This window comes from Nocardiopsis sp. FIRDI 009 (genome assembly GCF_003386285.1).
Taxonomy (GTDB): Bacteria; Actinomycetota; Actinomycetes; order Streptosporangiales; family Streptosporangiaceae; genus Nocardiopsis.
Window position 1 is genome coordinate 1 of the sequence record NZ_QPNC01000008.1, and the last position, 57671, is coordinate 57671.

46 protein-coding genes and 2 tRNA genes (1 of these 48 running past the window's edge) are annotated in these 57671 nt (G+C 72.4%); 13 read left to right on the forward strand and 35 right to left on the reverse strand.

The window, feature by feature from the left end:
* The 5 genes from DVR05_RS05105 to DVR05_RS05125 all read right to left on the reverse strand — a co-directional run.
* Nucleotides 1–182, reverse strand: a 182-nt coding sequence (locus tag DVR05_RS05105) for a ClpX C4-type zinc finger protein (RefSeq protein ID WP_304598589.1), incomplete at its 3' end; no start/stop codon positions are given.
* Nucleotides 183–475: 293 nt separating this feature from the next.
* On the reverse strand, nucleotides 476–1132 hold the full coding sequence (locus DVR05_RS05110) for an ATP-dependent Clp protease proteolytic subunit (protein WP_116244654.1): 657 nt from the start codon (nucleotides 1130–1132) through the stop codon (nucleotides 476–478).
* A gap of 49 nt (nucleotides 1133–1181) precedes the next feature.
* Entirely contained in the window at nucleotides 1182–1814 is a 633-nt protein-coding gene (locus DVR05_RS05115; RefSeq protein WP_116244655.1) for a ClpP family protease, read from the reverse strand.
* A 207-nt stretch (nucleotides 1815–2021) separates the two neighbouring features.
* Nucleotides 2022–3434 carry a trigger factor gene (tig, locus tag DVR05_RS05120; RefSeq protein WP_116244656.1) on the reverse strand — a complete coding sequence of 471 codons (1413 nt, stop codon included), beginning with the start codon at nucleotides 3432–3434 and terminating at the stop codon, nucleotides 2022–2024.
* A 227-nt stretch (nucleotides 3435–3661) separates the two neighbouring features.
* Nucleotides 3662–3736 (reverse strand) — tRNA-Pro (locus DVR05_RS05125).
* A gap of 114 nt (nucleotides 3737–3850) precedes the next feature.
* On the opposite strand from DVR05_RS05125, the gene DVR05_RS05130 reads away from it, so the two are divergent.
* A tRNA-Gly gene (locus DVR05_RS05130) sits at nucleotides 3851–3921 on the forward strand.
* Nucleotides 3922–4210: 289 nt separating this feature from the next.
* Here the strand turns inward: DVR05_RS05130 and DVR05_RS05135 are convergent.
* The gene (locus DVR05_RS05135; RefSeq protein ID WP_116244657.1) at nucleotides 4211–4471 is read right to left on the reverse strand and encodes a hypothetical protein; all 261 of its coding nucleotides are present in this window, start codon (nucleotides 4469–4471) and stop codon (nucleotides 4211–4213) included.
* Between the two features lie 237 nt (nucleotides 4472–4708).
* On the opposite strand from DVR05_RS05135, the gene DVR05_RS05140 reads away from it, so the two are divergent.
* Together DVR05_RS05140 and DVR05_RS05145 are read left to right on the forward strand one after the other, a co-directional pair.
* Complete coding sequence (locus DVR05_RS05140) at nucleotides 4709–5212, forward strand: adenylyltransferase/cytidyltransferase family protein (protein ID WP_116244658.1); 504 nt, start codon at nucleotides 4709–4711, stop codon at nucleotides 5210–5212.
* A gap of 120 nt (nucleotides 5213–5332) precedes the next feature.
* Nucleotides 5333–7195: an ABC transporter ATP-binding protein gene (locus DVR05_RS05145; RefSeq protein WP_116244659.1), complete on the forward strand. Its 1863-nt coding sequence runs from the start codon at nucleotides 5333–5335 to the stop codon at nucleotides 7193–7195.
* 42 nt (nucleotides 7196–7237) lie between these two features.
* Here the strand turns inward: DVR05_RS05145 and DVR05_RS05150 are convergent, their stop codons facing one another.
* The 9 genes from DVR05_RS05150 to DVR05_RS05180 form a co-directional block, all read right to left on the reverse strand.
* Nucleotides 7238–7768, reverse strand: coding sequence for a (2Fe-2S) ferredoxin domain-containing protein (locus DVR05_RS05150; RefSeq protein WP_369974505.1), 531 nt, complete (start codon nucleotides 7766–7768; stop codon nucleotides 7238–7240).
* 247 nt (nucleotides 7769–8015) lie between these two features.
* Complete coding sequence (locus DVR05_RS05155) at nucleotides 8016–8216, reverse strand: Rv0909 family putative TA system antitoxin (protein ID WP_116244661.1); 201 nt, start codon at nucleotides 8214–8216, stop codon at nucleotides 8016–8018.
* A gap of 101 nt (nucleotides 8217–8317) precedes the next feature.
* Complete coding sequence (gene mgtE / locus DVR05_RS05160) at nucleotides 8318–9661, reverse strand: magnesium transporter (protein ID WP_116244662.1); 1344 nt, start codon at nucleotides 9659–9661, stop codon at nucleotides 8318–8320.
* Between the two features lie 255 nt (nucleotides 9662–9916).
* A complete protein-coding gene (locus DVR05_RS05165) occupies nucleotides 9917–11020 on the reverse strand; it encodes a PP2C family protein-serine/threonine phosphatase (RefSeq protein ID WP_116244663.1) in 1104 nt (367 codons plus the stop codon).
* A gap of 450 nt (nucleotides 11021–11470) precedes the next feature.
* The gene (locus DVR05_RS05170; protein ID WP_116244922.1) at nucleotides 11471–11938 is read right to left on the reverse strand and encodes a ribose-5-phosphate isomerase; all 468 of its coding nucleotides are present in this window, start codon (nucleotides 11936–11938) and stop codon (nucleotides 11471–11473) included.
* Between the two features lie 95 nt (nucleotides 11939–12033).
* Complete coding sequence (locus DVR05_RS26915) at nucleotides 12034–12177, reverse strand: hypothetical protein (protein ID WP_198659049.1); 144 nt, start codon at nucleotides 12175–12177, stop codon at nucleotides 12034–12036.
* 150 nt (nucleotides 12178–12327) lie between these two features.
* Entirely contained in the window at nucleotides 12328–13749 is a 1422-nt protein-coding gene (locus DVR05_RS05175; RefSeq protein WP_116244664.1) for an aldehyde dehydrogenase family protein, read from the reverse strand.
* A 170-nt stretch (nucleotides 13750–13919) separates the two neighbouring features.
* Nucleotides 13920–14078 (reverse strand): hypothetical protein, encoded by a 159-nt coding sequence (locus DVR05_RS26920; protein ID WP_198659050.1) that lies wholly within the window; start codon nucleotides 14076–14078, stop codon nucleotides 13920–13922.
* A 112-nt stretch (nucleotides 14079–14190) separates the two neighbouring features.
* Nucleotides 14191–14838, reverse strand: coding sequence for a disulfide bond formation protein DsbA (locus DVR05_RS05180; protein WP_116244665.1), 648 nt, complete (start codon nucleotides 14836–14838; stop codon nucleotides 14191–14193).
* A gap of 218 nt (nucleotides 14839–15056) precedes the next feature.
* Here DVR05_RS05180 and pepN point away from each other — a divergent pair, with 218 nt between their 5' ends.
* The gene (pepN, locus tag DVR05_RS05185) at nucleotides 15057–17606 is read left to right on the forward strand and encodes an aminopeptidase N (RefSeq protein WP_116244666.1); all 2550 of its coding nucleotides are present in this window, start codon (nucleotides 15057–15059) and stop codon (nucleotides 17604–17606) included.
* A gap of 73 nt (nucleotides 17607–17679) precedes the next feature.
* On the opposite strand, the gene malQ is transcribed toward pepN, so the two are convergent.
* The gene (gene malQ / locus DVR05_RS05190) at nucleotides 17680–19716 is read right to left on the reverse strand and encodes a 4-alpha-glucanotransferase (protein WP_116244667.1); all 2037 of its coding nucleotides are present in this window, start codon (nucleotides 19714–19716) and stop codon (nucleotides 17680–17682) included.
* 128 nt (nucleotides 19717–19844) lie between these two features.
* Here malQ and DVR05_RS05195 point away from each other — a divergent pair, with 128 nt between their 5' ends.
* Entirely contained in the window at nucleotides 19845–21128 is a 1284-nt protein-coding gene (locus tag DVR05_RS05195) for an MFS transporter (RefSeq protein WP_232831992.1), read from the forward strand.
* Here DVR05_RS05195 and DVR05_RS05200 read toward each other — a convergent pair.
* Nucleotides 21125–22561, reverse strand: a complete 1437-nt coding sequence (locus DVR05_RS05200; protein WP_116244668.1) for an amidase — start codon at nucleotides 22559–22561, stop codon at nucleotides 21125–21127. The genes DVR05_RS05195 and DVR05_RS05200 overlap by 4 nt on opposite strands.
* 167 nt (nucleotides 22562–22728) lie before the next feature.
* Between DVR05_RS05200 and DVR05_RS05205 the strand changes: the two genes are divergently transcribed.
* Together DVR05_RS05205 and ilvD are read left to right on the forward strand one after the other, a co-directional pair.
* Nucleotides 22729–23559 (forward strand): nuclease-related domain-containing protein, encoded by an 831-nt coding sequence (locus DVR05_RS05205; protein WP_232831993.1) that lies wholly within the window; start codon nucleotides 22729–22731, stop codon nucleotides 23557–23559.
* A 220-nt stretch (nucleotides 23560–23779) separates the two neighbouring features.
* On the forward strand, nucleotides 23780–25642 hold the full coding sequence (ilvD, locus tag DVR05_RS05210; RefSeq protein ID WP_116244923.1) for a dihydroxy-acid dehydratase: 1863 nt from the start codon (nucleotides 23780–23782) through the stop codon (nucleotides 25640–25642).
* A gap of 56 nt (nucleotides 25643–25698) precedes the next feature.
* Here the strand turns inward: ilvD and DVR05_RS05215 are convergent, their stop codons facing one another.
* Both DVR05_RS05215 and DVR05_RS05220 read right to left on the reverse strand, forming a co-directional pair.
* Nucleotides 25699–25905, reverse strand: a complete 207-nt coding sequence (locus tag DVR05_RS05215) for a zinc ribbon domain-containing protein (RefSeq protein ID WP_116244670.1) — start codon at nucleotides 25903–25905, stop codon at nucleotides 25699–25701.
* 196 nt (nucleotides 25906–26101) lie between these two features.
* Nucleotides 26102–26602, reverse strand: a complete 501-nt coding sequence (locus tag DVR05_RS05220; protein ID WP_116244671.1) for an HNH endonuclease — start codon at nucleotides 26600–26602, stop codon at nucleotides 26102–26104.
* Between the two features lie 379 nt (nucleotides 26603–26981).
* Between DVR05_RS05220 and DVR05_RS05225 the strand changes: the two genes are divergently transcribed.
* Both DVR05_RS05225 and DVR05_RS05230 read left to right on the forward strand, forming a co-directional pair.
* On the forward strand, nucleotides 26982–29075 hold the full coding sequence (locus DVR05_RS05225; protein WP_116244672.1) for a prolyl oligopeptidase family protein: 2094 nt from the start codon (nucleotides 26982–26984) through the stop codon (nucleotides 29073–29075).
* Nucleotides 29076–29209: 134 nt separating this feature from the next.
* Nucleotides 29210–29653, forward strand: coding sequence for a thioesterase family protein (locus DVR05_RS05230; RefSeq protein ID WP_116244673.1), 444 nt, complete (start codon nucleotides 29210–29212; stop codon nucleotides 29651–29653).
* A 27-nt stretch (nucleotides 29654–29680) separates the two neighbouring features.
* Here the strand turns inward: DVR05_RS05230 and DVR05_RS05235 are convergent, their stop codons facing one another.
* From DVR05_RS05235 to cobT, 12 genes are all read right to left on the reverse strand, one after another.
* A complete protein-coding gene (locus tag DVR05_RS05235) occupies nucleotides 29681–30205 on the reverse strand; it encodes a globin (RefSeq protein WP_116244674.1) in 525 nt (174 codons plus the stop codon).
* Between the two features lie 88 nt (nucleotides 30206–30293).
* A complete protein-coding gene (locus DVR05_RS05240; RefSeq protein ID WP_232831995.1) occupies nucleotides 30294–31061 on the reverse strand; it encodes an arginase family protein in 768 nt (255 codons plus the stop codon).
* Nucleotides 31062–31200: 139 nt separating this feature from the next.
* The gene (gene ettA / locus DVR05_RS05245; RefSeq protein ID WP_116244676.1) at nucleotides 31201–32865 is read right to left on the reverse strand and encodes an energy-dependent translational throttle protein EttA; all 1665 of its coding nucleotides are present in this window, start codon (nucleotides 32863–32865) and stop codon (nucleotides 31201–31203) included.
* Nucleotides 32866–33831: 966 nt separating this feature from the next.
* Nucleotides 33832–35115: a metallophosphoesterase family protein gene (locus DVR05_RS05260; protein WP_116244677.1), complete on the reverse strand. Its 1284-nt coding sequence runs from the start codon at nucleotides 35113–35115 to the stop codon at nucleotides 33832–33834.
* A gap of 88 nt (nucleotides 35116–35203) precedes the next feature.
* Nucleotides 35204–35638, reverse strand: coding sequence for a hypothetical protein (locus DVR05_RS26925; RefSeq protein WP_198659051.1), 435 nt, complete (start codon nucleotides 35636–35638; stop codon nucleotides 35204–35206).
* Between the two features lie 503 nt (nucleotides 35639–36141).
* On the reverse strand, nucleotides 36142–36882 hold the full coding sequence (locus DVR05_RS05270; protein ID WP_232831996.1) for a hypothetical protein: 741 nt from the start codon (nucleotides 36880–36882) through the stop codon (nucleotides 36142–36144).
* A 193-nt stretch (nucleotides 36883–37075) separates the two neighbouring features.
* Nucleotides 37076–38266 carry a DUF4192 domain-containing protein gene (locus DVR05_RS05275; protein WP_116244678.1) on the reverse strand — a complete coding sequence of 397 codons (1191 nt, stop codon included), beginning with the start codon at nucleotides 38264–38266 and terminating at the stop codon, nucleotides 37076–37078.
* Between the two features lie 97 nt (nucleotides 38267–38363).
* Complete coding sequence (locus tag DVR05_RS05280) at nucleotides 38364–39725, reverse strand: GGDEF domain-containing protein (protein ID WP_116244679.1); 1362 nt, start codon at nucleotides 39723–39725, stop codon at nucleotides 38364–38366.
* Nucleotides 39726–40303: 578 nt separating this feature from the next.
* Nucleotides 40304–43051 (reverse strand): GTPase, encoded by a 2748-nt coding sequence (locus DVR05_RS05285; protein ID WP_116244680.1) that lies wholly within the window; start codon nucleotides 43049–43051, stop codon nucleotides 40304–40306.
* The gene (locus DVR05_RS05290) at nucleotides 43048–44907 is read right to left on the reverse strand and encodes a GTPase (protein ID WP_116244681.1); all 1860 of its coding nucleotides are present in this window, start codon (nucleotides 44905–44907) and stop codon (nucleotides 43048–43050) included. The genes DVR05_RS05285 and DVR05_RS05290 overlap by 4 nt, the downstream gene beginning before the upstream one ends.
* A 71-nt stretch (nucleotides 44908–44978) precedes the next feature.
* A complete protein-coding gene (cobA, locus tag DVR05_RS05295; protein ID WP_116244682.1) occupies nucleotides 44979–46259 on the reverse strand; it encodes a uroporphyrinogen-III C-methyltransferase in 1281 nt (426 codons plus the stop codon).
* 207 nt (nucleotides 46260–46466) lie between these two features.
* The gene (gene cobT / locus DVR05_RS05300; protein ID WP_116244683.1) at nucleotides 46467–48896 is read right to left on the reverse strand and encodes a nicotinate-nucleotide--dimethylbenzimidazole phosphoribosyltransferase; all 2430 of its coding nucleotides are present in this window, start codon (nucleotides 48894–48896) and stop codon (nucleotides 46467–46469) included.
* Between the two features lie 381 nt (nucleotides 48897–49277).
* Between cobT and DVR05_RS05305 the strand changes: the two genes are divergently transcribed.
* Nucleotides 49278–50393 carry a peptidoglycan recognition family protein gene (locus DVR05_RS05305; RefSeq protein WP_116244684.1) on the forward strand — a complete coding sequence of 372 codons (1116 nt, stop codon included), beginning with the start codon at nucleotides 49278–49280 and terminating at the stop codon, nucleotides 50391–50393.
* 153 nt (nucleotides 50394–50546) lie between these two features.
* A complete protein-coding gene (locus tag DVR05_RS05310; RefSeq protein ID WP_116244685.1) occupies nucleotides 50547–51137 on the forward strand; it encodes a GNAT family N-acetyltransferase in 591 nt (196 codons plus the stop codon).
* A 303-nt stretch (nucleotides 51138–51440) separates the two neighbouring features.
* Here the strand turns inward: DVR05_RS05310 and DVR05_RS05315 are convergent, their stop codons facing one another.
* The gene (locus DVR05_RS05315) at nucleotides 51441–51710 is read right to left on the reverse strand and encodes a DUF6504 family protein (protein WP_198659052.1); all 270 of its coding nucleotides are present in this window, start codon (nucleotides 51708–51710) and stop codon (nucleotides 51441–51443) included.
* A gap of 336 nt (nucleotides 51711–52046) precedes the next feature.
* Between DVR05_RS05315 and DVR05_RS05320 the strand changes: the two genes are divergently transcribed.
* Both DVR05_RS05320 and DVR05_RS05325 read left to right on the forward strand, forming a co-directional pair.
* The gene (locus tag DVR05_RS05320) at nucleotides 52047–54458 is read left to right on the forward strand and encodes a serine/threonine-protein kinase (RefSeq protein WP_116244687.1); all 2412 of its coding nucleotides are present in this window, start codon (nucleotides 52047–52049) and stop codon (nucleotides 54456–54458) included.
* A gap of 103 nt (nucleotides 54459–54561) precedes the next feature.
* Nucleotides 54562–55527 carry a quinone oxidoreductase gene (locus DVR05_RS05325; protein ID WP_116244688.1) on the forward strand — a complete coding sequence of 322 codons (966 nt, stop codon included), beginning with the start codon at nucleotides 54562–54564 and terminating at the stop codon, nucleotides 55525–55527.
* A gap of 114 nt (nucleotides 55528–55641) precedes the next feature.
* Here DVR05_RS05325 and DVR05_RS05330 read toward each other — a convergent pair whose 3' ends face one another.
* The 3 genes from DVR05_RS05330 to DVR05_RS05340 form a co-directional block, all read right to left on the reverse strand.
* Nucleotides 55642–56727, reverse strand: coding sequence for an SPFH domain-containing protein (locus DVR05_RS05330; RefSeq protein WP_116244689.1), 1086 nt, complete (start codon nucleotides 56725–56727; stop codon nucleotides 55642–55644).
* A gap of 73 nt (nucleotides 56728–56800) precedes the next feature.
* Nucleotides 56801–57241: an NfeD family protein gene (locus DVR05_RS05335; protein ID WP_116244690.1), complete on the reverse strand. Its 441-nt coding sequence runs from the start codon at nucleotides 57239–57241 to the stop codon at nucleotides 56801–56803.
* Between the two features lie 182 nt (nucleotides 57242–57423).
* On the reverse strand, nucleotides 57424–57671 hold the 3' portion of the coding sequence (locus tag DVR05_RS05340) for a penicillin acylase family protein (RefSeq protein ID WP_116244691.1). The gene runs 2653 nt beyond the window's last position; the window shows 248 of its 2901 coding nt (coding positions 2654–2901); its start codon lies beyond the right edge, outside the window — the gene reads right to left on this strand; it ends in the stop codon at nucleotides 57424–57426.

Consider the following 57671-nt stretch of genomic DNA (forward strand, 5'->3'; position numbering starts at 1 on the left):
AGACTGTCCCACGTGAGCTCAGTGGCGTCAGCGAGTTCCTCTTCGATGATCTCGTTGCACAGATCGATGCACTCATCGCAGATGTACACGCCGGGGCCAGCGATGAGCTTCTTCACCTGCTTCTGGCTCTTGCCGCAGAACGAGCACTTCAGCAGGTCCCCGCCGTCGCCGATGCGTGCCACCCAGCCACTCCTCAAAACTAAGGCCGCCCCGTCGGTGCCGCTCACGCGAACCGTGCGGAAGCCGAGCTCCCGATGCCGTCCACGACCGGGGCCACGGACGGGGCGATCTGTGTGTCGCTCTCCGCCAGACTAAGCGAAAAACCGGACCGGCTTCACCACCGGGCTGTCCCAGGCGGGTCAAAGACCGGTCCGGCTCGCTGACTTCCGACCCGCCGAACTCCCCCGGGACCTCGGGAACGGACGGCCGGGACCGAAGTCGGCACCGGCCGCCCGGGGGAGCGGCCGACAGCGCCCTACTTCATCGACGCCTTGCGGTAGGGCAGGACGAAGTCGATGATCCCGTAGTCGACCGCCTCGTCGGCGGTCAGGATCTTGTCGCGCTCGATGTCCTTGGAGATCTGCTCGGCCGAGCGTCCGGTGTGCCGGGCCAGCGTGGTCTCCAGCTGGGAGCGGATCCGGGTGATCTCGTTGGCCTGGATCTCGATGTCGCTGGCCTGACCGTGCATGGCCTCGGTGGCGGGCTGGTGGATCAGGATGCGGGAGTTGGGCAGCGCGCCCCGCTTGCCCTTCGTGCCGCCCGCGAGGAGGATCGCGGCGGCCGAGGCGGCCTGCCCGATGCAGACCGTCTGGATGTCGGGGCGCACGAACTGCATCGTGTCGTAGATGGCCATCAACGAGGTGAACGAGCCACCCGGGGAGTTGATGTACATCTGGATGTCCCGCTCGGAGTCGAGCTGTTCGAGGGTGATGAGCTGGGCCATCAGGTCGTTGGCCGACGTGTCGTCGATCTGCACGCCGACGAAGATGATCCGCTCCTCGAAGAGCTTGTTGTACGGGTTCATCTCCTTGACCCCGTACGACGTCCGCTCCACGTAGGACGGCAGGACGTAGCGGCTCTGCGGAGCCATCGAGGCCGCGCCGCCGATGAGACTGGGGTTGAACTCGGTCATTTCACGCCTTCCACGCACTGCGCCGTTCCTGGATGCAGGTCCGACGGGATCAACTCTGGGGACGGTCCGCGGTCACGTCGAGCGTTCCCTCCAGGACCTCGTCGATGAAGCCGTACTCCTTGGCCTCCTGCGCGGTGAACCAGCGGTCCCGGTCGGCGTCCTTCTCGATCTGCTCCGGCGACTGTCCGGTGTGCTCGGCGATCTTGCCGATGAACATCTTCTTCACGTACAGGAGCTGATCGGCGAGGATCCGGATGTCGGAGGCCGTACCCCCGATACCGCCGGACGGCTGGTGCATCATGACCCTGGTGTGCGGCAGGGCGTACCGCTTGCCCGGGGTACCGGCGCACAGCAGCATCTGGCCCATCGAGGCGGCCAGGCCGATGCCCACGGTCCGGACGTCGTTGGGGATGTACTGCATGACGTCGTAGATCGCCATACCCGCCGTGACGGAACCGCCCGGCGAGTTGATGTACATGGTGATGTCCCGGTGGCGGTCCTCTGCGGACAGCAGCAGGAGTTCACCGACGAGACGGTTGGCGATCTCGTCGTCCACCTGGTCGCCGAGGAAAACGATTCGCTGGCGCAACAGGCGCTGAGGCGTCTGCTCAGTAAAAGGGGAAAACTGCGGCTCGGACGCGCGGGCGTCGAATCGCGGGGACTCTTCAAAGGTCGGCGGCACTCTCGTCACCTGCTCCGGAATCGAAACGGTTGCGATACAGCGACACTAACGCCGACGGGTACCGGGGTCGCACCGATACCGTGCCTGTTCGCTTTGAGCGCAGGGTGGAACAAGCGCCACACGGGGTTTTCCTCCGAGAGCGAACGAGAACGGGCCCCGCCCGACCCGAAGGTCGAACGGGGCCCGTGGGCACGCGGCAGGCGGGGACTACTTGGTCTCCTCGCCCTCCTCGTCCTTGGCGGACTCGGCCTCCTCGGCGGCGACCGCGGCGGCGGCCTTGGCGGCCTCCTCGACGGCCTCCCCGTCGCCCTGGGCCTTGTCCTGCTCGATGACGTTGCCGTCCTCGTCGGTGACCTTGGCCTCGGCCAGGACCAGGTCCATGGCCTTGCCGCGGACGACCTCGGTGAAGGCGACGCGGATCTGGTTGGACTCGACCAGGTGCTGGGCGAGCTGGTCCGGGCTCACGCCCATGCGCTGGGCCTGCTCGAACACGTACTGGCTGAGCTCGCCCTGGTCGGCGCTGAGCTCCTCCTGGAGGGCGAGCTGGTCGAGGATGAACCCGGCCTTGACGGCGGAGCGGGCACCGGTGGTGAGCTCCTCCTCGAACTCCTCCTCCGTCTTGCCCTGCGACTCCAGGTAGGACTCCTTGGTGAGCCCGCTCTGGGCGAGCTGCTGTTCCAGGCTCTGGCGGCGGCGGGTGATCTCCTCGTCCACGACCGACTCGGGCAGCGGGATGTCGACCGACTCGATCAGCTTCTCCAGGGCCTTGTCACGGGCCGCGGAGAGCTGCTGGATGCGGCGGACCTCGCCCATGCGCTTGCGCACGTCCTCGCGCAGCTCGTCGATCGTGTCGAACTCGCTGGCGAGCTGGGCGAACTCGTCGTCGAGCTCGGGCAGCTCCTTGACCTTCACACTGTGCACGGTGACGGTGACGTCCGCCTCCTTGCCCTCGTGCTCGCCACCCACCAGGGTGGTCTTGAAGGTCGCCTCGTCACCGGCCTCCATGCCGCGCAGGGTCTCGTCGAGGCCCTCCAGCATGGTGTTGGTGCCGACCTCGTAGGAGTAGCCGCTGACCGCGACGTCCTCCAGCTTCTCGCCGTCGATGGCGGCGGAGAGGTCGATCGAGACGTGGTCGCCGTCCTGGACGGGGCGGTCGGCCCCGACGAGGGTGGAGAAGCGCTCACGGAGCGTGCCGATCTGCTCGTCGACCTGCTCGTCGGTGACCTCGGCGCTGTCGACGGTCACCTCGATGCCCTTGTAGTCCTCCACCTCGAACTTCGGCCGGACGTCGACCTCGGCGGTGAAGGCGAGCTCCTCGTTGTCCTCCAGCTTGGTGACCTCCACGTCGGGCTGGCCGAGCGCGAAGAGTTCCTCCTTCTGGATGGCCTCGTTGTAGAGCTCCGGAACGGCGTGGTTCACCGCTTCGCTGATCACCGCGCCGCGGCCGACGTAGCGGTCGATCAGCCGCGCCGGCGCCTTGCCCGGGCGGAAGCCCTTGATCCGGACCTGCTTGGCGAGCGACTTGTACGTCACGTCGAAAGCGTGCTCGAGCTCCTCAAAGGGGACCTCGATGGTCAGCTTGACCCGGGTCGGGCTCAGCTCCTCGACATCGGTCTTCACGGGGCGGTACTCCTAGTTTGCCGGCTGGTGTCCGCGTCGGCCCGCATGCGCGCCACACACAACGGCGAACGGCACGCGCGCACCCCGGCCAGTCTGGTGACCGCGTTCTCCTGGGGTGCCCTGCGACGGGCTGGGACTTACAGTTTCCTGCTGATCGCACCAAGTCTAGGGCAGACAGACAGGAGGCCACGGCGCACGGCCAGGGGCCGCTGCCACGGATGGTTTCGTCGGGGTGGCGGGATTCGAACCCGCGGCCTCATGCTCCCAAAGCATGCGCGCTAACCAAGCTGCGCTACACCCCGTGCACCTGACGACGATCGCACACCCCACCGGTGTGCGATCAACGCCCCGGAGACTGTACTCTTGTCTCCGTCGGCTCCACGAGTCTAGAGGAAACTCAGGGGCTCCGGCGCCACGCGGGCGTAGTTCAATGGTAGAACTCCAGCCTTCCAAGCTGGCCATGCGGGTTCGATTCCCGTCGCCCGCTCCGCGAGAGGCGAGCTGTGTGTCATCCGGCACCGGCTCGCCTCGCCGTTCCACCCGGGGGACGACCCCCACACCCCCGCCCCGCGAGAGGCGAGCTGTGTGTCATCCGGCACCGGCTCGCCTCGCCGTTCCACCCGGGGGACGACCCCCACACCCCCGCCCCGCGAGAGGCGCACCGTGCGCCATCCGACACCGGCTCGCCTCGCCGTTCCACCCGGGGGACGACCCCCACACCCCCGCTCCGCGAGAGGCGCACCGTGCGCCATCCGACACCGGCTCGCCTCGCCGCCTCAGAGCCTCTCGGCGACGGTGACCCGGAAGTGGAACTCACTCGTCATCCCGGTGACCCGCACGAGGTACTCATCGGCGCTGAGCCGGTACACCGCCCGGTCGCGTTCCGACCAGGGAAGCGGCGGCACGTGCTCACGGGCGCTCCTGGCCGCCTCCTCCCTCGCCTCCTGACGATCCCCGACCACCCTCTCCGAACCGAGCCGCCAGCGAATCGACTGACCGTAGCTGCTGTTCTCCTCGATGAGCACCGCCCACGACATACGCTCCGCCTCCTCCTCGGTGATCCGACACCGAATCCGACCCGCTGCGCCCCCACCCGGTTCCCGGTGATATCCGCCACACCCCGCCTCGCGAGGCCCCACAAGCACGCGAATCCGGCTCGGCCCCCACCCCGGAGAGTGGAATAGCCGTGCCGGACGGGTACGTTGATCCATCGGGTGAGCCCGTCGGCGCGACCAGGCACGGGCGCCCTCGACACTGCGCGGAACGGTGACTGGATGACGGACACGAACGCGACGGGCGGCACGGCGACCCCCCTCAGCGCGCACTGGTTCGGCCCCCACGAGCCTCCCGAGCGACCGGTCGTGGTCACCGGGGTCTTCGACGTCCTCCACGTCGGACACGTCCGCTTCCTCCAGAGCATCGCCGAACGCGGGCTCCCGCTGACCGTCGGCATCGAGTCCGACGAGCGCGTGCGCGCCTGGAAGGGACCGGGACGCCCGGTCAACCCCGCCGAGGAACGCGCCGAGACCATCGCGGCCCTCGGCTGCGTCGCGGCCTCCTTCATCATCCAGGGACCGCCCGAGGTCGCCGACTGGGCCGCCTACGCCGACGTCCTGCGCCCCCTGGCCCCCGCCGCCCTGGCCTACACGGCGGGCGACCGCTACACCCAGGCCAAGATCCGCGGCGCCGACGCCCTCGGCGCGCAGGCATGGGAACTGCCCTTCACCCCCGGCCGCTCCACGACCGCCGCGCTCGGCCGCCTCGCCCACGCGCTGTAACCTCCCCGAACGCCCCTCACTCCGGACCGAAGGGCCGCTCCCTCCCCACGGGAAGCGCTCCTGCGGCACCGGTGTTGACGCGTGCGTGGCGAACCGGCGAGACGAACAACGAGGCTGCTCATGATGTCAGGCAGGCCCTCCTACCGGGCCCTGGTCAACGACGGGAGCGCCCGGGGGCACCAGCTGCCCCCCGGCATCACCCGGCGCATCATCTCCTACGCCCGCCCCCACTGGCGGTCGATCGCGCTCTTCCTCCTGGTCACCGCCGTGGGCGCGGGCATCGTGGTGGCCAACCCGCTGATCCTCAAGGCGATCATCGACCGGGGCATCCTGCCCGGGAACACCTCGCTCGTGGTGTGGCTGGCCGCCGCGGCGGCCGGACTCGCGGTCCTGGAGGGGACGCTGAACCTCCTCGGGCGGTGGCTGTCCTCGCGGATCGGTGAGGGGGTGATCTACCAGCTCCGCACCCAGGTGTTCACACACGTCCAGCGGATGCCGCTGTCCTTCTTCACCCGGACGCAGACGGGGTCGCTCATCAGTCGGCTCAACACCGACGTGGTGGGCGCCCAGCGGGCGATCACGTCGGTCCTGCAGTCAGTGGTGTCCAACCTCATCAGCGCGACCGCCGTCATCGTGACCATGATCGCGCTGTCGTGGCAGGTGACACTGGTGGCGCTGGCCCTGGTGCCGCTGTTCGTCTTCCCGGCGAAGCTGATCGGCCGCAGGCTCGCGCACATCTCGCGGGACGCGATGGACACCAACGCCGACATGAGTTCGCTGATGACCGAGCGGTTCAACGTCGGCGGGGCGATGCTGGTCAAACTGTACGGCCGCCCCGAGGAGGAGTCGGCGGGTTTCGCCCGGCGGGCGGCCCGCGTCCGCGACCTGGGGGTACGCCAGGCGGTGTACGGCTCGCTCCTGTTCAGCCTGCTCGGGCTGATCACGGCGCTGGCCATGGCGATGGTCTACGGCGTCGGCGGCGTGCTGGCGATCGGCGGCGCCTTCGAGGTCGGCACCCTGGTCGCGCTGACCACCCTCCTCGCCCGCCTGTACGGGCCGGTGACGACGCTGTCCAACGTGCACGTGGAGATCATGACGGCCCTGGTCTCCTTCGACCGGGTCTTCGAGGTGCTCGACCTGGAGCCGGGCATCGAGGAGAGCCCGAACGCCCGCCCCCTGCCGGACGGCCCGCTCACGGTGGAGTTCGAGCACGTGTCGTTCCGCTACGCGGGCGCCGGGGAGCCCTCGGTCGCGTCCCTGGAGGCGACCCCGCAGGCGCTGGTCGAGGGCGACACCCAGGTGCTCAGCGACGTCTCCTTCCGCGCCGAGCCCGGCACGATGGTGGCGCTGGTCGGCCCGTCCGGTGCGGGCAAGACCACGTTGACCCACCTGGTGTCACGGCTGTACGACCCGACCGACGGCCGGGTCCTCGTCGGCGGGCTGGACCTGCGTGAGGCGACCGGGGACTCGCTGCGCGAGGCCGTGGGCGTGGTCACCCAGGACGCGCAGCTGTTCCACGACACGGTCGGCGCCAACCTGCGGTACGCCCGCCCGGAGGCCACCGACGCCGAACTGGAGGAGGCGCTGCGGAAGGCGCGGCTGGGACCGTTGCTGGAACAGCTGCCGAGCGGTCTGGACACGATGGTGGGCGACCGCGGCTACCGGCTGTCCGGCGGTGAGAAGCAGCGGCTGGCGATCGCCCGGCTGCTGCTCAAGGAGCCGTCGGTGGTCGTGCTGGACGAGGCGACGGCGCACCTGGACTCGGAGTCGGAGGTGGCCGTGCAGGAGGCGCTGTCGGCCGCGTTGGCCGGACGCACGTCGCTCGTGATCGCGCACCGGCTGGCGACAGTGCGGGAGGCCGACCAGATCCTGGTGATGGAGGACGGCCGGATCCTGGAGCGGGGGACGCACGAGGAGCTGTTGGGGCTGGGCGGCCTGTACACGGCGTTGTACCGCACGCAGTTCGCCCCGCAGCGGGGGTAGTGGGGGAAGGAAGGGGCCGGGGTTCGACGGGGCCGGGGGAGGCTAGCCCTTCTTCCCGCCCCTCTTGTTCTTCTCGGCCTTCTCGGCCTTCCCGTTCTTCTTGGCCTTCTTCGGCTTCCGGTCCTTCGTGGTCTTCTTCCCGCCGTCCCGCTTCGACCCGGCGGCCTCGGCCGCCTTCTTCGCCTTCTTCTCCGCCTTGCGCTCGGCCTTCTTCCGCTCCTTCTTGGCCTTCTTGGCCTTCTTGGCGTTCTTGGGCCGCTTGCGCTTCTTCGGCTTCTTGGCGTCCTTGGAGGTGACGTGGTCGACGAGCGCGTCGGGCAGCGGGGCCAGACCCGGGCCGCCCCGGGAGATCCAGTCGTCGATCGCCTCGACGAGCGCGTCGTCGGTGATCTGGCCGAGCCACACCGGGCGTCCCCCGGCGGCACGGCCCTCCTGCGAGGGCTGCACGACCACGACGTTGCCCTGGAAACAGATGCCCAGGCACTTGCTGGTGCGGACGGGCACGGGCCGTCCCGACCGGTCGTCGATGGCGCTGAGCCGGGCGAGCTGCGCCTTGTGGTCGACGCCCGGCACCTTCTTCTTCTTTCCGCAGCAGCAGCCGCGGCAGACCGTGAGCTGACAGGGCCGCCCGCCGAGTTCGCTCACACCCGCACCGCCTCACATTAGGTTCGCCTTACCTCATCAGCGTAACCTCGTGACAAACCAGGTCTGACCAGCGGAGACAGGGTCTCATCCGGACGGTGCGGGCGGGGGACGCCGAGGGGCGGGCCAGCGGGTCCGTGGACCAGCCGTGCCCGCCCCGGGTGGGCGACACCCCTCCCTACTTGTCCTTGTTCTCCTCAGCACGCTTGCGCAGGTACTCCGTCGCGGCTCCGGCGCCCTTGTCGATCTTCTCGTCGTGGGCGCCGCCCGTGGCCTTCTTCGCGGCCTCGGCGGCCTTGCCGACGACCTTCTGCGCCTTGTCGGCGTTGTCGTCGACGGCCTTCTTCAGCCGGTCGAACGCATCTCCGGTACCGGACATGGAATCCCCCCTAGATCCGTCCTGCTCCTACCGCGATACCCGCTCCACCGGCCGTTTAAGCGGAGAGCGCCGCCAACGGCACGGTGTGTACCGGACCCGGCTCAGATGCCCAGGACCACGCGGGCGACGGAGAAGTAGATGATCAGACCGGTGGCGTCGACCAGCGTCGCCACCATCGGCGAGGAGACCACCGCCGGGTCCACGCCCACCTTGCGCGCCAACAGGGGCATGGACGAGCCGATGATCGCCGCCCACGTGCACACCGCGATCACCGAGCAGGCGACCACCACGGCGACGTCGAACCCCACCAGGAGGGAGCCGATCCCCAGCGCGAGCGCGGCCAGGACGACACCGAGCAGCAGACCGACCCGGCCCTCCTTCCAGATCACCGCCGGAAGGTCGCGTACGCGCACCTCGCCGACGGCCAGGGCGCGCACGATCGCTGTGGCCGACTGGGCTCCGACGTTACCGCCGGTCCCGATGAGCATGGGCACGAACATCGCCAGCGCGGTGACCGCCTCCAGGGTGTCCTCGAAGACCTGCATGACGTTGACGGTCAGGGTGGCCGCCACGATGAGCAGCATCAGCCACACCACCCGCGCCCCGACCAGGCGCACCACCCCGACCGAGACGTAGTGCTCGGCGACCGGGCTGGCGCCGGACTGGCGGGCCATGTCCTCGGAGTCGGCCGCCTCGATGACCTCCAGCGCGTCGTCGAACGTGAACAGGCCGACGAAGCGCTCCTCGGAGTCCACCACCGGCAGGGAGACCAGGTTGGCCTCCTGGATGAGGCGGGCGGCGTCCTCGACCGGCTCGGTGGCGCGCACCCGCGGCGCGAGCACGTCGACCAGGTCCTTGAGCACCGTCTCGTCGTCGCTGACGACCAGGTCGCTGAGGCTGACCGTGCCGACCAGGCGGCGGCCGTCGCTGACCACGGGGAGGGTGTAGATGGTCTCGGCGTCGGCGCCCTTGGCCCGGACGACCTCCAGCGCGCGGCCCACGGTCAGGTCCCGGTGCAGGATGACCGTCTCCGGGGTCATGTACCGGCCGACGGAGTCCTCCGGGTAACCCAGGAGCGCCGCGGTCATCTTCCGTTCGGCGGGGCTCAGCCCGGCCAGGGCGCGGGTGGCGACCTTGGCGGGCGCCTCTCCGATGAGGCGGGCCCGGTCGTCCGGGTCCATCTGCTCCAGGAGTTCGTGGAAGGCGGAGTCCCGGAGCCCGCTGAGGACGATCTGCTGCTGGCCGGGGTCGAGCTCCTCGAAGACCTCCAGCTCACGATCCTTGTCCAGGAGTCGGAAGGGGATGATCGCGTCGCGGTCGGACATGCGGGTGAGTTCGTCGGCGATCTCGTAGGGCCTGTGTTCGGCCAACCAGAGCCTGATTCCGGTCAGGTCGTTGTTCTCGACCAGTTCGTTGAGCTCGTCAGCGCGCTCGCCGTCTGCCATACGAAGCACCCCCCTGCGTGTCCAACGCCGCGCGGGCACGCCCACGGGCAGCCTGTGTCGTCTCTCGTCTCCTCCGGCACGGCACCGCCTCCCCGAGGACGGGCACGGGCAGCCGCCCGTACGTCGGCACCGGGAGGTGGAGAGGGTGGGCACGGCGGCCCCGGGAGGGTCGTCGGCCGCGCCGGGATCGGGAGTCGGGTCGACCCTATCGCCCGCAGCGGCACGTGACCGCACGCGAGAGCCTCGGCGGGGCGTCTAGTCGCGCCAGAGGACGACCAGGGCGCAGTCGTCGTTCTTGTCCTTGCTCAGGACGTCGACGACCTCTCCGGCGCCGGTCGCGAAGCCCCTGCCGACGACCGACTCGGCCGCGCCGAGGAGGCGGTCGATCCCCGCGTCGAGGTCCTCTCCGGGCGTCTCGATGAGGCCGTCGGTGCAGAGCATGATGGCGTCACCCGGCCTGAGCTTGCCTTCGACGGAGGAGTAGGTCATCTCCGGGATGACCCCGAGGACGACGCCCTTGGCCTCGGTGGTGCTCCACACGCCGCAGCCGCTGTCGTAGTGCAGGGCGGGCGGATGCCCGGCGGAGGCGATCTGGAACTCGCCCGTGTCCAGGTCCACGCTCAGGTGGACGGCGGTGACGAATCCCTCACCGCCTCCGTCTCGGATGAGGTAGTCGTTGCAGTGGGAGAGGAAGTCCCCGGTGGGCACGGAGCCGATGAGACCGCTGAACGCGCCGGAGAGCATCAGCGCCCGGGTTCCGGCGTCCACGCCCTTGCCGGAGACGTCGACGACCGCCACGTCGAGCCGGTCCTCCCGGCGGATGGAGACGACGAAGTCGCCGCCGAAGGACGACCCGCCCGCCTGGCGCAGGACGGCGGTGCGGCCCCAGCCGTCGGGCAGTTCGGGCAGCCGGCCCTGGTGCCGCAGGCGGTCGCGCAGGTCCAGCAGCATCATCTCGCCGCTGAGCCCCTGCACACCGAGGCGTTCGCGCACCCCGGACAGCAGGTAGGACAGGACCGCGGTGACGCCGATGGTGACCAGCAGGCCGGGGCCCACCTGGCCGAAGTCGAGCATGAACGCGACGAACAGGAGCACCGCCGCGACCACGGTGAACAGGAAGGCGAGGCTCTTGCGCTTGAGCAGGAGGCCGCCGGCCAGGACGGTGAGGATCGTGGAGCTGGGCGGGAACCAGCCGGGGGGACCCCACACGGCGCCCACGCCGATCCCGACCGCGAGGGTGACCAGGGTGATGAGCACGAGCCGGTAGCGGAAGAGCACCTTGCGCCGGAGCACCGCTACGAGCCGCTGCGTGGTCGTACGCAACAGCCGGGCGATCTTGGCGGTCGGTGTGGGCTTCATGTGTCCCCTGGATCGGCACTCCCGCGGGCACGCGGGCGGTTCGGGTCTCGGTCGGTAGGGCCCGACGGAGGCGGAGGCTCTCGGTACCGGGCCGGGCGGTGGTCGGATGCGGGGCACGCCCTGATCTCCGTGGCCGGGGGCGGCGCCGTCGTCGCCGCGCCGCGGACGATGCGAGGCCGGCCACTGTGCACGAACTGTAGCGCGGGGGCGCGAACGTGGCACGCGCAACCAGCGGTGTTCTCTCCCATAACCACAGGTTTAGGTTGAACCGATAACCGAGAGTAGGGTTTCGGCCGCTGTTCCTCCAGGGATCTGGTGGGTTTTCCGGGACGATCATCCTCTCTCGGACACAAACCGTCCGACCGGGCCCTCTCCGCGGCGAAGCGCCCGAACCCGGGCACGGACGCGCCCCCGCGCCGGGCGGCACGGGGGCGGGCCGGAGCGGGATACTTACGGAAGGGGCGGGAGTTCGCCGGACTCCTCGTAGGTGGAGAGCATCCCGATGCGGCGGGTGTGCCGCTCCTCGTCGCTGTAGGGCGTGGAGAGGAACACCTCCACGAACCGGGTGGCCTCCTCCAGGGAGTGCATCCGGCCGCCGATGCCGAGCACGTTCGCGTCGTTGTGCTCACGCGCCAGACGGGCGGTGTCCTCACTCCAGGCCAGGGCGGCGCGGACGCCCTTGACCTTGTTGGCGGCGATCTGCTCGCCGTTGCCCGACCCTCCGATGACGACGCCGAGCGAGCCCGGGTCGGAGGCGACGCCCTCGGCGGCGCGCAGGACGAAGGGCGGGTAGTCGTCCACGGCGTCGTAGACGAAGGGCCCGGCGTCGACGACCTCGTGCCCGCGCTCCTTCAGCCAGGAGACGAGGTGTTCTTTGAGCTCGTAGCCCGCATGATCTGATCCAAGGTAAACACGCACGTGCACAGTCTGGCAGGTCAGGCGGGCGGCGGACACCGCGCCCCGCCCCTTCCGGCGCGGAGGGGGCGGGGCGGGCGGTGTTCCGGCGGGTTCCCTCAGGAGGTGGCGGCGGCCGCGACGCTCAGACCGAGGGCGGCGAAAAGCGCCATGGAGACCAGGGCGATCAGGTTGTACACCACCATGGACTTGATGTCCTTGGCGAGGGGTCCTGCCTTGGAGACCGCGGGCTTGTTGCTCAACTCACACCTCGTTTGGGTTCGACCGGGGGATGTCCGGTCCGCATCTTTCCACACCCCACAACGCGCCGATCACCGGGGCCGATTCCTCGCTCGCCGGATTCGACCATGTGAATCTGGGCATATCCGACCAGGTCGGGGCCGGGACGGCGGTCAGAGTTGGATCGACTTGACCTCGCAGAACTCGTCGAGACCGGCCAGACCCCACTCACGCCCGTTCCCGGAGCGCTTGTAGCCGCCGAAGGGCGCGCGCGGGTTGAGCGCACCGCCGTTGACCTCGACCTGGCCCGCGCGCAACCGCCGGGCCACGGCCAGGGCGCGGTCGGGGTCGCCCGACCAGACGGCCGCGTTGAGCCCGTACACCGTGTCGTTGGCGATGGCCACCGCCTCCTCCTCGGTGTCGTAGGGGATGAGGGCGAGCACCGGGCCGAAGATCTCCTCCTGGGCGATGCGCATGTCGTTGCGCACGTCGGCGAAGACGGTCGGGCTGACGTAGTAGCCGCGCTCGCGCCCCTCGACGGGGTCGGCGCCACCGGTGACCAGACGGGCGCCCTCCTCCACGCCGAGGCGCACGTAGTCGCGGACGCGGTCGAGCTGGGCAGCGGAGACGAGCGGCCCCATCCGGGTGGCCTCGTCCTCGGGGTCGCCGGGAACGTACCTGGCGGCGGACTCGGCGGCCAGGCGCACGGCCTCCTCGTAGGAGTCGCGGTGCACGAGCATGCGGGTGAGCGCGTTGCAGCTCTGCCCGGTGTTGCGCATGACGTCGGCGACCCCGCGCTTGACCGCCTGGGTGAGGTCGGCATCGGGCAGCACGACGTTGGGGGACTTGCCGCCCAGTTCGAGCGCGACGCGTTTGACGGTCTCGGCCGCGACCTGGCTGACCCTGGTCCCGGCGCGGGTGGAGCCGGTGAAGGAGACCATGTCCACCCGCGGGTGGGCGGCGATCGCCTCGCCGACGACCGGGCCGGTCCCCGACACCAGGTTGAACACGCCCGCGGGCAGACCCGCCTCGTGCAGGACCTCGGTGAGCGCGTAGGCGGACAGCGGCGCCACCTCGCTGGGTTTGAGGACCACCGTGTTGCCCGCGAGCAGCGCGGGGACGACCTTGAGCACGATCTGGTGCAGCGGATAGTTCCACGGGGTGATGGCCCCGACGACGCCGACGGGCTCGCGCACGATGAGCGAGTTGCCCTGACGCTCGCCCTCGAAGTAGCGGTCGCCGACCTCCTCGACCAGGTCGACGAAGGTCCGGAACATCAGGGCGGGCAGGCCCGCCTGGACCTTGCGCGCGAACCCGACGGGCGCGCCCATGTCGCGGGTCAGGACCACGGCGATGTCGTCGACGCGGGCGTTGTACAGCTCCAGGGCCTTGGCCAGGTGGGTCACCCGCTGGCCCGGGGTGAGCGCCGACCACGCGGGCAGGGCCGCCGACGCGGCCTTGACCGCGGCGTCGACGTCCTCGGTGGATCCGGCCGGGACGGTGTCGATGACCTGCTCGGTCGCCGGGTTGAGCACGTCCAGGCCCTCGTCGGAGGCGGACGGGCGCCAGGCGCCGTCGATGTAGAGGGAACGCATGTGACCACTCTCGCAGAACGCGATTCTGGTTGGCCAGCGTTCGGGGCCGGGCCGGTGGTTTCCCGGAAGGGGACGCGCCCCCGGGCGTGTCGCACGGGGGCGGTGTCGCTTGGAAGGCCCGGGAACGGAGCCGGGCCGGGGCGCCCGGTCGGCGCCCCGGCCGGACCGGGTCAGTCCCAGTGCGGCGGGCGTTCGGCGACCAACCGCGCGGTGTCGTCGTCGGAGTCGTCCTCACCCCAGCCCAGCGACCGTTCGTCGCCGGTGGTGTCGGGCAGGATGTCGAGGTCGTCGAAGAAGTCGACCGTGCGGTCGCCGTCGGGTCCGGACATGGTCACGCCCCCTGGTCGGTCCAGCCACCGTGTCCGCGACGCGGACGGGTGGGTACGGGTACATCCCCTCCGGGCGGTGCCGTGCCCGCCCGGATCAGCACCCTAGCCGAAGCTACTCGAAACTCGGGTCAACGGTACGGGTGCGCTTGAGCTCGAAGAACCCCTCGACCCCGGCGACCAGGCGCACCCCGTCCCACAGCCTGGCCGCCTCCTCGCCCCGCGGCGTCGGGGTGACGACGGGGCCGAAGAAGGACACGCCCTCCACGCTGATCACGGGTGTGCCGACGTCCTCGCCGACCAGCCGCATCGCCTCGGCGTGGGAGGCGCGCAGGGCCTCGTCGTACTCGTCGGACCCCGCCGCCGCGGCCAGTTCCTCGGGCAGACCGGCGTCGGCCAGGGCGGCGCGGTAGGTCGCCTCCTCACGCGGCTCGCCCCGCAGGTGGAACCGGGTGCCCAGGGCGGTGTACAGGTCGCCCAGGACCTCCGGTCCGTGCTTCTGCCCGGCCGCCACGCACACGCGGACCGGCCCCCACCCCGTGTCGAGGAGCTGACGGTACCCCTCCGGCAGCCCCTCCCGCCCCTCGTTGAGCACGGACAGGCTCATGACGTGCCAGCGCACCCGGACCGGGCGCACCCGCTCGACCTCCAGGAGCCAGCGGGAGGTGATCCAGGCCCACGGGCACAGGGGGTCGAACCACATGTCGGCGTGGGTGACCCCGTCCTCGGAGGAGGTTTCGGGGCGGTCGGGGGACTGCGTCATCGCTGACTCCTCGTCACTGTGGGTTCGGGCGGCCGCACGGGATCCGCTGAGAGTGGACAACCACCCGTGCTGGTTGCGCATTCCGCGTCGGCGCGTGGCAGGATCGGGATCGAGTTGATGACGACCGCCGACCCCGGCGCGGCCCGCCCCCGCGGGCGCCCGCCGCGGTCGGCGACGATTCCGGCCGGCGACGACGGCGGCCGTGGAGGGAGCGTGGCGTGGCGGGGAACCTGACACGGGACGAGGCTCGGGAGAGGGCGCGGATCCTGAGCGTCGACTCCTACACGGTGGAGCTCGACCTGACCACGGGTGAGGAGACCTTCCGGTCCACCACCGTGATCCGCTTCTCCAGTTCGCAGGCGGGCGCCCGGACCTTCGTGGACCTGACCGCTCCGAAGGTGCTCTCGGCGACGCTCAACGGCCGCGAGCTGGACCCCGGCGAGCTGTTCGACGGCGAGCGCCTGCTCCTGCCAGAGGTGGCCGCGGACAACGAGCTGACCGTCGTGGCCGACGCCGCCTACATGCGCACCGGCGAGGGCCTGCACCGGTTCGTCGACCCGGTGGACGAGTCGGTGTACCTGTACACCCAGTTCGAGACCGCCGACGCGCACCGCATGTACGCGTGCTTCGACCAGCCGGACCTGAAGGCGACCTTCGAGCTCACGGTGTTCGCGCCCGATTCCTGGCACGTCGTGTCCAACAGCGCGCCCGACGTCGAGCGCGAGGCCACCGGCACCGAGGGCCGGGTGCGCTGGCACTTCCCCGCCACCCCGGTCATGTCGACCTACATCACCGCGCTCGTCGCGGGCCCCTACCACGTGGTGCGCGACGAGCACGACGGCATCGAACTGGGGCTGTTCTGCCGCGCCTCCCTGGCCGAGCACCTGGACGCCGACGCCCTGTTCGACGTCACCAAGAAGGGCTTCGACTTCTTCCACGGCCTGTTCGACCTGCGTTACCCCTTCGGCAAGTACGACCAGCTGTTCGTGCCCGAGTTCAACGCGGGCGCGATGGAGAACGCGGGCGCCGTGACGTTCCTGGAGGACTACGTCTTCCGCTCCCGCGTCACCGACGCCCGCTACGAGCGCCGCGCGGAGACCATCCTCCACGAGATGGCGCACATGTGGTTCGGCGACCTGGTCACCATGCGCTGGTGGGACGACCTGTGGCTGAACGAGTCCTTCGCGACCTACGCCAGCGTGTACTGCCAGGCCAACGCCACCAAGTGGACGGACGCCTGGACGACCTTCGCCAACGTGGAGAAGGCGTGGGCGCTGCGCCAGGACCAGCTGCCCTCGACCCACCCCATCGCGGCCGACATGGTCGACATCCAGGCCGTCGAGGTCAACTTCGACGGCATCACCTACGCCAAGGGCGCCTCGGTGCTCAAGCAGCTCGCGGCGTACGTGGGCGTGGACGCGTTCTTCGCCGGGGTGCGCGCCTACTTCAAGGAGAACGCCTTCGGCAACACCGAGCTGAAGGACCTGCTGCGGCACCTGGAGGCCGCCTCCGGCCGCGACCTGTCGGGCTGGTCGCGCGAGTGGCTGGAGACCACCGGCGTCAACACGATGCGCCCGGAGTTCGAGGTCGGCGACGACGGCAACTTCACGTCGTTCACGATCGTGCAGGAGGCCGCCGAGGAGCACCCGACCCTGCGCTCCCACCGGCTGGCGGTCGGCCTGTACGACCGCACCGACGACGGGATCACCCGCCGCGAGCGCGTGGAGCTCGACGTCAGCGGCGCCCGCACCGAGGTGCCCGCACTGGTCGGTATGGCCCGGCCGGACCTGGTCCTGATCAACGACGACGACCTCACCTTCACCAAGATCCGCCTGGACGACCGGTCGCTGCGCACCGTGGTCGAGGCGGTCGGGGAGATCACCGAGTCGCTGCCGCGCGCGCTGGCCTTCGGCGCCGCCTGGGACATGACCCGCGACGCCGAGATGGCCGCCCGCGACTACGTGGACCTGGTCATCTCCGGGATCGGCGGCGTGGACGACGTCATGGTCGCCCAGACGCTGCTGCGCCAGGCCAACGCGGCGCTGATCAACTACGCCGACCCGGCCTGGCGCCCGGTCGGGTTCGAACGGCTCGGCGAGCGGCTCCGGGAGCTGCTCAACACCGCCGAGCCGGGCAGCGACCTCCAGCTCGCCTACGTCAACGCCCTCGCCGACACGGCGCGCACCGACGCCCACCTGTCGCTCGTCCAGGGGCTGCTCGACGGCGCGATCACCGTGGAGGGCCTCACGGTCGACACCGACCTGCGCTGGACGCTGCTGCGCCGCCTGGTCGCCCAGGGCAGGCTCGGCGAGGCGGAGATCGCCGCCGAGCTGGAGTCCGACCCGACCGCCACCGGTCAGCGCCACGCCGCCGGAGCCCGGGCCGCCATCCCCACCGCGGAGGCCAAGGCCGCCGCCTGGGAGCGGATCGTCGGAGCGGACCTGGCCAACGCGGAGTTCCGCGCCACCCTGCTCGGCTTCACCGAGCCCGGACAGGCCGAGCTGTACCGCCCGTACATGGAGAAGTACTTCGCCCAGCTGGCCCCGGCGTGGGAGAAGTGGACGGGCGAGTTCGCGCAGTCCTTCGCCGAGATGATGTACCCCAGCAGCCTCATCGAGGAGGCGACGCTGGAGCGCACGGACGCCTACATCGCCGAGAACGACCCGGCCCCGGCGCTGCGCCGTCTGCTGGTGGAGGGGCGCGCGGGTGTCGAGCGCGCGCTGCGCGCCCGCGCCAAGGACATCGCCGCGGGCCGAAGCCGGTCCTAGGCACCGCGGGCGACGGCCCCGGGGGCGCCGAGCGCGCTCCCGGGCGCCCGTCCCGGCCACGGCGCCCGACCGGTCACAGCACCCGGCCCTGGCCGCCGCCGACAGGCCCCAGGGTCCGCCGGATCCGCGCCACCGTGCGCGGGTCGGCGAGCAGCTCGTCGACGAGCACCGGCTCGCCCTCGCCGCTGGTGAGCGGGATCCGCCAGTTCGGGTACTCCGTGTTCGTACCGGGCTGGTTCTGCATCCGCCGCTCCCCCACCACGTCGGTGAGCGCCACCCCCAGCATCCGCGCCGGGGTCGCCACCAGGTAGGCGTGCATCGCCGCGACCACCGAGGCGGGATCGGTCACCGGATCCACGTCCTCGTCCAGCAGGCCCAGCTCCACCAGCAGCGACCGCCACCGGTCCACGCGGTCCTCGGAGTCGGCCAGCTCCTCGGCCAGCGGCCGGTCCAGCAGCCCCAACCGGTCACGCAACTCCACGTGTTCGCCCGACAGGAACGACGCCACCGGCGGCAGATCGTGGGTGGCGACCGTGGCCAGGCAGTCGGTGCGCCACTCCTCCGGACCGCGCGGCTCACCCTCGGCGTCCTGCTCGAACCACAGCACGGAGGTGCCGAAGATCCCCCGGTCGGAGAGGTGCTGGCGCACCCAGGGCTCCACGGTCCCCAGATCCTCGCCCACGACCACCGCGTCGGCGCGGCGGGCGGCCAGGGCGAGCGTGCCCACCATGCCCTCGTGGTCGTACCTGATGTAGGTGCCCTCGGCCGGTTCGGCGCCCTCGGGCACGCACCACATGCGGAACATGCCCATCACGTGGTCCACGCGCACCCCGCCCGCGTGCCGCAGCGCCTGGCCGATGATCTGGCGGAAGGGCGCGTAGCCGAGTTCGGCCAGGACCCGCGGATGCCAGGGCGGCTGTCCCCAGTCCTGGCCGCGCCGGTTGAACTCGTCCGGTGGCGCGCCCGCGTGCAGACCGCCCACCAGCGCGTCCCCGTACATCCACGCGTCCGCGCCGCCCGCCTGCACACCGATTGCGAGGTCGTGCACGACGCCCAGCTCCATGCCGCCCCCGCGGGCCGTGCTCTGGGCCTGGGCGAGCTGCTCGTCCAGGACCCACTGGAGCCAGCGGTGGAACTCCACCACCGGCCACCTGCGCAGGGCCTCCTGCCCCACCGCGTGCGCCCCGACGTCGCGCAGGTGGGCGGGCCAGGAGCGGAAGTCGCTGCCGTACTCCTCGGCCAGGGCGCACCAGGTGGCGAACTCGACCAGGGGTTGGCCCTCGCGTTCGAGGTAGGCGCGCAGCGCGGCCTCCCGGCCGGGCGCCCGGGGCACCTGGAACAGGACCTCCAGCGCGGTGCGCTTGGCCTCCCAGACCGTGTCCCGGTCGAGCAGGTCGGCGGTGCGCCCGCGCTCGCGCAGGGGACGGGCCAGGCGTTGGATGCCCTCCCGTTGGGCGGGGTCGAGCCGGGCGTACTCGGGGATGTCCTCCACCCGGACGTAGAGCGGGCTGGCGTAGCGGCGGCTGACCGGGAGGTAGGGCGAGGGCTCCAGCGGGCTGACCGGCTCGGTGGCGTGCATCGGGTTGACGAGCACGAAGTCGGCGCCGAGGTCGCGCGCGCCCCAGTCGGCCAGTTCGGCCAGGTCACGCAGGTCACCCGTCCCCCATGAGGCGCGGGAACGGACACTGTAGATCTGGGTCATCAGCCCCCACAGTCGGCGGTTCCCCCGCAGGGCGCTGGGTTCGATCCGGTCGGGGACCACCAGCAGCGGCGCGTCGTGTTCGGCTCCGCCGTCCTCGACCCGCAGGGTGTGCACGCCGAGCGGGAGTCCGGGGTCGAAGGGCAGCACGGAGCCGTCGGCGGTCTCGACGGCGCTGCGGGAGCCCTCCGGCAGCACCAAGTCGGGCGCCTTGCCCTCGCGGACGACCACGGCCGGGGGAAGCGGCCGTGGTCCGGTGCCGGGCAGCGGCTCCCCCGGATCCACCCCCAGGGCCGCCAGGACATGGCGGATCGTGTCGGGGCTGACGGACACGCGTTCGCCCCGCCAGTCCTCGTAGGTGGTCGCGACACCGTACTGCTCGGCCACGCGGGCCAGCTGAACGTCCCTCACAGCAACCGATCATGCCCTACCCGGGCCCGCGTACACCGGACGACAGCCCGGCGTGGGGCCAGAACGTCCGCTCCACATGGTCGCAAAACCGATCGCCGCCCGTCAGCGCCCTGTGCATAATGAGCGGGGTGCTGTCCAACTACCGGCGCGTCTTCGCCGTTCCCCACGTCCTGTCCCTGCTGACCTGGTCGCTCGTGGCACGGTTCTACATGCCCGGGTTGATGATCGCGGTCACCTTCCTGGTCGAGGGGTGGACGGGGTCCTACACCTTCGCCGGGCTGGTCGCGGGTGCGTTCACGCTGGGGATGGCGCTGGTCGGTCCGCTGCGCGGCAGGATGGCCGACCGGGGTGACAGCGCCCGGCTGGTGCTGGTGTGCAGCGCGGTGTTCAGCGCGGGGCTGCTCGCGCTCGCCCTGATGCCGGGCTCCCTGTGGTGGCTGGCGGTGCCGCTGGCCCTGTTCACCGGGGCGTTCGGCTCCCCCGCCAACCAGATCGTCCGGGCCCTGTGGCCGAGGCTCACCTTCGGCGCCGAGCGCAACGCCATCTACGCGGCCGAGGCGACCACGCAGGAGCTGCTCTTCGTCTTCTCCCCCGTGCTGACCGCCGGTGTGGTGGCCTACGCCGGTCCCCGGTGGGCGCTGTCGCTGCTGGCGGTGCTGGCGCTGGCGGGGGCGGTCGGGTTCGCGCTCTCCCTGCGCCGGGCCGGTGTCGCCGCCCCGGCCCCGGCGCCGGAGGTCCCCGCCACCGGCGCGGCCGCGCCCCGCCGGAGTCTGCTGCGCTACCCGGCGCTGTGCGTCCTGCTGTTGATGTCCCTGCTGATGATCTGCGGGATCGTGGGCGTGGACCTGGTCATCGTGGCCTGGGCCAACGAACTGGACTCCCCCCAGTACGTGATGGTGCTGGCGTCGGTGTGGGCGCTGGGCTCGCTCGTGGGCGGCGCGGTCGCCGGAGGGCTGAGGGGACGGCCGCGGCTGGTGCGGCGGAGTCTGGCCGCGGCGCTGGGCCTGGCGGTCCTGGTGCCGTTCACGCCACCGGTCGTGCACCTGCCCACTCCGCTGTGGATCACGCCGCTGCTGTTGCTGTCGGGGATGGCGATCGCGCCCACCGTGGCGGCCGTGATGGGGCGGCTGGGCGACGTCTCCCCGCCGGACCGGCGCGCCGAGGCGTTCGGCTGGCTGGCCTCCGGGATGGGTGTCGGCAGCGCCGCCGCGGGCCCGATGATCGGCGCGCTGATCGACGGCTTCGGGGTGGCGGGCGGCGCCGCAGGCGCGGCGGTCGTGGCGGCGCTGGCCGCGGCGCTGAGCCTGTTCGTCCCCTCGGCCGCGGAGGACCCGGCCTCCGCCGGGACCGGGGCTCCCGAGGGCAGTGAGCCGGGGACGGGACCGACCGCCCCGGCCGTCCCGGAGTCCTAGTCGAGGCCCGGTGGGAGGCGGTGCGCCCAGGGCCGGGCCTCCTCCAGCTGGGCCGACAGCGACAGCAGGGTGCCCTCCCCGCCCATCCGGCCGGTGAGCATGACGCCGACCGGCAGCCCGTCCGGCGACCAGTGCAGGGGGACGCTGACCGAGGGCTGGCCGGAGACGTTGTACACCGACGTGAAGGGGGTGAACTCGGTCATGCGGCGGAACTCCTCCTCCGGGCCGCCCCGGTCGAAGTGTCCGATCGGAACCGGCGGCAGCGCCAGGGTGGGGCTGAGCAGCACGTCGTAGGGCTCGGTGGCGGTGATCAGCGAGCGCACCCCCCGCTGGAGCCGCACGCAGGCCGCGACGTAGTCGGGCACGGGTGTGGCGCGGGCGCGCTCCCGCAGCCAGCGGGTGATCGGTCGGAGCTCGTGCTCGCGGTCGGGGTCCACGGGGCTGGCCGAGGCCATCGCGGCCCAGAGCACGCCGAAGTCCTCGGGGAAGGAGCCGCCGAAGTGGGCGTCGCCCGGGGTGGGGATCTCCTCCACCTCGTGGCCGAGTTCGGTGAGCAGGTCGCCGGCGGCCTCGTAGGCCGCCCGGACGTGGGGGTGGACGGGGACGCCGACGCTTCCGGCGTCGGCGTAGCGGCCCACGCGCAGCCGTCCCGGAGCGCGGCGCGCGTGGTCGACGAAGGTCTGACCGGGTGGGAGCGGCGGAGCCCCGTAGAGGTCTCCGGGCCGCGCACCGGCCATGGCGTCGAGCAGGAGCGCCGCGTCCAGCACGGTGTGGGTGAGGGGCCCGGCCGTGGACAGGCCGAGCAGGTCGGGTTTGTGGGGGCCGCCGGAGATCCGTCCCCTCGTGGGTTTGAGGCCGAACAGCCCGCACGCGCTGGCGGGGATGCGCAGGGATCCGCCGCCGTCGCTGCCGTGGGCGGCGGCGGCCAGGCGGGCGCAGACCGCGACGGCGGCGCCGCCGCTGGAGCCGCCGGGGGTGCGGTCGGTGTCCCAGGGGTTGCGGCTGGGCGGGGCGACGTCGTTCTCGGTGTAGCAGGTGCACCCGAACTCGGGGGTGTTGGTCTTGCCGAGCAGGAGGGCGCCCGCGGAGCGCAGCGCGGCGACCGCGCCGTCGTCGAGGGGGGCGGGCGCGGGGTCGACGGCCCGGGAGCCGAAGGTGGTGGGTGCTCCGGCCATCAGGTCCAGGTCCTTGACGGGGAGGGGCACGCCGAGGAGCGGGGGGAGGGTGTCCGGCGTGTCGTGCATGACCCGCTTCTCCGCATATTGGGCCTGTTCGAGCACCTGTTCCGGACTAACCGCAATGAACGCCCCGTAGGTCGGATCGAGCCGCTCGATCCGGTCCAGACAGTGCTCAGCGATCTCACGAGGGGACAGCTCTCGACGGCGCACCAGGTCGGCGAGCCGGTATGCCGGGAGTTCGTGGATCTGGGTCATGATCCACCAGATTAGCGGGCACGCCACGGGGCACCACGAGGATGGCGGCCCCTCTCCAGAGAGACCGTCGAAACGGTGGTTCTTCCCCGCGATCCGGTGCACCGACACGTATGCGCCCCGGAGACGTGGGAAGAAAAGTGTGAGAAGTCATGCACTAGGACTCGGATATGGATGGAACTAACCTGTCCGACGTGGAATCGGCAACGACAGAGAACGATCGCACCCAACCGAGCAGCGCACCGTCTCCGGCGGAAAGCCCAGAAGATCTCTTTTTCCTCAGCCAACGCAAGAAAAACGACAATTCGGGAGCACGGGCACTCTACGGAACCCTGAAGTCCAACGACACCGTCCGCAGGTGGACCATCCGCACGGCCGTCGCCGCCGTGGTCGCGCTGGCGCTCGGCGTCCTCGCCTCCGACTGGCGGGTCGGCGTCACCCTCGGCCTGCTCACCCTGGCCGGGATCACCGTCCACAGCGCCCGACGCGAGTCCGAGGTCCCCCGGTGGCGCAAACCCTCGGCCGCCCAGCGCAAGACCGAGGCCCAGCTCAGGGTCATGAAGCAGCTCGGCTACCGCGTCCTGCACGCGCGCGCGGTCCCCGGCGGCAACGGCCAGATCGACCACTTCATCGTGGGCCGCCGCGGCGCCTTCGCCGTCGACTCCGAGTCCTGGGACCGGCGCCTGCCGCTGCGCAACAAGCTGGAGAAGCTCTACCACGGCCGCTTCAGCAAGAACGAGCGGATCGACGAGGCCCTGGAGGAGGCCGAGCGGGCCGCCGAACTCATCAACCGGGAACTGGGCCGCGAGATCAAGGTGCGCGCCGCACTCGCCATCTACGGCCCCGGAATGCCCTGGGACAGCCACCGGCTGCGCGGCGTCGACATCATCACCGGCACCAAGGTCCGCAAGTGGCTGCGCACGGGCCGGGACCGGTTGAGCGAGAGCGAGATCGAGGAGATCTACGAGGCCGCGAAGAAGGTCCTGCCGCCCCGCTACTGAACCCGTCCGGGGAGGGCCCGGGGGAGGCACGGCGCCGTGCCTGCCCCGGGCCCTCCGCACGTCCGCACCCCACTGGCGGGTCCGGGCCGGGGCGAGGCGGTCGCACAGCAGTCCGTCGTCTCATGATGCGGACAGCGCGTCTTTGACTCCGAGACCGCACCACCGCTTCGGGGCGACTACCATCGAGGGGAAACACCCGGAACCGATGGGAGCCCACCCCATGCCCGCGCTACGATCACGCACGGTCACACACGGCAGGAACATGGCAGGCGCGCGCGCCCTCATGCGCGCCACCGGCGTGGAGCGCGAGGACTTCGGCAAGCCCATCGTGGCCGTGGCCAACAGCTTCACCGAATTCGTCCCCGGCCACGTCCACCTGCGCCAGGTCGCCGACGTGGTCGCCCAGGCGATCCGCGAGGCGGGCGGGGTGCCGCGCGAGTTCAACTCCATCGCCGTCGACGACGGCATCGCGATGGGCCACGGCGGCATGCTCTACTCGCTGCCCAGCCGCGAACTCATCGCCGACTCGGTCGAGTACATGGTCAACGCGCACTGCGCCGACGCCCTGGTGTGCGTCTCCAACTGCGACAAGATCACACCCGGGATGCTGCTGGCCGCGCTGCGGCTCAACATCCCCACCGTGTTCGTCTCCGGCGGCCCCATGGAGGCGGGCAAGGTCACCGTGGTCGACGGCACCGCCACCACGGTCCGCAAGCTCGACCTGATCAACCCGATGATCGCGTCGGCCGACGAGAGCGTCTCCCAGGCGGAACTGGACGAGATGGAGGAGGCGGCCTGCCCGACCTGCGGGTCCTGCTCGGGCATGTTCACCGCCAACTCGATGAACTGCCTGACCGAGGCGATCGGCCTGGCCCTGCCGGGCAACGGCACCGTGCTGGCCACCCACACCGCGCGCCGCGCCCTGTACGAGGACGCCGGGCGCCTGGTCGTCGAGGCCGCCAAGCGCTACTACGAGGACGACGACGCCTCCGTCCTGCCGCTGTCCATCGCCACCCCGGCCGCCTTCGGCAACGCCATGGCCCTGGACGTGGCCATGGGCGGCTCCACCAACACGATCCTGCACCTGCTGGCCGCCGCGACGGAGGCCGGCGTCGACTTCGGACTCCCGGAGATCGACGAGGTCTCCCGCCGTGTGCCGTGCCTGTGCAAGGTCGCGCCGAACACGGAGAAGTACCACATCGAGGACGTCCACCGCGCGGGCGGCATCCCCGCCATCCTGGGCGAGCTGGCCCGGGGCGGTCTGCTGGACACCTCTCTGCCCACCGTGCACGGCAAGACCGTCGGCGAGTTCATCGCCGAGTGGGACATCGCCACCGACACCGTCAGCGACCAGGCCGTGGAGCTGTTCCATGCCGCACCCGGCGGGAAGCGCACCACCAGGGCCTACTCGCAGAGCACCCGCTGGGACAGCCTGGACACCGACCGCGAGAGGGGCTGCATCCGCTCCGTGCCGCACGCCTACACCAAGGACGGCGGCCTGGCGGTGCTCTTCGGCAACCTCGCCCCCGACGGCGCCATCGTCAAGACCGCCGGTGTGGAGGAGGAGCTGTGGACCTTCTCCGGACCCGCGAAGGTGTTCGAGTCCCAGGAGGACGCCGTCGAGGGCATCCTGTCCAAGCGGATCGAGCCCGGTGACGTGGTCGTCATCCGCTACGAGGGCCCCAAGGGCGGCCCGGGCATGCAGGAGATGCTGTACCCGACGAGCTTCCTCAAGGGCCGCGGCCTGGGCAAGGCGTGCGCGCTCATCACCGACGGCCGCTTCTCCGGCGGCACCTCGGGGCTGTCCATCGGACACGCCTCGCCGGAGGCCGCCGCCGGGGGCGACATCGCCCTGGTCGAGGACGGCGACATCATCAGCATCGACATCCCGAACCGGGGCATCGTGCTGGAGGTCGCCGAGGACGAGCTCGACTCCCGCCGGGAGCGGCTGCTCAAGGAGCTGGGCCGCTTCCAGCCGCGCGACCGCCAGCGCCCGGTGACGGCGGCGCTGCGCGCCTACGCGGCCATGGCCACCTCCGCCTCCACCGGCGCGGCGCGCGACGTCTCACAGATCGAACGCTAGGGCGGGCTCCGAGACCTCTCGGGGTCCCGAGGTCCCGCCCCGGGGCTGCGCGTCGCTCAGGAGCAGCAGCCGCCCCCGCAGCACCCTCCGCCACCGGAGGGCGCGGGGGCGGCGGCGCGTCCGCCCACCGCCACGGTCGACAGCAGGCGCACGGTGTCCTCGTGTCCGCGCGGGCAGTCGGCGGGATCACTCGCGTGGTCCATCGGACGGGAGACCTCGAAGGTGGTGCCGCACTCGCGGCAGCGGAAGTCGTATCTGGGCATGTGGTCAGGATACGACCCCGTCGACCACCGAACGGATGCGGCGGCCGGCCCCGGTCAGCCACCTCCTCGGCGGTGCGGGCGGGCCCGGCCCGACACACGACCGCCCTCGGCGCGGTCGCGTCCGCGACCGGGCACAGCCGAGGGCGAGGGGCAGCCGCGGGGCCGGACGGGGACGCCTGACCCCGGCCCCGGGCCGTCAGGCCGCCAGGTGGGCCATGTAGGGCTCCCACTGGGGGTCGCCGTGCAGGTCACCGTTGATCAGCCGCCAGTGCGGACCCTTGGGCACCTTGGGGGTGATGTGCAGTTCCCACCCGAGTTCGTCCAGGAACTTGTCGGCCTTGCGGTGGTTGCACGGCTTGCACGCCGCCACCACGTTCTCCCACACGTGCGCCCCGCCGCGGCTGCGCGGGATGACGTGGTCGATCGTCTCGGCCTTCTTCCCGCAGTAACCGCAGGTGTGCCGGTCCCTCCGCATGAGGGCCACCCGCGTCAGCGGCACCCTGCGTCCGTACGGGACGCTGATGTAGCGTCTGAGCCGGATGACCGACGGCACGTCGTACGACCGCGTCGCCGAGTGCAGCATCGCCCCGGCCTCGTCTCCGTGCACGACCTCCGCCTTCTCCCGCAGGACGAGCAGGATCGCCCTGCGCAGGGGAAGGGTCGTCAGTGGTTCGAAACTGGCGTTGAGCAGCAGCACGTGACGGCGGGCGGTCGGTGGGCCACCCTCCCGGCTGCGTCGGCCGCTCATCGCTTCGCCCCGGCCGTCGCGTACCGCGGCCGTGTCTCCTCCCCGGCCAGCCGGTAGGCCAGCCAGGAAACCTCCCTGTGCACCGATCCGAGGATCGGTGGTTCCGTTCGCCTTGCCACACGGACCTCCCGGTGGTTTCCGCCGAGCTCGCGTCCCGCATTCAGTTTGCGTGGTCAGGCCGCTCCAGCGCCACCCCAATTTTCGGCGGGACGTCCGGAAAGCGCGTGTCGCCGCTTTCCTCCACCCATTGTGCGCCGTCCGCACCGCGTTTCACGGTGCCGCCGCGCCGAACACCGGGCGTGAGATATCGGTGGATAGAGTGCGAAGTATGCGTGAACTTCGCTACCCGCCAGCAGAGCGGCTGGACATCGTCGACACCCTGCACGGCCGTACGGTCGCCGACCCCTACCGGTGGCTGGAGGATCCCCAGGCCACCGAGACCAAGGAGTGGTCCGCAGCCCAGGACACCCTCTACTCCGAGGCGTCCTCCCGGTTCCGGACACGCGACTGGTTCGCCGAGCGGGTCCGGTCACTCATGGGCGCCGGGCACGTCGGCGCTCCCGTCTGGCGGGGCGAGCGCCGGTTCTTCACCCGCCGCACGGCCGACCAGGAGCACGGCGTCCTCCACGTCCAGGACGGCGACGGGCCCGAGCGCGTCCTGCTCGACCCCGGCGCCCTGGACCCGAGCGGGCTGACCACCCTCGACTCCTGGAAACCCGACCGCTCCGGACGGCTGCTGGCCCACCAGCTCTCCGAGGGCGGCGACGAGGAGTCCGCCCTGCGGATCATGGACGTCGACACCGGCGAGACCGTCGACGGACCGATCGACCGCACCCGCTACAGTCCGATCGCGTGGCTGCCCGACTCCTCCGCCTTCTACTACGTGCGGCGGCTGCCCGCCGACCAGGTCCCCGAGGGCGAGGAGGGCTACCACCGGCGCGTCTACCTGCACCGGCTGGGCACCCCCACCGACCAGGACGTCCTCGTCTTCGGCCAGGACCGGGACAAGACCGAGTACTTCAGCGTCACCGTCAGCCGCGACGGACGCTGGCTGATCCTGCTGGCGGTCCGCGGCACCTCCTCGGCCACCGACATGTGGATCGCCGACCTGTCCGAGGGCGACCCGGGCGCGCCCCGGCTCACACCGGTCCAGGAGGGCGTGGACGCCGCCCTGTCCGCACACGTGGGCCGGGACGGGCGCCTGTACCTGTACACCGACCGCGACGCCCCGCGCGGACGCGTGTGCGTGACCGACCCGGCCACCCCCGGCACCGAGCACTGGACCACCCTGATCGCTGAGGACCCCGAGGCGGTCCTGGAGGACTTCGCGATCCTGGACGGACCGCGGATGGATCGGCCCGAGATCCTCGTCGGCTGGAGCCGCCACGCGATCAGCGAGGTCACCCGCCACGACCTGGCCACCGGTGCACGGCTGGGCGTGCTGGAGATGCCGGGGCTGGGCAGCATCGGCGGGCTCATGGAGCGGCCGGAGGGCGGCCACGAGGCCTGGTTCGGCTACACCGACAGCACACACCCCTCGTCGGTGTACCGCTACGACGCCCTCAGCGGCACGGTGTCGAGCTGGGCGCAGGCCCCCGGAGAGATCGACCCGCCCGAGGTACGCACCGAACTGGTGACGTACACCTCCAAGGACGGCACCCCGGTGCGCATGCTCGTGGTCTCCCCGGCCCAGCCCGCGGACGGACCCCGGCCGACCATCCTGTACGGGTACGGCGGCTTCCGCATCTCCCTGACCCCCTCCTACTCGGCCTCGGTCCTGGCCTGGGTGCGGGCCGGAGGCGTCTACGCCACCGCCAACCTGCGCGGCGGGCTGGAGGAGGGCGAGGAGTGGCACCGCGGCGGGATGCTCGCCAACAAGCAGAACGTGTTCGACGACTGCGCCGCGGCCGCCGAACACCTGATCGCGACGGGGGTCACCACCCCCGAGCGGCTCGCCGTCATGGGCGGGAGCAACGGCGGACTGCTGGTCGGCGCGATGGTCACCCAGCGCCCCGACCTGTTCGCCGCCGCGGTGTGCTCGGCCCCGCTGCTGGACATGGTGCGCTACGAGGGATTCGGCCTGGGCCAGCTGTGGAACGTGGAGTACGGCAGCGCCGACGAGCCCGAGGAACTGGAGTGGCTGCTGGGGTACTCGCCCTACCACAACGTGCGTGCGGGCACCCGCTATCCGGCGACGCTGTTCACGGTCTTCGACAACGACACCCGCGTGGACCCCATGCACGCCCGCAAGCTGTGCGCGCTGATGCAGTGGGCCACCTCCGCGTCCCCGGACGAGCGGCCGGTCCTGCTGCGGCGTGAGTCGGAGGTCGGGCACAGCTCCCGCTCGGTGAGCCGGAGCGTGGCGCTGAGCGCCGAACAGCTGGCCTTCCTCGCCCACCACCTGGGGGTGTCGGCGGCCTGACCGGCGGCTCCGGCCGCCGCGGGGAGATCCACGACACACGCCAGACGCCCGGTCAGTGGAACGGCCTCCTGGGGGAATTGGGACAATCGGTGGAGTCCACCCCCCAGGAGCCGCCCACGAGAGGAACACGGGACGTGACACAGATCGAGGCCGGAGGCAACGGGACCGCGACCGTGCCGCAGCGGCACGTCCACCTGGCCCAGGTCCGCTACGCCGACCTTGACCCCCAGCATCACGTCAACAACGTGCGGATGCTCACCTACCTGGAGGACGCCCGGATCTCGTTCCTGCGGTACGGCGGCACGGTCGATGAGGGCGAGGAGGTCTTCGGCGCCATGGTCGTGGCCCGTCAGGAGGCGGACTACGTGGCGCCGCTGCTGCCCCGCAAGGACCCGGTGCGGGTGGAGCTGTGGGTGACCGAGGTGCGCAACGCGAGCTGCACGCTGGCCTACGAGATCCGCGACGACACGACCGTGTACCTGCGTGCCAGGACGGTGCTGGTCGGGTTCGACGTGCCCACGCAGAGGGCCCGGCGGCTCAACGACACCGAGCGCGCCTTCCTCGCCCAGTACGCCTGAGCGGGGCGCTCCGGGCCCTGACGGAGGCTACTTCAGGGAGATGGAGACGGTCTCGCCCTCGTCGCCGTCGCGCCCCTCGCGCGAGGCCACCGACAACGACGTCGGGTCGGCCACCGCCGGAGCCGTGGCCTCCTCCGGGACGTTGACCATGCTGTGCGCCGCCATGACCATGTACTCCCACATCTGCCGGTCGAGGGCCTCGGGCAGCTCCAGGGAGTCCATCGCGGCGCGCATGAGCTCCAGCCAGCGGTCGCGCTCGGCGGCGCCGATGCGGAACGGGAAGTGCCGCATCCGCAGCCGCGGGTGGCCGCGCCGCTCGTTGTAGGTGCGCGGGCCGCCCCAGTACTGGATGAGGAACAGGCGCAGGCGCTCCTCGGCGGGGCCGAGGTCCTCCTCCGGGTACATGGGCCGCAGCAGGGGGTCGGCTGCGACGCCCTCGTAGAAGCGGCGGACCAGGCGGGTGAAGGTCTCCTCACCGCCCACGGCCTCGTAGAACGTCGTTCGCACCGGCCCCTCGCCCTGGTTGTGGTGATCGTCTCGCGCGGAAGTCATCGTCCCCCAGGGTATGCGACACTCCCCGCCCCGTCAGGCGGGCCGGTGGGGTGGGAGTGCCGGCGCCCCCGGGTGGTTCACGGGCGGGTCAGCGGGACGGAGGGGCCAGCAGGTCGGCCAGGAGGCGGGCGCGGGCCCGGCCGGGGAGGTCGTCCTCCGGGTCGGACCGCCAGGTGCAGCCGACGCTCAGCGCGGCCACCCGACCAGTGTCCATGACCCGGCGTACCGCCCCCACCACGGCATCGGCGGAGGGGCTGCCGGGGGCGGGGAAGAGCGTCCCGGGCACCTGGTCGGGGTCGATGACGTCCAGGTCCACGTGCAGCAGGAGGGGGCCCTCCACGAGCGCGTCCGCGGCCACGTCGGCGACCGCGCTCACCCGCACCGCCGAGGTGCGCAGGTACTCGGCCTCCGGCGGGTCGAGGTCGCGTCCGTCGACGAGGAGGACCCGCTCCTCGGGGACGTCGCGCAGGCCGAGCCGGTCGGTGGCCGGGTCCGGGCGGTAGCCGGTCAGCACGCGCAACGGGATCCCGCCCGCGTACCCCGAGGCACTGGTCTCCATGGTCTGGACGTCACCGTGGGCGTCGAACCAGACGACGGAGGCGTCCGTACCGGCCCGTTGCAGCCCCGCCGCGGTGCCGAGGGCCACCATGCAGTCCCCGGACAGCACGGTGGGGACCCGCCCGGCGCGCACGTGGTCGGCGACGTGCTCCGCGACGACCTCGTGCAGGGCCGCCATCCGCGTCCACACGTGACCGTCGGGCAGGTCTGCGGTCACCGTCACGGCCTCCTCCGGCAGCGGCGGCCGCAGATCGGGCAGGTACTCGTCGAGGTGGTAGGGCACGCGCAGAATCGTCATGGCGGGACGATAGCCGCGTCCCACCCCGCACAACACCGGTTTTCTCCGTTCCGACGGGCGCCCCGACCGGCCCGTGGCACGCGGAAGGCCCCGTGGACCAGGCCGGAACCGGTCCGCGGGGCCTCGCGTGCGCTGTGAATCAGTCGCGGGTGAGCTTGCGGTGCGTGACCGCGTGCGGGCGCGCGGCCTCCGGGCCCAGACGCTCGATCTTGTTCTTCTCGTAGGACTCGAAGTTGCCCTCGAACCAGAACCAGTTGGCGTCGCCCTCCCAGGCGAGGATGTGCGTGGCGACGCGGTCCAGGAACCACCGGTCGTGGGAGGTGATCACGGCGCAGCCGGGGAAGTCCAGCAGCGCGTTCTCCAGCGAGCCGAGGGTCTCCACGTCCAGGTCGTTGGTGGGCTCGTCCAGGAGCAGGAGGTTGCCGCCCTGCTTGAGGGTGAGCGCCAGGTTGACGCGGTTGCGCTCACCGCCGGAGAGCACACCCGACGGCTTCTGCTGGTCGGAGCCCTTGAAGCCGAACGCGGCGACGTAGGCGCGGCTGGGGATCTCGACCTTGCCGACCTCGATGAAGCTCTCGCCGTCGGAGATGGTCTCCCAGACGTTCTTGGTGTCGTCGATGCGGCCGCGGTACTGGTCGACGTAGGAGATCTCGACGGTCTCGCCGACGTTGATCTTGCCCTCGTCGGGGGTCTCCTCGCCGACGATCATCTTGAACAGGGTCGTCTTACCGACACCGTTGGGGCCGATGACGCCGACGATACCGTTCGGCGGGAGCGAGAAGCTCAGGTCCTCGATCAGGACCCGGTCGTCGAAGCCCTTGGTGAGGTTCTTGACCTCCACGACCGTGTTGCCCAGGCGCGGGCCCGGCGGGATCTGGATCTCCTCGAAGTCCAGCTTGCGGGTCTTGTCGGCCTCGGCGGCCATCTCCTCGTAGCGCTGGAGACGGGCCCTGCTCTTGGTCTGGCGGGCCTTGGCGTTGGAGCGGACCCACTCCAGCTCCTCCTTGAGGCGCTTGGAGCGCTTGGCGTCCTTCTGCCCCTCGACCTTCAGGCGAGCCTGCTTGGTCTCCAGGTAGGTGCTGTAGTTGCCCTCGTAGGGGTAGAACTGGCCGCGGTCCAGCTCCAGGATCCACGTGGCGACGTGGTCGAGGAAGTACCGGTCGTGGGTGATGGCGACGATGGTGCCGGGGTACTTGGCCAGGTGCTGCTCCAGCCAGTTCACGCTCTCGGCGTCGAGGTGGTTGGTGGGCTCGTCCAGGAGCAGCAGGTCGGGCGCCTCCAGCAGCAGCTTGCACAGGGCGACGCGGCGCTTCTCACCACCGGACAGCTGGGTGACGGAGGCGTCCCCGGGCGGGCAGCGCAGGGCGTCCATGGCCTGGGCGAGCTGGCTGTCCAGGTCCCAGGCATTGCGGTGGTCGAGCTGCTCCTGGAGCTTGCCCATCTCCTCCAACAGGTCGTCGGAGTAGTCGGTCGCCATCTTCTCGGCGATCTCGTTGAAGCGGCTCAGCATCGCCTTGGTCTCGGCGACCCCGTCCTCGACGTTCTCCAGAACGGTCTTGTCGGGGTCCAGGTGGGGCTCCTGGGCGAGCAGACCGACGGTGAAACCGGGCATCAGTCGCGCTTCACCGTTGGACGGCTGCTCGATGCCGGCCATGATCTTCAGCAGCGTCGACTTACCCGCACCGTTGGGCCCCACGACGCCGATCTTGGCTCCGGGCAGGAACGACCCCGAGACGTTGTCAAGGACGACCTTGTCGCCGTGCGCCTTGCGCACGTTTTGCATGGTGTAGATGTACTCCGGCATGTCTTCCAGACTAGGGTGTCGGCGCCTGTGCCGAGACCTGTGCGGATCGCGCTGCACGGCGGCCCTGCGGAGCTCGGCGGGTCACGCACTGGAACGCCTCGCACCCGCCCGATCTTCCCGTTCGCGGAAGCCGTCCGAGAACACGGGTGCGCGGGTGCGGACGGCAGGCGAGGGACCCGCCCGCCGGCACGGCCCCTCTCCGCGGTCTCGGCACGTGTTCCGCGCTCGCCACCCCGTTACCGCTCCCGCCTCCGCGACAGCGGGGGGCGCACCCGGCACGGGTCCCGATCACCCGGTCCACGAGGATGTCCGGGCGGTCGCGCTGGACGTACCGCCAGGTTCCGTCCCCGTCCTGCCCTCCCCAGGTCCAGCCGTCCTTCAGGCCGAGGGCGACGTCGCCCGGGTAGACGGGACCGATCAACGCGCGTTCCACGTCCCCACCGCACGTCCGGGGGAAGCGCCGCCACTCCGGGGTGAAGGCCGGCCCTCGCAGTGACAGGAGGGCGTCCCGCGCCCTGTCGAAGGGATCGGGTCGGGTGTGCGGCCTCGTTCGGAACTGCTCGATGTCGTCCATGGCCCCGGCGTCCGGCTGGCATCCGTCACTCGCACAGCGACTGATGGGCTCCCGTCGTCTCACGGACAGGGTCGGGGCGCTGTGGCCACCATCCGAGACATGACGGCCTCGGAGCGGCGGGCACCTCTGGAAGGACTCCCCCGATGACCGACCGCTTCCACACATCGCCCCACTCCACGTCAGGCGGGAACCGTGTCGAGGTCAGCGGAAGGTCGGGACACCTGGGTGCGCGACACCCAGAACCGTGGCGGGGGCGGCCTCTCCTTCGACGCCTGCGAGTGGCGCGCGTTCCCGGAAGCCTCCACGAACCCCTGACCCAGCCCCACCGCGTCGGTGCGGCCCCTGCCTGGCGACCAGGTGGCGGCCCCGTCGGTCAGCTGCGGGGGCTCCCCTCACCCACCCAGGGTGTCGGTCACCCGCTTGCCGCGCCCGTCCTTGGTGATCGTGAAGCTGTCGACCACCTCACCGTCGCGGGTCTTGGCGACGTAGTCCAGGCGCGTGCCGTCGACGGACACGATCTGGTACGTCTGGGTCTCGCCGCGCTGCACCCGGACCTCGGCGCCGTTGTCGACCCAGACGGCATCGTCCACGCGGTACATCTTCGGCCCGGTCACCGCGACCACGTAGACCGGGCCGGTCTGCACGTCGGGGTCCCCGGTGCGGTTGGCGACCATGTTCCCGCGCCCGTAACTGTGGTCGTGTCCCTGGAGCACCAGGTCGACGCCGTAGTCCTCGAAGACGTCGAGCCACCTCTCGCGCAGCGGGCCGTTGTCGCGGCCGGGGGTGCTGGAGAACACCGGGTGGTGGAAGGTGACCACGGTCCAGCGCTGGGGGTTGTCCGCCAGCACGCCGCGCAGCCACTCCTCCTGACTCCCGAGCCAGCCGTCCTGGTCGCCCCCGGGAGCGTAGGCGTAGTTGCTGTTCAGCACGATGAAGCGCACACCCTGGTGATCGGTGTAGTAGACGGTGCCGTCCAGGGCCTCGTGATCGGGACCGTTACCGGCGCCGGGGAACTGGAGCGGCCAGTGGCCGCTGAGTTCGCGCCTGCTGTACTCGTGGTTGCCCGGCGCGGCCACCTGGTTGACACCGCCGGTGGCCTCCACCCCGAAGGCGTCGTACCACTCGCCCCACTGCCGGTCGTTCTCCGCGCTGTCGACCAGGTCTCCGGAGTGCACGGCGAGTTCGGCGTCGGGGGCGTCGGCCAGCGCGGCCCTGATGGTGGGCGCGGCGCCGGAGGAGATGTCGTTCTGCACGTCGCCGAAGTAGAGGAAGCGGAACGGGTCGGAGTCATCGCCCGCCGTCGTGAAGGTGTGCCAGTCGCCGAGGACACCGTCGGCGTCGCCCACGCGGTAGCGGTAGGCGGTGTCGGGGTCCAGTCCCCGCACGGTCGCGCGATAGTGCGTACCTCGGCTGCCGCCGGTGCGCACGCCCGCCACGCGCCGGATCCGGTCGGAGTCGGCCACGGCCGCGATCTCCAGGACGGGAGCGTAGTCATCGGAGGCACGCCAGGTGACGGTCTGCGAGGTGCCGGGGTCGGCGGTGGGCGACAGGGTCACGCGTTCCGCCGTGGCGGCCAGCGTCGGCGCGACCGGGGCGGTGCCGAACGCGAGGGTCAGGGCGGCGACCAGTGCGGCGCCACGCCGCGCGACCCCGGAAGGCGGAGCTGGTGAGCGCATGGGATGACTCCGTGTGAGGTGGATCGGTCACGGACCACCATAAAGAACCATTGGCAACTCAGAGTAAATAGACACATACTCTATGCATCTATCGTGTGAAATCCTCCCCCAGCGCCCATCGGAGGTGCGCGGCCCACGCTGGTGTCGTGGACCGGTCGTCGTCGCGGTACGGGCGGGGGACACGACAACGTCCTCGTCGGCGGACCGGTGACCGGTCCGCCGACGCCCGCCCGCCGCGGGTCCTCGGCTCATGCCGGTCGCCGCGCCGCACGCCGTGCGGCGCGGGCTCGCCCTCACCGATCTCGACCAGCTTCTTGGGGCTCATCAGGAAGACCCCCCACGTGGTGCTGCAGTGGTACATGAACTCCACCGGCTCCTTCCAGCCCTCGTGCCGGAACAGCACGATCGTGAAGCCGTCCTCCTGCGTGGGCTCGAAGCTGATCCGCGTCCCGATCCACTCCTCGGGACCGTCGACGACCTCCCACAGCACCCGCTCGACGGGCTGGGCCTCCAGCACCCTCACGTCGGATCCGCCGGGTTCGAAGCGGAACCGGACCGCTCCCCCGACACCGGGGTCGCCGTCCGTCTCCTCCGTCCACGCTGCCCGGCACCGACCGCCGCACCTGCATCGGGGAGGGCAACTCCCAGGTGCTCGACCACATCCTCATCTCCCCGTCCCTGGTCGACAGCGGGTACGACCTCGACGCGGCGCACACCAACGCCGAGTTCGCCCCCTCCGCCCGCGCCAGCGGCCACGACCCCCTTGATGGTGCGACTGACCCTGCCGTGACCATCGACCGGGCCGTGGGTCGGGGTGTCCTCCCCGGCCGCGCACCCCCGGGGAGCGCGGAGGGGAGATCCGCTGACTCGGGCGGGTGTTCGCCCATCGGGCCGCGGCCGAGGACGGGGCTCCCCGCGGTGCCGCGCTCCGTCGGGCATGGCCGAGCCGGTACGGACTCCCGGCCGGTCCGCCGACGCCGCCCCCTCCGCACCCGCGCCCCTCCACGGTGACCGCCCGGAGAGCGGTCACCCCCGAGGTGACACCGAACCCGGGTCAGGGGCCAGGGCCGCACTCACCCGGGCCAGCCGGGCGGGCGACAACGCGCGGTTCCCGGGGTTGCGCGGCGACCATCCGCCGTCGTTGATCCGCGAACCGTCCCCGCCCGTGGTCCACCGCACGGGACCCCACGGCTCCTGTTGTTCCAGGAGGGCGACCGCGAACCCGTCGGGATCCTCGACGCCGGTCCGGGGGCGCAGCGCCGCCGCCAGGCGTTCGACGGCACCGTCGGGCACGGCGGAGTCCCCAAGCGCCGGTAGCAGCAGGAGCAGACGACAGTCCGGGTCATCGGTGCTACCGCCGGCAAGCGCGCTGTCCGCGGCGGCGACCAACTCCGACCAAGACAGTCCGGGGCCCATGAAGTGACCGTCGAGCCGGGCGACCAGTTCGGCCTGAGCCCACTCGGGACGGTGGACGAGGAAGTCGATTCCGGGATCCTCGTCGATACGGTGGACGACATGCAGACGACCGGCGGCGAGTGGGACGGTGAAGACGGGCCAGGCCCCCTCCTCCCCCATCTGCTGCCGGAAGTCGTCCACGGCGTCGGGGTCCGCGCCGAACAACAGGTCCTCGGCCTCCTCCTCCCGCACGCTGGAGTAGAGGTGTTCCCACCAGAACAGGGGCTGGTCGAGAAGCTCGGGGCGGTGGGTCAGAGGGCCGCCGTCGTAGCCGGGGAGCCGCTCCGGGCGGGGGGTCGCGCTGTTCTCCATACGGCCCATCATGCCGTTCACCGGTGACACCGCCGGAGTCGGCGCGGTACGGGACCCGACGTCCCTGACGCCCGGAACGGCCCGGCGACGTCGAACCCCCGTCCAAGCGAGGGCCCCGGCCCACCAGCACGGTGGTCCCGGTCCGGGGGCTCTCCCCCGCCCACACCAGGCGGGTCGCGACAGCCGGGCGCGATCAGTCGCCCTCACCCCAGTCCTCCTTCCCCTCCGTCCACCGGGGGGCGGCCTGCCGCCACCGGCGCACCGGCAGCCCCCAGGCCAGGGCCCGGCTCATGAGCAGCGCCATCGAGTACCCGGGGTCAGCGTCCAGGGCGACGTCCAGGGCCGCCGACGCCAGCGCCCGGTCGTCGCGCTGCCAGGCCGCCACCGCCAGCAGCGAGGCCGGAGCCGCCCGCAGGTGTTCGGGAACGTGCCGAGCGACCCGGCTCCAGAGCCGCTGGTGCGCCTGCGCGCTCGCGGCGGTGATCCTGGCCCACACCTCGTCCCGCACACGCGTGTGCGTCAGGTACACGCCCAACGCGGCCACCTCCCCCGGATCGGTGACCCCCTCCGACCGGTACTCCGCGCGGACGGCGGCGCGGACCGCGGGCAGCCCCAGATCGACGAGGCCGTCACAGTCGCGGCCGTCACGCCCCCGGACGCGCGCGGCCACCTCCGCCGCCGCCTCGGCCACCGCGGCGCCGACCGGGCCGGAGACCGGTTCGAGGAGGGAGCGCACCCGCGCGGCGTCGGGCACGGCCGTGTGGAACGGGGCCAGGGGCGTGATCCCGCGCAGGACGGCGTCGGCGGGGGCGGTGGAGCGGTCCACATCGACCACCGTGCCCTCGGGCGGGCAGCAGGAGGTGTCGGAGCAGGTGTAGGACCAGTAGCGGCCGTCGGTGACCCGGAGTGCGTCCAGGACGGTCATCCCGCGCCCTCGGGCCGCCGCCAGCAGACCGTCGACGTGTGGGGTGACCAGCTCGGGCGGGCCGAACGCCACGACCAGCAACGTGTCGCAGCCCTCCGCGGCGGCGCGGTCGACGGCCGGGGGCGCGCTCCGCGAGCCGGGCGGGATCCCGTCACCGTCCAGGTCCGCGCACAGAACCGCGTGCACGCGTCCGTTCCGCAGCGCCAGGACCGCGATCCCGGGGTCGGGCGGCCCGCCCGCGAGGTAGGGCAGGACGGCGATCACGTCGGTCGGGGTGGTGAGCCGGAGCGCGTCCGGGGGCCGACCCGGCGGGCCGGTCGCCGTGTCCCCGGCGGGCCGGGGTGGGGGAACGGGGGCGGACTCACCGCCGGGAGGGGAGGGGGCGGAGCCGCGTCCGGCACCGCCGCGGTGGTCGGGGTCGAAGGGATCTACCGGGTGTCCGTGGTGGTCGGAGTGCATGTTTCCACGGTGCGTGAGCGGAGGGTGACGCGCAATGGGGATCCGTGGGCTGTGGACAACCCGCCCGGGAAGAACCGGCGGCCCCTCCCGGGTCCGGTCAGTCGACCTCGCCCACGGGACCGCCCCGGCCCGGCAGACCGCCCTCCCTGGGCCCGGGTATCGTGCCCGGCATCCCCGGGCGGCCGGCGGGCAGGCACACCCGGTTGCGCCCGGTCTCCTTGGCCCGGTACAGCGCCAGGTCCGCCGCGGTCAGCAGCTCCACGAGGTCGTTGCCGTGCTCACCGATGACCGCCGCCCCGATCGAGACCGTGATGGTCACCGGCACGTCGTCCACCGAGATCTCCATGCACCCGACCTGGGCGCGCAACCGCTCCGCCGCCTGCCACGCCTCCGAGGTGTCGGACCCGGGCAGCAGCACCACGAACTCCTCGCCGCCGAAGCGGCCGAGCAGGTCGGACTGGCGCAACTGCTGCGCGATGGTCGTGGCCACCCCGAGCAGCACCTGGTCGCCGAACAGGTGCCCGTGGTTGTCGTTGACCCGCTTGAAGTGGTCGATGTCGATGATCAGCACGGCCGCGTACCCCCGCTGCGCGCGCGCCCGGGCGATCTCCACCGACGCCTCCTGCTCCCACGTCGGCGCGTTCAGCAGCCCGGTCTTGGGGTCGGTGCGCGCCGCCATCTGCAACTGCTGGAACAGCAGGCTGCGTTGCAGGAGCAGCACCGGCGGAACCGCGATGGCCAGCAGGAACAGGGTGAGCTGGGCGAGGATCGCCACGGTCACGCCGACACATAATTCGACGGCGTCGACCGTGCACGCCTCCCGGTCCCACATGGGCCGCAGCGTCGTACCCGGCCCCATGCTGATCCGCGCGGCCAGGGCGACCAGGAACGTGTTCAGCACGGTGAACGCGGCACAGCACAGCACCGCGACCAGCACCCCCGCGCCCGTGGCCAGCCTCTCGTGCGCGTCCGGCACACCGCCCATCGCCTCCCACAGCCCGTCGGCGGCCACCAGATGCCACATCACCGACGCCAGGAAGCCCGACAGTCCGATGGCCGTGGCGTTGAAGACCCTCCGGTGCACCAGGGCCCGCCTGGCACGCAGTTGCAGCAGCAGGAACACCGGGATGGGGACGATGAGGGAGTACACGGGCGGCAGGAGCAGCACGACCGGGAACCACCACGCGCCCAGCAGGTCGCGCGCGAACCCCGCGGGCACCCCCAGACGGCGGATCGCCTCCACACAGATGCCCGCGCACATGGTCAGCGCCAGGAGGGTCACCACGTCCGCCAGGATCACGGTCGTCAGTGCCGCCGCCGCCCCGAACAGGAACAGCGCCGCGAACAGGAGCAGCCCCATGTAGACGATCAGGCCCCGGGGTTGCTGGAGGATCGGCCAGCGCGGCCGTTCCCCGGCGGCCGCGCCCTCCGCCGCCAACGGCTTCTCCGAGATACTCACGGCTCCATCCTCCCTCCCTGTGTCACGCTCCGCAGTCCAACCCCTACACGTGCTACTGATAGGCGAACCACCTCCTTCGGTTCTCCCTTCGACGACCCGATTTCGCGCTGAGTTCCGCGCCGCCGCCGCGCGGCGACCGGCACGGCCGCCGCGGCGCGGGCGAGTACGTCAGCACGGCCCGACGCTCCACCCCCACCACTTTACATTACGTTGGGTAATAGCTTAATTGCTGATTGTATGATCGGCGCAGGCAGCGACTAGATTGGCTCGGGACGCCCGGAGCCCGCGGGGCGGGGGTGGAACCGGGCTCCGAGACGTTCTACCGTAGGATCCGGCTTCGATGGCCGTTTTCGGACCCGAGGTGCCGACCGACCCAGCGTCCCGCCCCTTGGGGACCGGCACCGCCCGATCGGAGGAGGACACATGTACAACAGCGTGCACTGGACCTGAGACCCGACACGGCAAGACCCGGGGGCGGGTGGCACGCGACGTGCCACCCGCCCCCGGAGCGTTCCGGCGGTCCCCGACGACCGCCCGCCATCGATGTCCGCGCCCGACGGCGCGGGGTTCTCAGCGCCTCACGACGACGCCCTGGCCACCTCGTGGGCGGCCCGGAACGCCCGGTACCGCGCCAACTCGGCCTCCATCGGTTCGACCACCCTGCGGCGCGCGATCTCGGCGACCCGCTCCCCCGCGGTCCGCTCCACCTCCTCGCGACGCTGGACGGCCGCGACCTCGACCAGGTTGCCGCAGCCCACCCCCGTCAACCAGCCGACCAGCAGGGACGCCGCCACCAGGGCGGCCGAGTAGCCGACGAACACCGGCTCGTCGAACATCGCCAACCCGGTGAGGCCGCCCGCGATCCAACTCGACAGCGCCACGACCGCCCACACCAGGCCGAGCCCGGCGACGGTCAACAGGGCGTACTGCGCCGCCCGGGCCATCCGCCACCAGGGCTGGTTCCGGTCCGGGTCGCCGACCGCGCCCGAGACCGCCTCCCCCAGCTCCGCCGGAAGCCCGGCGGCCCCGCTGAGCGCGGCCGCGCGCATCCGGCGCCGCCACAACGAGGGCATCCCCTCCGAGACACCGTCGGCCGCCTCCCCCAGAACCGTCTCCAGCTCGGCGGAGTGCGCGTCGACCGGACCGCCCACACCCGTGTCGCCGTCCTGGCGCAGGAAGTCGAGCTGGACCGCCGCCAGCGGGTCCTTACGCAGCTTCGCCGCCATCCGAGCGACCGGCCAACCGACCTCGCGCCTGCCGCGCCTGACGTCGTTGGTCTCGGTCACGTCGGCCACGGCCCTGACCCCGGCGGCCCCGGCGAGCCCGCTCCGGACCCGTTCGGCCACCGGTTCGGGCACCGCCTCGGGGATCTCCCCCTCACCGTGGAACTCGTCGAAGTCCACCACCACCTGGTCCAGGTCGGCGACCAGCCGGTCCACCAGCGCCCGACGTTCGCGCACCGTCTCACCGAGGAACTCGCGCAGGTCGCGGATGCCCTTCCCGGTGACGGTCGAGGTGGTGATCACCCGGGGATGCACGCCCGACTCCGTCTCCATCAGACGCCGCAGGTCGGTCAGCAGCTCCTCCAGCTCGTCCGGCTCGACCCGGTCGACCTGGTTGAGGACCGCCACCGTGACGGCTCCGTGCCCGGCCATCCGGGCCAGGTAACGGTGGTGGACGGCCGCGTCGGCGTACTTCTGCGGGTCCAGGACCCATACGAGCAGGTCCACCGACCCGATGAGCCGGTCGGCCTCGGCGGTGTGCATGCTGCGCACGGAGTCGTGGTCGGGCAGGTCGAGCAGGACCAGACCGGTCAACTCGGAGTTGCCCGCGTCCAGGACGCCGGTACGCGAGTGGCGGTAACGGGTGGGCACACCCAGCCAGCTCAGGAGCGCGTCGGCGCCCTCGTGCCCCCACACGCAGGCGTGGGCCTTGGACGTGGTGGGGCGGGTGACCCCGGTCTGCGACAACTCCAGGCCGCACAAGGCGTTGAACAGCGACGACTTACCGCTTCCGGTACCGCCCGCCAGGGCCACGACGGTGTGCTCCCCGGACAGCCGCAGGCGCGCACCCGCGTGGTCGAGCAGCTGCGCGGAACGGGCCACGACCTCCTCCGGCAGGTCCTCCTGGCCGAGTTCGACCATGGTGGACAGCGCGTCCAGACGCTCGACGAGCTCGGCCCGGGTGACCGTCCTGGCGGACCGCCAGTGGTCGTGCGTGGTCGGACGGTACTCGTCGTCCTCACCCTCGCCCGCCGGGTCCGGCCCGGCGACCCTGTCGGACTCGACCGCCCGATCCGGATCAGCCCCCCGGTCGGACTCGGCCGCCCCGTCCGTCTCGGCGGCACCGACGCCCCCCACGGCCCGGAAGGCGCCGGAGACCGCGGACGGCCCGGGGACACGGCGGGGCAGGGGCCCGCCGTCCTCCTGCTCGGCCTCAGGCCGCGCACCCGTCCGGGCGGGCGGCCCCGAGCCCGGGTCAGGGGCGGCGTCCGGCTGACCGGTCCCCGGCCCGACCGGGGTGTCCCGGCCCTCCTCCCGCCGACCGGCGCCCCGCCGCTCCACGGACACCTCAGCCACCTCAGCGGCCTCAGGCGCCTCGGTCGAGGACACACCAAAGGAACCCCCCTCGGCGGTCGCGTGGTCCGCCTCGGCCGCGTCACCGTCCTGACCCGGGGCGGGAACCCACTCCGGGGGCCTGCCGGACACCACGGGAAAGGCCCCGGTGGTGCGACCGGCGATCTGGGCGTCCTCGGCCGCCTCGGCGAGGCTGCCCACCCACCCGGCGAGACCGTCCGGATCGTCCCCCGCGTCCGGACCAGCGCCGACATCGCGCGCCTCACGGCCGTCCCCGGCCCCCCGCGCACCGCGACGACCCCGCTCACCCCTGGTGCCGCGCACGCCGCGCCCCCCGCGGCCGCTCCGGGCGTGACCGGAGTCCGAGACCTCGCCCGCGTCGGAGCCGCCGCCACCACCGCCGACGGGCGCCCCGCCGTTCCGGTCCGGGGACACACGGGCGTGCCGCCCCGGACTCCGACGGGGAGCGGTCGACTCCCCGGCCGGTGCGGCGTCCGGGTATCCCGAGATCCCGTCGTGCGCCGTCTCCGCCGGAGCCTCGCCGGACCCGGACCCGGACCCGCGTCCGGGATGTTCGGGAACCGGAACCGTGTAGCCCCGCCAGGGGCCGCTCTCGGCCGACCCCGACGCGCCGCGCGGCACGCGGTCGTCACTCACCGCTTCGGACCTGCCCGTCGATTGGACCTCGTCCCCGGATTCGGAGGCGCCGGTCTCCCCGGACGCCCACGCGGGGTTCCACTGAGTCGTCATCGTGAAATCTCAAGGTTGTACGTGGCCTGATAGAGCTGGACGGCGCTGTCCTCGGAGGGGATGCCAGCCGACGCCAGGGTGCTGTCGAAGGGCGCGCGCTCCTGGGCGAGCAGCGCCTCGATCCGCCCGCGCAGGTTGTCGCGGGCCGCCGTGCCCATGCTACGGAGGGACTGCGCCCCGAACAGCCCCTTGAGCAGTCGCTGCGGAGAGGGCCCGGAGGACTCCGCCGCGTGCGCGCCGCCGCCGGACCGGGACCGTTCGTAGCCCAGCAGGTCCATGATGAGGACGAGCGCGACGATGTCGTGGTCGAAGGTGACGAACCGGGCCACCGAACGCTTGGTGGCGCCGCTGGCCGCGGTCATCTCCGCGATCTCGCTCTGCCACTCGGCGAGCTCCTTGCGGAACCGCTGGGCCAGGAGCCCCCCGCCGGGCAGCGCGCGCGCCTTCTCGGCCAACTCCTCACCGCCCGGCATCTCCCGCCACCGCGCCTCGATCTCGTGCCCGGCGCGCTCGGACGCCGACACCACCAGCGCCGACAGGGAGTCGCGGACCGCCTCCTCCAACGCACCGACCCGCTGTCCCCGTTCGAGTGACTCCGCGCGGCGCCGCCGCGCCCGCCTGCCACGCAACCGCAGACTCCTGGCGAGCTCGCCGCTGGCGGCCACCTCCTGCCACCGCGCGAGGAGCGAACCGCTGAGCAGGGAACCGTCGGCGAGCCCGGCGTCCACGTGGCGGCGCGCCTGGGCGTAGGCGTCGTCCACCGCGCCGCTGAGCACCCGCCCGGCCTCCACCTGCGCCTCCACCTGCCGCGCCAGCTCCGGCACCCGGGAGCGGAAACTGTCGATGACACCGACGAAGGTACGGCGCGAGACCCGGTCACGCTGGTCGGCCTCACCCGCCACGTCCGCCAGATAGGTACGGATGGGGTCGGCGACGTTGGCGGTGAAACGCTCCCCCCTGACCTGGTCGGTCTCGGGGATCGCGAACCGCGCCGCCCCACCCAGGCCGTTCGCCTCCAGCATCGCGCCGAAGTGGTCGAGCAACTGGCGGCGGCCCTTGCGCGGGACCCGGGAGAGCACGACCGCCAGCGACGTGTCCCGGTCCCGCGCCACCTGGAGGAACTCCCACACACGCGCGTCGGCGTAACGGGTACTGGTGGTGACGAACACCCACAGATCCGCCGCGTCGAGGAACTTGGCGGCGAACTCGTGGTGGGCGGCCACCGCCGAGTCGACGTCCGGGGTGTCCAGCAGGGCGACCCCGCGCGGCATGGCCTCGCTCGCCGCGAGCACGAGCATGCCGTCCTTGCCCGGCATGGCCAACCCCTGCTGACGCACCCGAGGCAGCGCCGGGATGAAGGACGCCTCGCTGAACCAGTCCACGTCGGCCGGGTTGCACGCCAGGACCGGGCTGTTGGTCGTGGGCCGCCGCACCCCCGTCGTGGTGACCTGCTCACCGACCAGACTGTTGACCAAGGTGGACTTGCCCGCGCCCGTGGAACCGGCGACCGCGATCAGCAACGGGATGTCGGGCCGCCGCACCCGGGGCAGGACGTAGTCGGACAGCTGCGCCAGAACATCGGCCTGGAGCACCCGCCCCTCCTCCGCCGCGGGCAGGCCGTCGGCGAACCTCAGATCACGGATCTGGGTGCGCAGCGACTCCAGGACCTGTTCGAAACGGTCGCTCCCCCGGGTGGCGGCGGCGTGCCTGCCCGGCCCCCCGCTGGCGGCGGTGTCGGCCGCGGGTACCGAACCCGGGCCCGGGACGGGATGGTCGGAGGTGGCGGCCGGTCCGGTGCCGAACCGGTCCGAGGCACCGGAGCCATTGGCGTCCGGTGCTGCCGACGGCCGGGTCATGATCGGTCTGCCCTCCTCATCGGTGCTGACGGTCCCCGCCGCACGGACGTCGAGCGCCGCTGACGGGGGTCTCACTGGAGATCGCGCCCGGTCGCCAGTCGACGCGTCTCGAACTGGGTCCCCGTGTGCAGTATGTCAAGATCCCGCGCCGTTTTGACCACTTCTCCGATGATCACCACCGCCGGGGGCCGAACTCCGGCCGATCGGACCGAGGCGGCGATGTCCGCCAGCGTACCCGTGACCGTACGCTGCCCAGGCAGCGTGGCCTCCTGCACCACGGCGACCGGGGTGTGGGCCGGACGGCCGTGCTCCACGAGCGCCTCGGTGATCGCCTCGACCCGCTCGACCCCCATGAGCACGACCACCGTCCCGCCCGCCCGGGCCAACCCCCGCCAGTCGACGGTGGAGCGCTCGTCACCCGGGGCCACATGCGCCGAGACGATGTGCACGTCCTGGGCCACCCCCCGATGGGTGGCGGGGATGCCCGCGCTCGCCGGAGCGGCCAGCGCACTGGTCACACCCGGGACCGCGATGACCGGCACACCCGCCGCGGCACAGGCCGCGGCCTCCTCCCCGCCCCGCCCGAAGAGGAAGGAGTCACCGCCCTTGAGCCGGACCACGAACTTGCCCCGGCGGGCACGGTCGACCAGGACGTCGTTGATGTCCCGCTGGCTCATCGACCGTCCGTAGGGGATCTTCGAGGCGTCCACGATCTCCACGTCCGCCGGCAGACGGTCCAGCAGCGAGGTCGGCGCCAACCGGTCGACCACCACCACGTCGGCCTGGGAGAGAAGCTGCTGCCCGCGGACCGTGATCAGACCCGGATCACCCGGACCGCCACCCACCAACGCGACCCCGCTGAACCGCTCACGGCCGCGCCGCGCGTCCAGGGTGCCGTCGGCGAGCCCGTCGGTGATGGCGTCACGCAGCCCCGCGGCCCTGCGCGGATCACCGGAGGCGACCACCCCGACGGTGATCCCGCCCGCGCTCCCGGTGGCGGGCGTCCAGGCCGAGGAGGCGTGCCGGTCGTCGGCGCGCACGCACCACACCCGGGCGGACTCGGCCTCCCGCGCGATCGCCGCGTTGACGTCGGGATCGTCGGTGGCGGCGTGCACCAACCAGAAGACCGGGGCGTCGGGACCCGACACGTCACCGGGGACGTAGGCCCGCCGCTCCCACGTGATCCGGCCCGCGGCGGCCAGGTCCTCCAACGCCGCCGAGACGGCGGGCGCCACGAGGGTGACACGCGCCCCCGCCTCCAACAGGACCGGAACACGACGCCCGGCGACCCGCCCCCCTCCGACCACGAGGACGTCGCGGCCCTCCATGCGCAAACCCAGCAGATAGGTCACGGTCGCGCCCCTTCCGTCGTCCGTACCGGCCCCCGGCGACGACGGCGGGGTGCGCGGATGGTGCTCCATCGCGCCGCCGGCGATGTTCGGCGATTGTGCGAGTCACCTTGTCAAAGAGGTATTACACCTGAGTAAACCGGTGCGCGCGCCCGATGTGAGCCCGACCGCACCCGGCGGCGGCACGGCCGGGCACGGCCCCCGCACCCCTCAGTCGAGGGTGGACACACCGGCGTCGTCGAAGGTCGCCACATCACGCAGGACGCGCGCGGACGCCTGGAGGATCGGCAGCGCCAGCAGGGCGCCCGACCCCTCCCCCAACCGCATCTCCAGGTCCACCAGCGGACGCAGGTCCAGATGGGCCAGGGCGAGGGTGTGCCCGGGCTCGCTGGAGCGGTGACCGGCGAAGCACGCCTGGACCGACTCCGGGGAGATGGCCGCCGCCGCGAGCGCGGCCGACCCCGCGATGACCCCGTCGAGCAGAACCGGGACGCCCAGGGCGGCACCGCCCAGGACGAACCCGGCCAGGGCCGCGTGCTCCAGACCGCCCAGGGCGGCGAGCGTGCCGATCGGGTCGGCCGGATCCACGGGGTTGGCCGCCAGGGCGCGCCGCACCACGGACACCTTGTGCTCGAAGGTCGCGTCGTCCACGCCGGTCCCCCGACCGGTGGCGTCCTCCGGCTCGGCCCCGGTGAACGCGCACACCAGCGCGGCGGCCGGGGTCGTGTTGGCGATGCCCATGTCCCCGGTGACCAGGCAGCGGTTCCCCGCCGAGACGAGCTCCCGCGCCACCTCGATACCGCCCTCCAGCGCCTGGAGGGCCTGCTCGCGGGTCATCGCCGGGCCCCGGGTGAGGTCGGCGGTACCGCGCGCCACCTTGCGGGGCAGCAGACCGGCGGCCCGGGGCAGGTCCCCGGCCACGCCCACGTCCACGACGGTCACCTCCGCGCCGACCTGCGCGGCGAAGGCGTTGACCACCGCGCCCCCGGCGAGGAAGTTGTGCACCATCTGGGCCGTGACCTCCTGCGGCCACGGGGTCACCCCCTGGGCGTGCACACCGTGGTCACCGGCGAACACCGCGACCGCGACCGGTTCGGGGATCGGCGGCGGACACACACCCGCCAGCCCGGCGAGCCGGACCGACACCTCCTCCAGGACCCCCAGGGAGCCCTTCGGCTTGGTCATGCGGTTCTGCCGGTCCCTGGCCTGCTCCACCGCGCGGGTGTTCAACGCTCCGATGGCGGCGATGGTCTCCTCCAGCAGGCTCGTGGGCTCCTGGCCGGGCAGACCGCGGCGGCCGTAGCGGTCGCGGTGCACCGCCCAGGACAGGGGGCGTCCGCCCGCCGCGTCGTCCGGGCCGGTTCCCGGCTCGGTGGGGAACTCCTCGACGTAGCCGACGCAGAGGTAGGCGACCACCTCCAGGTGCGAGGGGAGATCGAGGACGCGGGCGACGTCACGCTCGTCGACGTGGCTGATCCAGCCGACCCCCAACCCCTCGGCCCGCGCGGCCAGCCAGAGGTTCTCCACGGCGAGCGCGGGCGAGTACCCGGAGCTCAACGGCTGGGCGTGGCGGCCCAGGGCGTGGCGGCCGCCCCGGGAGGGGTCGACGGTGACGGCGATGTTGAGCGGGGCCTCGACGATCGCCTCGACCTTCAGGCCGGTCAGCGTCCGGGCGCGGGACCCGGGCAGCGCGCGCGTGTGGTCGTCGCGCTCGGACTCGGCCAGGTCGCGCACCCGGGCCCGCACCGCGGGGTCGTCGATGACGAGGAAGTCCCAGGGACGCGCGCCGCCGACGCTGGGCGCCTGGTGGGCGGCCTCCAGGACCCGGGTGAGGACGTCGTCGGGGACCGGGTCGGGACGGAACCCCCCGACCACGTCCCGGCGCTCGCTGATGGCCCGGTAGACGGCGGCGCGCTCGGGGTCACCGTAGGCGTGGTCGGCCGGGGGGCCGGAGGTGACGGGCGCCGAGGCGGCCTGGGGGCGCGGACCGGTGTGCCCGGGCTCCGGGCGGGGCTCGGCTGCTTGGTGTGCGTGCACGGTGTTGCTCTGCTCCGCTTCGGTGGTCGTGGGACGCGGCTCCGCGGATCCTGGCGCGGTGGTTCGCGGGGGCGGTTCGGGGGCGGCGGGCGCCGCCTTCGGGGTGCGTTCGCGATCGCGCCCGGCCCCTCGCTCCGAGGCCGGGCTCCGGTCACCCCCGCGGAACGGGATGACGTTGGGGCCCGGCCGGTCGTCGGCGGGGGTCGGCGCGGCGGTGGGAACGGGCTCGGGGGCGGGAGAGGACACCGCCGGCGCCTCCGCGCCCGCCTCCTCCGGCGCGGGGCCGGTCGCGTCCGCGCCCGGGGCCGCGGACGCGGGTTCCGACGGGGGCGGCCCGGCGTCCGCCCCCCGCTCTCCGGCATCGGGTTCGGCGACCGTCGGGATGGGTTCGGTGGGTGCGGGGGTGGCGGGCTCCGGGTCGGACGGCCGTGGTGACGGGCGGAACGGGTTCGTTCCGCCACCGCTCCGAGGCTGGGTCCCGCGCCCCGGCTCGGGCAGGCCGTCCAGGAGTCCGCCGAGTTCCGGGGCCGCCCGCCCGCTCCGCTCCCGGGGCTCGGCCCGGCCGTCGTCGCGCCGGGCCGACCCGCGGTCACCGTTGGTCATGATCGCTCCCCGCAGAGGTGTGCCGACTGCCCGTTGTCCACCTGATCCGACATAGACCCGTAAGCGTAGTCCGCGACGTTCGTTCCGTTCACCCGGGCCCCCACCAGGGCTGACCGCCCCGAACGGGGTCGCATCCGTACCCACTCTGCCAGAGCCCGACCCAGAACACCGTCCGCGCCGCATCCGCCCTGCGGCCCGACCCCAACGACCGGGACGGCGTGCCGAAACCCCCTGTGGACGCGGGTCTGTGCGAGGCTGTCCGACACCTCCCCGCGCCCCGGGAAGGGCCTGGCCCCGCCCCGCGTCGGGCGACCGCTCCCGGACGTCCGTCCCCACCCACGGCAGGGCCTGACGACCACCGCCAGCCGACAAGGACGACGTATGCGACGCCGCTCATTCCTCACCGGTTCCACCGCCCTCGCCGGACTGACGGCGCTCGGCACCGCGCTGCCCGCCCGCGGTCCCGCCCTGGCCGACGCCGCCCCGGAGATCCCCCGGGTGATCGCCGAACCCTCCCCCGTCTCCGGTGGCCTCGTCCGGCCGGACACCCGGTTCGACATGGTGACGGTGGCGCGACCGGCGACGGCCACCGCCCGGCCCGCGATCCGGTTCGCCAGGGACGGCGTCCTCGGCCCCTGGGAACCGCTGCACCTGCACACCTCGGGCCGGGACGACCGGGAGCCCGTCTCCTCCGCCCTCGTCCGCGCGCCGGAGGGGGCCACCGGCTACGAGGTGCGCGGCGGCGCCCGGACGTCGGCCCTCAACCTGGGCGACGGGGAGGCGCTCCGGTTCGACGGCCCCGCCCGCACGTCCCTGGCGGCGTCGGACGAGGGGTACCAGACCCTGGGCGGCTCCCCCGGGCGCCCGTCCGCGCGGTTCGTGACCCGCGCGGGCTGGGGGGCGGACGAGTCGTACCGCTTCGACGACGAGGGCAACGACCTGTGGCCCGCCGAGTTCCACCCGGTGCAGGCGATCACCGTGCACCACACCGCGCTGGCGACCAGCGGTGACCACGCCGCCGACGTGCGGGCGGTCTACCACCTGCACGCGGTCCAGCTGGCGTGGGGGGACATCGGCTACCACGTGCTCATCGACCCCGACGGGACGGTCTACGAGGGCCGCCACTCGGGTGAGGACGGGGTGCCGGTCTTCTCGGCCCGGCCCGGCCCGGGTCGGGCCGCGGCGGTGACGGCCGGGCACGTCTACACGTTCAACCACGGCAACATCGGGGTGTGCCTGCTCGGCGACTTCACCGACGAGCTGCCCACCCGCGCCGCGCGGGACTCCCTCGTCAACGTCCTGGGCGTGCTGTGCTCGGTGACGGGCCTGGACCCGGCGGCTCAGATCGAGTACGTCCGCCCGGGCACCGGGGAGACGACACCGGCCCGGACGATCTCGCGTCACCGCGACTGGCTGGACACCGACTGCCCGGGCAACGCGTTCTCGGCGGTGTTCGACACCGAGGTCCGCCAGCGGGTCGTCCGCGGACGTGCCTGAGGCGCAGCCGAATGGGGGAGGCTCTTCGAGGACTCCCCACTCTGTGTGTCCCGGAACGCGGACAGGGCCTTTACGTCGTAGATCACGGACGAACGCCGATGCTCCGTGCATAGGGTGTGCGCATCATCCGACGACCGAGGACCCACGACACCCATGCCCGAGACCCCACCGCCCTCCCCCGCCAAGCCGACTCTGCCCTCCGTGATCCTGGAGACGGAACGGCTGAGACTGCGCGCGTTCGTCGAGGACGACATCGACGACGTCCACCTGATCTACGCCGACCCCTCCCTCCAGAGGTGGGTGCCCCTCCCCGAACCCGGCGTCCCCTACACCCGGGAGAACGCCGAACGGTGGTGCCGGCTGGTCGCCCCCGCCCTGCGCGCCGACGGGGACGGGCAGCACTGGGCCACCGTGGAGAAGGACACCGGCCGCCTGGTGGGATCGATCGGCCTGCTGCGCACAGACTGGGCCGCGTTGCGGACCGAGGTCGGCTACGCGGTCGCCCCGTGGGCGCGCGGCCGCGGGTTCGCCGCCGAGGCGGCCGTGGCGGTCTCGCGCTGGGCGATCGACCAGGGATTCCAGCGCGTGGAGCTCAAGGCGGCCACCGGGAACACGGGGTCGCGGCGGGTGGCGGAGAAGGCCGGGTTCGTCCTGGAGGGGGTCGAGCGCAACGCGATGCCGCTGCACGAGGGCCGCACCGACCTGGCCGTCTACAGCCTCGTCCCCTCCGACCTGGACCGCTGACCGAGCCGCCGAGCGGGCGGTGGCGGCGCGTGCCGCGCACCGCCCGGGAAGGCGGGTCCGGAACGGCGCGACCGACGCCGCGGACGGCCGCGGGCCGCGCGCGAGGGACCCGGCCGGCAACCGCTGGGAGCCGACCGAGGTCGCGCTCCCACGAGCCGCACGCGAGGGACCCGGTCCGACACGCGGCGCGCGCCCGCCGGGCGAGTGGAGGGACCGCACGCGGCGGCGTACCCGCGCGTCCGGACGGAACCTGGACGCCGACGCGGTCCGCAACGTCCCACGGCGCGCCCGGACGGACCCCCCTCAGTCCCAGACCCGGGACAGCAGCCACTCATCGGTCACGGTGTCGTGGCGCAGTTCGTACACCCCCTGCGCCTGGGCGGTCCCCGCCTCCACCCGCCAGTGGCGGCGTTCGGGAACCCGGGGCGCGCTGGCCGGGCTCCAGTCCATGCGCACGGTCACCCAGTGGTCGAGGATCCTGCGCACCCCGAACACCCGGCCGTTCCAGGTGAACCTGGTCGGACGCCCGGAATCCTCGACGACCGTGACACGCGCCCCGTAGTGCCGTCCCACCGCGCTTCCCCTCACCGTCGACCGCCCCCGTCCCGACACACACGCCGGACCACCCGCCCGGGGGAAGAACGGACCGGTGTTCGAACCTGTGTTCTAACACTAGCGAAATCCGGACCCTCGTGGAACCGTTTCTCCCGCGGACGCGTCCACCCTGACGAACCCCACACACCAGGACCAGCGTCGGCCACGCCGGCGCGACGGCCCGCGCCCGCTCCGCTCGCCCGCGGGGCGACCGGGCCCCGAGCGTCCTGGACCCCCCTTCCGGAACGCGCCCCCACCGCGGCATCGGTACGCTGTTGGACGCGAATCACCCGATCCATGCGAGGACCCCCAACTGTGACGTCGAACGGGCAGCAGAGCGGCACCCCCCTGCGTGCGGGGGACCCACGCGAACTCGATGGCTACCGGATCGTCAGCCGGCTGGGCCGGGGCGGCATGGGAACCGTCTACCTCGCCCGCGACGCCTCGGACCGCCCGGTCGCCGTCAAACTCATCCGCCCCGACCTCGCCGACGACGAGTCCTTCCGCCTCCGGTTCGCCCGCGAGGTCCAGGCCGCGCGACGCGTGGCCCGCTTCTCGACCGCGGGGGTGATCGACGCCCGTCTGGAGGGCGACCCGCTCTTCATCGTCTCGGAGTACGTCGCGGGCCCCAACCTGGACGAACAGGTCCGCGCGGACGGGCCGATGATCGGCGGCACCCTGGAGAGCCTCGCGCTGGGGGTCGCCGCCGCGCTCACCGCCATCCACGGCTCCGGGGTGATCCACCGCGACCTCAAACCCGCCAACGTCCTGCTGTCCACCGTCGGCCCCAAGGTGATCGACTTCGGCATCGCCCGCGCTCTGGACGGCACGGACGGCGGGGTGACCCGTTCCAGCGAGCTCATCGGCACGCCCTCCTATCTGGCGCCCGAGCTGCTCGACGGGCACAGGGCGGGCCCGGAGGCCGACATCTTCGCCTGGGGCTGCCTGATCGCCTTCGCGGGGACGGGGACCGCGCCCTTCGACGCGGCGACCGTCCCGGCCGTACTGCACAACATCACCTCCGCCCCGCCCCGGTTGGACGGCCTGGACCCGAGCCTGCACACCCTGGTCGCCGCCGCGCTCGACAAGACGCCCGAGAACCGTCCGACCGCCAAACAGATCCTCGCCCGACTGACCGGTCAGGAGGACCCCGGGGAGGCCGAGGTCCGGCGCACCATCAGCACCTCCTGGGCGCCGCCGAGCACGCCCCCGGTTCCGGGCGCGGCGCCCGACCGGGAGCCGCCGGAACCCGCGGGCGGGACGCCACCACCGCACGCGAACGCGCCGGAGACGGCCACGTCCCAGGCTCCGCACTCCGTGACGGAGACCGTCCCCCACGACCGGGAGGGCGGGTCCGCGCACGCGGGCACCGGCGGTTCCGACCGGCAGGAGGGGTTCCCCGGCGGCACGACTCCCCCGGGCACGACACCCCCGAGCGACCCCCACGGCGCGTACGGCGTGGACCCCACGGCCCAGCTGCCCTGGACGCCCCCCGCCGCACAGGACCCGACTCAGACCCCGCCGACCCGGTTCCCGCCGCCCCACGGTCAGCCCCCGACGTACCCGCCCCCCGGCGCCCAGGTGCCCGCGCGCAGCGGTCAGCCGCCACACGTGCCCGGATCGGGTCCTCAGCACTCCGTGCACCAGGGCGGCCATCCCCTTTCCCAGGGGCCGGGCGCGGCCCCCGGGCACCAGGGGGCGTCCGGCGGCTACCCGCCCCCGGGCAACCACCTTCCCGGGCACACCCCCAGTGGAGGACAGCACGGGTTCGGCGCGCACCCCGGAGCGGGCGGCCCGGGTGGTCCCAGCGGTCCCGGCCAGCCGCCGCACGACCCGCGGGGGAACGGCGCGCCCCCGCCCCGGCGTGAGCCCCGACGCCGCAACGGCCGCCTCTGGGCCGTCGGGGGCGGCGCGCTCGCGCTCGTCGTGATCGCGGGCGTGGGCGGCTACGCCCTGCTGGCGGGTGGTGACGCACCGCCGCAGAACACGGAGGAGATCTACGGGGAGAACTTCGCGATCGACCCGGACTGGAGCAACGGCGTCTACGACCCCGAGGACGAGAGGGACGACGGGTACTGGGCGGACCGCGGCATGCTGCTCATGCTGGACCCCGAGGACCAGCCGAGTCGCGGGGAGGTCGCCCCCATCGACGCCGAGCTGCCCGATTCCGTCCTGGTCACGGCCACGGCACACGTGGTCGAGGGGCCCGGGCAGGCCATGTTCGGCGTACGCTGCTGGGACAACCGGGACCGACGGGGCGAGGGGCCGCGCAGCATGTACGAGGCCCTGCTGCGCCACGACGGGCAGCAGGCCGAGATCCGCCGGGTCATCATGGGCGGCGACGATCCCGTCACCGAGTCCCTGGACGAGACCTTCGACGTCCCCGGCTACGAGCCCTACCCCCTCTACGCCGACGGGCGCGGCGCGCAGGGCGCGGACGAGGCGGACCCGTACGACATCGGCCCGGACGACCCCCTGGTCACCAACACCGTCATGTTCGCGTGCGAGTACTCCGACGAGGGCGACGAGGAGACCATGCGGCTGCGCATGTGGGTCAACGGGGAGCTCGCGGCCGAGGCGGTCGACGACGACCCGCTCCCGGACGACGCCGAGGAGCCCGAGGACCGGCACCGGGTGGGGGTCGTGCTCCGGGGCGGGTTCGGCAGCGCCCCGCTCGGGGTGCTCTACACGCACTTTTCCGTGCGCGAGATCCTCCCCGGGGGGTGACCGGGGCCCCGGTGCGCGACGGTGCCGTGCCGGACCGGTGCGCGACAGCGCCGGTTCCGGCTGACATGATGCGGGCAGTCGGACCCAGCGAAGGAGTGGACCAGTGCGCGCCATCGTCATCGAGGAACACGGCGGCCCGGAGGTACTGCGGCTGACCGAGACCGACGACCCCGAACCGGGACCGGGCGAGGTCCTGGTCGACGTGACCGCCCGCGGCGTCAACTTCATCGACGTCTACCAGCGCGAGGGCCGGTACGAGGTCCCCCTCCCCTTCGTCCCGGGGATGGAGGCGGCCGGTGTGGTCGCGGCCGTGGGCGAGGGGGTGCGCGACCTGTCCGTCGGCCAGCGGGTGGGATGGGCGATGTCCCCCGGCGGCTACGCGGACCGGGCGGTCGTCAGGGCCTCCCTCGCGGTGCCGCTCCCCGACGGGGTCTCCGGGGAGCAGGCCGCGGCGCTCCTCCTCCAGGGGCTCACCGCCCACTACCTCACACGCTCCGTGTACCCCGTGGCCGAGGGGGACACCGTCTTGGTGCACGCGGCCGCGGGCGGGACCGGCCTGCTCATCACCCAGCTGGCCAAGGAGCGGGGCGCGCGCGTGATCGGAACCGTGTCCACCGAGGAGAAGGAGCGGCTCGCCCGGGAGGCGGGCGCGGACGAGGTCATCCGCTACACCCGGACCCCGGTGGCGGACGCGGTGCGCGACCTCACCGATGGGCGGGGGGTCGCCGCGGTCTACGACGGGGTCGGACGGAGCACCTTCGACGCGAGCCTGGCCGCCCTGCGCCCGCGCGGCGTGCTGGCGTTGTTCGGCCAGTCCAGCGGGCCGGTGCCGCCCGTCGACCCGCTGCGGTTGACCCAGGCCGGGTCGGTGTACCTCACCCGGCCGTCCCTGGCCGCCTTCGTGGCCGAGCGGGAGGAGTTGCTGGAACGGGCACGCGACCTGTTCGGGCTGCTGGCGGCCGGGCGGCTCGACGTCCGGATCGGCGGGCGCTACCCCCTGGCCGAGGCGGGACGGGCCCAAAGCGACCTCGCCGCCCGGCGGACCGCCGGGAAGCTCCTCCTGGTCTGAGTTCCGGGCCCCGGGGAGCCGAGGGCCTCCCGGCTCCCCGGGGCCCGCACGGTCCCGCGGGCTCACCGGTCCACCGTCGACCGGTGTGGCTCCGGTCCCCGGCCCCCGGTGCGGTCAGGACTCCTCACGCGGGTTCGGCATCGCTCCCATGCGGGCGCCCGCCCTGCGCACGTCGTCGCGCGCGTCGGCCACCGCGCGCTCGGCCGCCTCGGCGGCCTCCACCGCAGCCTGCTCCGACGACGACCGCTCCGACTCGTCCGCCGCCGTGATCCGCGCGGGGCCGGTCTCGCCGCCCTCCGTCGCCTTCTCCGTGGAGGGCACGGACGCGGCGGCCTCGCCCGAGAAGGCGTGGGTGACGTTCTTGATCGCCTCGGTCAGCTCGCCGGGGATGACCCAGAACGTGTTGCCCTCGCCCTGCGCCAGGTGCGGCAGGGTCTCCAGGTACTTGTAGGCGAGCAGCTTGGCGTCGGCGTCGTTGGCGTGCACGGCCTGGAAGACCCGCTCCACGGCCTTGGCCTCGCCGTCCGCGCGCAGGATGGCGGCCTGCTGGTCGCCCTGGGCCTCCAGGATGGCCTGCTGCCGGGCGCCCTCGGCCTTGAGGATCCGGGCCTGGCGCTCGCCCTCGGCGTGCAGGATGGCGGCGCGCTTGTCGCGGTCGGCCCGCATCTGCTTCTCCATCGCCTCCTTGATGGTGGGCGGCGGGTCGATCGCCTTGATCTCGACCCGGTTGACCCGGATCCCCCACTTGCCGGTGGTGTCGTCGAGGACACCGCGCAGACGGGTGTTGATCTCCTCCCGGGAGGTGAGCGTCCGCTCCAGGTCCATGGAACCGATCACGTTGCGCAGGGTGGTCACGGTGAGTTGGTCGATCGCCTGGAGGAAGTTGGCGACCTCGTAGGCCGCGGCCTTGGGCTGGGTGATCTGGTAGTAGAGGACGGTGTCGATGTTGACGACGAGGTTGTCCTCGGTGATCACCGGTTGGGGTCGTGAGCTGAAGACGTGTTCACGGAGGTCGAACTTGGTGTTGACGCGGTCGACGCCCGGGATGATGAAGTTCAGCCCCGGGTTGAGCGTCCTGATGTAGCGGCCGAAGCGCTCGATGTTGTAGGCCCTCGCCTGCGGGACGATACGGATCGCCGACAGCGCGACGGCCACGAGGATGACCGCGAGGATGACGAAGGGAATAGCCGGGTCGATCATGTCCGCACCTGACCTTGGGGTCGTGGCTGTGGATCGGGACTGTGCAAAACTGCGGTGCCCGTCGCCGCCTGGCTCAGGGCAGGGCCTCCCGGGGGTAGACCACGGCGGTGGCGCCGTCGATCTCCATGACGTCGACGTGCGTGCCGACCGGGATCACCAGGTCCTCGTCGATACACCGTGCCGACCACTCCTCTCCGGAGAGCTTGATCAGCCCGTGGTCCCCGTCGACCTCCCGGAGGACGACCCCGGAGCGCCCCACCAGGGCGGCGGCGCCCGAACGCGCGTCGGGTCCGCGGGTCATCTGCCGCTGCATGATCGGGCGGACCAGGACGAGACCTGCGGTGGCGGTCGCGGCGAACCCGATGATCTGCACGGCCACGGGCAGTCCGATCGCGCCCAGGAGCGCGGCGACGAGCGCCGCGACGGCGACGAGCCCCAGCACGAAGGTCAGGGTGAAGGCCTCGGCGACTCCGAGGGCGACAGCGAGGATCATCCAGATCAGCCAGTCGGGCATGTTCTGCGGCCCTCCCGCGACGTATCGGGTAATCCTTAAGCTACCCACACGAGCCGGACGAAGCACGCGATTCGCCGGAGTGATCGGCGGCGTGGCCGTCGACGCGGCACGGACGCGGTCCGCGGCGGCTCCCGTGGGAACCGTCGCGGACCGCGGGTGGAGCGACCGGTCGGCCGGAGGCGCTACCTGCCGCCGGAGAACTGGTAGACCATCTGGTAGGTCGGCCGGTTCTGCCAGGCGACCGGCCACATACCGATCCCGCCGACCGCCTGGTGGACCACCGTGTCGGCGCACAGCTGGTCACCGGCGGAGCAGGGCCCGCCGCCCGGGTAGACCTCCTCGTCGGGGACGGCCGCCGCCTCCGCCAGGGTGTCGAGCAGGACCGTGCGGCAGGTGTCGAGGTCTCCCCCGCCGCAGTAGGTCTCGCCCA

Coding starts and splice junctions, on each gene's coding strand:
- DVR05_RS05110 (WP_116244654.1), bottom strand. CDS start 1,132: ATGACCGAGTTCAACCCCAGTCTCATCGGCGGCGCGGCCTCGATGGCT.
- DVR05_RS05135 (WP_116244657.1), bottom strand. CDS start 4,471: ATGTCGTGGGCGGTGCTCATCGAGGAGAACAGCAGCTACGGTCAGTCG.
- DVR05_RS05140 (WP_116244658.1), top strand. CDS start 4,709: ATGACGGACACGAACGCGACGGGCGGCACGGCGACCCCCCTCAGCGCG.
- DVR05_RS05145 (WP_116244659.1), top strand. CDS start 5,333: ATGATGTCAGGCAGGCCCTCCTACCGGGCCCTGGTCAACGACGGGAGC.
- DVR05_RS05155 (WP_116244661.1), bottom strand. CDS start 8,216: ATGTCCGGTACCGGAGATGCGTTCGACCGGCTGAAGAAGGCCGTCGAC.
- mgtE (WP_116244662.1), bottom strand. CDS start 9,661: ATGGCAGACGGCGAGCGCGCTGACGAGCTCAACGAACTGGTCGAGAAC.
- DVR05_RS05165 (WP_116244663.1), bottom strand. CDS start 11,020: ATGAAGCCCACACCGACCGCCAAGATCGCCCGGCTGTTGCGTACGACC.
- DVR05_RS05175 (WP_116244664.1), bottom strand. CDS start 13,749: ATGCGTTCCCTCTACATCGACGGCGCCTGGCGCCCGTCCGCCTCCGAC.
- DVR05_RS26920 (WP_198659050.1), bottom strand. CDS start 14,078: ATGTCCGGACCCGACGGCGACCGCACGGTCGACTTCTTCGACGACCTC.
- DVR05_RS05180 (WP_116244665.1), bottom strand. CDS start 14,838: ATGACGCAGTCCCCCGACCGCCCCGAAACCTCCTCCGAGGACGGGGTC.
- DVR05_RS05200 (WP_116244668.1), bottom strand. CDS start 22,561: ATGACCCAGATCCACGAACTCCCGGCATACCGGCTCGCCGACCTGGTG.
- DVR05_RS05205 (WP_232831993.1), top strand. CDS start 22,729: ATGGATGGAACTAACCTGTCCGACGTGGAATCGGCAACGACAGAGAAC.
- ilvD (WP_116244923.1), top strand. CDS start 23,780: ATGCCCGCGCTACGATCACGCACGGTCACACACGGCAGGAACATGGCA.
- DVR05_RS05215 (WP_116244670.1), bottom strand. CDS start 25,905: ATGCCCAGATACGACTTCCGCTGCCGCGAGTGCGGCACCACCTTCGAG.
- DVR05_RS05225 (WP_116244672.1), top strand. CDS start 26,982: ATGCGTGAACTTCGCTACCCGCCAGCAGAGCGGCTGGACATCGTCGAC.
- DVR05_RS05235 (WP_116244674.1), bottom strand. CDS start 30,205: ATGACTTCCGCGCGAGACGATCACCACAACCAGGGCGAGGGGCCGGTG.
- DVR05_RS05240 (WP_232831995.1), bottom strand. CDS start 31,061: ATGACGATTCTGCGCGTGCCCTACCACCTCGACGAGTACCTGCCCGAT.
- ettA (WP_116244676.1), bottom strand. CDS start 32,865: ATGCCGGAGTACATCTACACCATGCAAAACGTGCGCAAGGCGCACGGC.
- DVR05_RS05260 (WP_116244677.1), bottom strand. CDS start 35,115: ATGCGCTCACCAGCTCCGCCTTCCGGGGTCGCGCGGCGTGGCGCCGCA.
- DVR05_RS05270 (WP_232831996.1), bottom strand. CDS start 36,882: ATGGAGAACAGCGCGACCCCCCGCCCGGAGCGGCTCCCCGGCTACGAC.
- DVR05_RS05275 (WP_116244678.1), bottom strand. CDS start 38,266: ATGCACTCCGACCACCACGGACACCCGGTAGATCCCTTCGACCCCGAC.
- DVR05_RS05285 (WP_116244680.1), bottom strand. CDS start 43,051: ATGACGACTCAGTGGAACCCCGCGTGGGCGTCCGGGGAGACCGGCGCC.
- DVR05_RS05290 (WP_116244681.1), bottom strand. CDS start 44,907: ATGACCCGGCCGTCGGCAGCACCGGACGCCAATGGCTCCGGTGCCTCG.
- cobT (WP_116244683.1), bottom strand. CDS start 48,896: ATGACCAACGGTGACCGCGGGTCGGCCCGGCGCGACGACGGCCGGGCC.
- DVR05_RS05305 (WP_116244684.1), top strand. CDS start 49,278: ATGCGACGCCGCTCATTCCTCACCGGTTCCACCGCCCTCGCCGGACTG.
- DVR05_RS05310 (WP_116244685.1), top strand. CDS start 50,547: ATGCCCGAGACCCCACCGCCCTCCCCCGCCAAGCCGACTCTGCCCTCC.
- DVR05_RS05330 (WP_116244689.1), bottom strand. CDS start 56,727: ATGATCGACCCGGCTATTCCCTTCGTCATCCTCGCGGTCATCCTCGTG.
- DVR05_RS05335 (WP_116244690.1), bottom strand. CDS start 57,241: ATGCCCGACTGGCTGATCTGGATGATCCTCGCTGTCGCCCTCGGAGTC.